The sequence below is a fragment of the Mycolicibacillus trivialis genome (assembly GCF_002102395.1).
GTDB lineage: Bacteria > Actinomycetota > Actinomycetes > Mycobacteriales > Mycobacteriaceae > Mycobacterium > Mycobacterium triviale.
Window position 1 is genome coordinate 1 of record NZ_LQPZ01000017.1, and the last position, 57,093, is coordinate 57,093.

Here is a 57,093-nt window from a genome sequence, read left to right on the forward strand (position 1 = left end):
GGGGGAGGCAGGTCGGCCGGGGGCGGCGGGACGTCCTCGTTGACCGGCGGCAGGTCGGCCGGCGGGGCTTCCTTCGGGGCGCTCATGGTGCGCTCGGTCGGCCCGGACAGCCCGGTGCCGCAGACCGGCCAGGCGCCGCGGCCCTGGCTGGCCAGGACCCGCTCGGCGACCACGATCTGGGCTTCCTTGCTGGCCTGGTGCGCGGACTGGGCGAACTCATCCCCACCGTGCGAGCTCCAGGTGCTCGGTGCGAACTGCAGCCCGCCCTGGTAGCCGTTGCCGGTGTTGATGCCCCAGTTGCCGCCGGACTCGCAGCTGGCGACCCGGTCCCATTCGCTGTCGGTCGCGGCGGCCGCGTGACCGGCGAGGGCGAAGCCGCCACCACCGAGTACGGCGCCGGTGACGGCGATCTTGGCGACGCTGTAGTTCGATTGGCTGGGTTTACGGTGCCGACCAGTCATAGAACCGCGGTATTCCTCTCGTGTGGACGCCTGCGAAGTCAGCTGTCGGGTTCGGGCTGGAGAGGCTGCCCGGCCGTCACCCCCGAAGGGAAAACGGCTTCACCCCAAGGAGTCGTCGTCGACTCCGGGTCCGGGTGGACCGGTGGGTCCCCCGCCTCCATCCGCGGTGTTGCTCGAGGTTCCCGCGCAGCCGGATGGAGCTAGGCGCTACCGGCGGGAACGATGCGCCGACCGGAACGATTCGGCGCACCGGGAGAGACGGTAGCGGGTCCGCGTCGCCTCGTCACCCCTATCGGCGTGGCGTGTTTTTCGGGTCTGCGACGCGGAAACGCCCTGGAAACGAGGTGTTTGCGCAGGTCAAACCCGTCGGTATCAATTTGTGTCCGCGCTGTTACCTGTTCGTTATGTGATGGAAATCACGCGGACGGTGGCGTGGCGGGTGGTGCGCCGGCCCACTCAGCCGCCCGCGAACGGTGGTAGCACGTCGACGACCGTGCCCGGGCGCAGCCGTTCCCCGGTGTCGCGCACCGCCACCCCGTCATACAGATAGGAGCAGCGCGCCAGCACCCGCGCCAGCTCGGCGCTGCGGTCGCTCAACGTGTCCACCAGCTGGGCCACCGTGGCGTCGGGGGAGACGGTCAGCTGCTCGCTGTCGGTGGCCGCCGCAGCCCGGGCGGCCGCGAAGTACCGCACCGTCACCGGCATCGGTTCACCCATCGATCCACCTCATGAGTGTCAGCCGCCGATCGCGCTCATCGGCCGGTTCGGCTGGATGAAGTTCGGGTCGTTGATGCCGTGGCCGGCCGGCTTCCGCCACATCGCCGCCCGCCAGGCCGCCTCGATCGCATCGTCGTCGGCGCCGGCGCGCAGCAGGCTGCGCAGGTCGCTCTCCTCCCGGGCGAACAGGCAGCTGCGGATCTGCCCGTCGGGGGTGAGCCGGGTCCGGTCGCACGCGCCGCAGAACGGGTGCGACACCGACGCGATCAGCCCGACCAGGCCGGTCTCCCCGCTGGCCTCGTCGGTGACCCGCCACAGCTCGGCCGGCGCCGAACCGCGCGGCGCGGCGTCCGGCTCGATGCTGAACTCCTCGCGCAGGGCGCCCAGCACCTCGTCGGCGGTCAGGATGGCGCTGCGGGTCCAGCGGTGCCCGGCGTCCAGCGGCATCTGCTCGATCATCCGCAGCTGCAACTCGTTGCCCAGGCAGTAGCGCACCAACTCCACCGCGTCCTGCAACCCGGTCTTGGGGTCGAGCACGGCGTTGACCTTCACCGGTTCCAGCCGGGCCTCCTTGGCCGCCGCCAGCCCGGCCAGGACGTCGTCGAGGCGGTCGCGGCGGGTGATCGAGGCGAAGTGCTTGCGGTCCACGCTGTCCAGCGAGACGTTGATCCGGTCCAGCCCCGCGGCCTTCAGCGTGTGGGCGCGCTCGGCCAAGCCGACCGCGTTGGTGGTCATGGCGATCTCCGGGCGGGGCTTGAGCGCGGCCGTCGCGGTGATGACCTCTTCGAGGTGACGGGCCACCAGCGGCTCGCCGCCGGTGAACCGGACGTTGGTGATCCCCAGCCGGGTCACGCCGATCCGGATCAGCCGGATGGTCTCCTCGGGCTGCAACAACTGTTTGGCCGGCAGCCACGGAACGCCTTCGGCGGGCATGCAGTAGGTACACCGCAGATTGCACCGGTCAGTCAGCGACACCCGCAGGTCGGTCGCGATGCGGCCGTAGGTGTCGATCAGCGGCCCGGAGGCCGGTGGCGCCGCGGGCGGGCGGTCGATTCGGCGCGGCACCGTCGGCACGCCGAGTGAACTCGTCAAAGTCATGCCTGCACCCTTTCGGGAATGGGGTCAGGGACGGGGTAACACCAGCTTACCGACGAATACCGGGATGCCTTTCGGCGCGGCGCCCGAGTAACATTGAGAACCATCGCGCCCCGCAGCGGCGGGGCGTTCGTCATGTCGCCCGTTCGAGTGACCCGTCAGACAAGCAGGTGAGTTCAGTGCCGACCGGCAAAGTGAAGTGGTACGACCCTGAAAAGGGATTCGGCTTCCTGTCGCAGGAGGACGGCGAGGACGTCTACGTGCGCGCCTCGGCACTTCCGGACGGTGTGGAAACGCTCAAGACCGGCCAGCGCGTCGAGTTCGGGATGGCCGCCGGCCGTCGCGGGCCGCAGGCGCTGAGTCTGACCCTGCTCGAGCCGCCGCCGAGCGTGTCCCGGCCGCGTCGCGAGGCGCCGCCCAGCCACAAGCACAGCCCCGATGAACTGCACGGGATGGTCGAGGACATGATCACCCTGCTCGAGGGCGCGGTACAACCCGAATTGCGCAAGGGCCGTTACCCCGACCGCAAGACCGCGCGCCGGGTCTCGGAGGTCGTCAAAGCGGTCGCGCGCGAACTCGACGCCTGACACGACGCCGGTTTGCCCGACCGGCCCATCGGGAACCCCCACCTCAACCGCATTCTGCGAGGAGGTGCCTGATGGCTGAGCACGTGAAGGTCACCGAGGAGGAGGCGCGCGAGGTCGCCGAAGAGTCCCGGGAAAGCGGTTGGGACAAACCGTCTTTCGCCAAAGAACTCTTCCTCGGCCGGTTCCCGCTCGACCTCATCCATCCGTTCCCCCGCCCGGGAGCCGAGGAGGAGGCTCGCATCGAGGAGTTCCTGGGCCGGCTGCGGTCCTTCCTCGAGACCTGCGACGGCAGCGTCATCGAACGCGACGCCCGCATCCCCGACGAGTACGTGACCGGACTGGCCGAACTGGGCTGCTTCGGGCTGAAGATCCCCGAAGACTACGGCGGCCTTGGCCTTTCGCAGGTCGCCTACAACCGGGCGCTGATGCTCGTCAGCGGTGTCCACCCCAGCCTCGGCGCGCTGCTCAGCGCCCACCAGTCGATCGGCGTGCCCGAACCGCTCAAACTCGCCGGCACCGAGGAGCAGAAGAAACGGTTCCTGCCGCGTTGCGCGGCGGGCGCGATCACGGCGTTCCTGCTCACCGAACCCGACGTCGGCTCCGACCCGGCGCGGCTGGCCTCCACCGCCACGCCCGTCGACGGCGGCTATGAACTCGACGGCGTCAAACTGTGGACCACCAACGGTGTCATCGCCGATCTGCTGGTGGTGATGGCTCGCGTCCCCAAGGACGACGGGCGCCGCGGCGGCATCAGCGCCTTTGTGGTGGAAGCCGATTCGCCGGGCATCACCGTCGAGCGGCGCAACGAGTTCATGGGTCTGCGCGGCATCGAGAACGGCGTCACCCGGCTGCACCGGGTGCGGGTGCCCGCGGAGAACCTCGTCGGCAAGGAGGGCGACGGCCTGAAGATCGCGCTCACCACCCTCAACGCCGGCCGGCTGGCGATCCCGGCGATGGCCGCGGGCGCGGCGAAGTGGTCGCTGAAGATCGCCCGCGAATGGTCGGCCGAACGGGTGCAGTGGGGCCGGCCGGTCGGCGAGCACGGCGCCGTCGCCACCAAGATCGGTTTCATCGCCGCCACCTGCTACGCGCTGGACTCGGTGCTGGAGTTGTCCGCGCAGATGGCCGACGAGGGCCGCAACGACATCCGCATCGAGGCGGCGCTGGCCAAACTGTGGAGCAGCGAGATGGCCTGCGTCATCGCCGACGACCTGCTGCAGATCCGCGGCGGGCGCGGCTACGAGACCGCGGCGTCGCTGGCCGCCCGCGGCGAGCGGGCCGTCCCGGTCGAACAGCAGGTCCGCGACCTGCGCATCAACCGCATCTTCGAAGGCTCCAGCGAGATCATGCGGCTGCTGATCGCGCGGGAGGCCGTCGACACCCACCTGCAGGCCGCAGGCGACCTGGCCGACCCCAAGGCCGGGCTGCGCGACAAGGCCGTCGCCGCCGCCGGGGCCAGCCGGTTCTACGCGAAATGGTTCCCGCAGCTGCTCGTCGGAACCGGGCATGCGCCGCTGGCCTACCGTGAGTTCGGCGCGCTGGCACCCCATCTGCGGTTCGTGGAGCGCGCCTCGCGCAAACTGGCCCGCAACACCTTCTACGGCATGGCCCGCTGGCAGGCCGCGATGGAACAGAAGCAGGGCTTCTTGGGTCGGGTGGTCGACATCGGCGCGGAACTGTTCGCGATGTCGGCCAGCTGCGTGCGTGCGCACGCCCAGCTGCAGGCCGGTGCCCCCGACGCCGCCGCGGCCGAGCAGCTGGCGGCCGCCTTCTGCGAGCAGGCGGCGCTGCGCGTCGACGCGCTCTTCGACAAGCTGTGGACCAACACCGACCGCACCGACGATCGGCTCTCCCGTGACGTGATGGCCGGGCGCTACACCTGGCTGGAAGCCGGCATCCTCGACCCGAGCGAGGGCACCGGCCCGTGGATCGCGCACTGGGAGCCCGGCGAATCAAGCGAAGAGAACCTGCTGCGCCACATCGGCACCGACAAACGGGTGGCAAGCTGACTTCATGGGCAGCTACGTCGTGTCCGGGGACTTCACCCGTGACACCAACTACATCGCCACCCGCATCACCGCCGACGGCCGCGACGGCTACCCGGTGGAGGCCGGGCGCTACCGCCTCGTCGTCGCCCGGGCGTGCCCGTGGGCCAACCGCACCATCATCGTGCGGCGGCTGCTGGGCCTGGAGGACGCGATCTCGATCGGGTTCTGCGGCCCCACCCACGACGAGCGCAGCTGGACCTTCGATCTCGACCCCGGCGGGGTGGACCCGGTGTTGAAGATCCCGCGGCTCCAGGACGCCTACCTCAAACGTTTCCCCGACTACGACAAGGGCATCACCGTGCCCGCGATCGTCGACGTGTCGAGCGGCGAGGTCGTCACCAACGACTACCCGCAGATCACCCTGGACTTCTCCACCGAGTGGACGGCCTTCCACCGCGACGGCGCCCCCGACCTGTACCCGGAACCGCTGCGCGCCGAGATCGACGAGGTCGCCCGCCGCGTCTACACCGAGGTCAACAACGGGGTGTACCGCTGCGGGTTCGCCGGCACCCAGGACGCCTACAACGGCGCCTACGACCGGCTGTTCACCACCCTGGACTGGCTCAGCGAGCGCCTCGCCGGGCAGCGCTATCTGGTCGGGGACACCATCACTGAGGCCGACGTGCGACTGTTCACCACGCTGGCCCGCTTCGACCCCGTCTACCACGGGCACTTCAAATGCAATCGGCAGAAGCTCGCCGAGATGCCGGTGCTGTGGGCGTACGCGCGTGACCTGTTCCAGACCCCAGGGTTCGGCGACACCATCGACTTCGTCCAGATCAAGCAGCACTACTACATCGTGCACGCCGATCTGAACCCCACTCGGATCGTGCCGCGCGGCCCTGACCTGGCGAATTGGCTCAGCCCGCACGGTCGCGAGGAGCTCGGCGGGCGCCCGTTCGGCGACGGCACCCCGCCGGGGCCGACCCGTCGCGGTGAAGAGGTGCCCGCCGGCCACAGCGCGCACCCCGCCCGCGAGTGAAGCTGTAGGGCGAGATCCGACGCGTTTTTCCGCCCTACAACTTCACTCGATCGCCGTAGAGCTTCACTCGGCGGTAGAGGCAGGCGATGACGGTGCAGTAGGGGCAGCGGGGACGTACGCCGTGGCAGCAGCGTCGTCCGCACCGGACCAGTCCGCCCACTCCTGCCAGACCGTGGCCACCGACCACTCCGCATGCGGGGCGCGGCCCAGTTCGCCGTCGGGGAAGGCCACCATCGTCATCAACTGCACGGCGATCCCGGTCAGCCGGCCGCGGTGCGCGTCGACGGTCGGGATCGTCACCGCGAGGCGGGTGTCCGGACGGAACACCGTGCTGATCTCGCCGGCCTCGTAGACCTGCAGCAGCCGCCACGGCGCGCGCCCGATCGCCGCGGGCACCCCCAGCTGCACCGGGTTGCGACCGCTCACCGGCAGTTCGGCCATCTCCTGCGGCTCTTCGCAGTCGGTCAGGTCCAGCACGTCGCAGTACCAGTACGGGCCCACCCGGGCCGACTCGCCGTGGGAGTACACGCTGATCTGCGGCAGCTGGCCGTCCGGTTCGCGCACCAGCCACCACGCACCGACGCCGGCAGCCGCCGACGCCACCACCGTCAGCACCGCCACCACCACGGCCGTCGTACGCGTCATCGGCGGATCACCGCCGTGGCGTCGTCCATGCCACCCTCCTGTTCGACCCGCACCGGCCGGTTGCCCCCGAAGCCCGGGATCAGCGAGTCCCCGTTGAAGCTCACCACTGTTTGCGCCAACCCGACGATCAGCAGGGCGGCGATCACCGTGAACCCGGCCCACAACTCGGTGTAGACCAACACCCCGACCGCGCCGCCGAGCACCCACGACAGCTGCAACGAGGACTCCGAGCGCCCGAACGCCGACGCCCGCGACTCCTCGGGCAGGTCATCCTGCATCGCCGCGTCGAGGGCCGCCTTGGCGATCGCGCTGGAACCGGCGGTCACCAGCGCCGCCAGCACCACCATCATCAGGGTGCCGGCCACTGCGGCGGCGATCGCGGCGCCGGTCACCGCCATCGCCGAGCGCACCACCAGCACCGACGGGCGTCCCAGTTTCAGCCGCGCGCTGGCGAAGTTGCCGGCGAAGTTGCCCAGCGCGGCGGCCGCACCGACCAGCCCCAGCATGGTCAGCTGCTCCCAGCCGTCGGCGTCATGGGACTTCACCACGAACGCCGGGTAGAGGAACATGAACCCGACCATCACCTTGATCGTGCAGTTGCCCCACAGCGACGTCATGATGTTGCGGCCCAGCGGGCGGGTCAGCGCGCCGCCGGCCTGGCGGGCGTGATCGCGCCATCCCCTACGCAGTGGGCCGTCGTCGTGGTAGCTCAACGTGGTCGGCACCTCGCCGGTGGTGACCTCCACCCAGCGCGGGATCTGCATGGACAGGATCGCGCCGGCCAGCGCCACCACGACCACCACGAACAGCGCCCCGGGCAACTGGAACAGGTGGATCGACAGGTACTCGAAACCGGCGGCGATGCCGCCGCCGGCCAAGGTGCCGCCGATCAGCCCGAACGTCGTCAGCCGGGAGTTGACCCGGACCAGATCGATGCCCGGCGGCATCACCCGCGGGGTCACCGCGCTGCGCAGCACCGAGAACGATTTGGACAGCACCATCATCGCCAGCGCGCACGGGTACAGCACCCAGGACGGATAGCTGCCGGTCTCGCCGTCGTAGTTCATGATCAGCACCGTCACCAACGCGATGCGCAGCGCGAACGACATCGCCAACGCCACCCGGCGGCCGTGCTGCAACCGGTCGAGCGCGGGCCCGATCAGCGGCGCGACCACCGCGAACGGCGCGATCGTGATCAGCAGGTACAGCGCGACCCGGCCCTTGGACTCCCCGGTGGCCGCCGCGAAGAACAGCGTGTTGGCCAACGCCACCGCCATCGCCGCGTCGACGGCGAAGTTCGCCATCACCGGCCAGGTCAGCGCGGTGAGCCCGGATTTGTCGGCGCCGTCGGCGGTGGCGGCGCGCTGGACCAGGTCATACATCCGCGAGCCCATCTCGCGGCTGCGCTGGGCGGCCGAACGGGCGGCGCCGGGGCGCTCGCCGTTGTCGGCGGGGGCGACGGGCGGTTCGTCGTGCAGCGGAGGCAGGTAGCGGTTGCCGCTGTGCGGGCCGTGCGCGCGCGGCGCGGTGGGGTAGTTGGCCATCCCGGGGTGTTCGCGGGCGGGGCCGGTGCGCCCGCGCGGACCCGGTGCGGCCGGGCCCCGCAGCGGGTGATGGCGCCTGCGATCCGACATGGGCTCAATTGTTCCTCATGGCGACCGTGGTCCGGCGCAGCCGATCGGTGTGGCTGGTCGGTGGCGGGTACGGCAGTATGTGGGGCGATGGACGTCAACACCGGAACCCCCACGCCGCCCGCTGAGCCGGACACGGTCGACGCGGCGGTGTCGGCCATGCTCACCGCCGCCGAGGAGGTGGCGCGCGCCGCGATCGCCGAGCACAGCGGCGCCGACGCCGTGGGCGACTACCTCGGGGTCAGCATCGAGGACCAGGCCGCGGCGACCCACCGTTTCCTGGCGCAGCTACCCGGCTACCAGGGCTGGCAGTGGGCGGTCGTGGTGGCCGCACACCCGGGTGCTGAGCGGGTGACGGTCAGCGAGGTGGTGCTGGTTCCCGGGCCGACTGCGCTGCTGGCGCCGGAGTGGGTGCCGTGGGAGCAGCGGGTGCGTCCGGGCGACCTGGGTCCCGGCGACCTGCTGGCCACCCCCGACGACGACCCGCGACTGGTGCCCGGCTACACAACCAGCGGCGACGCCGCGGTCGACGACGTCGCCGCCGAGATCGGGCTGGGCCGCAAGCGGGTGCTCAGCCAGTGGGGTCGGGCCAAGGCCGCGCAGCGGTGGCACGACGGGTCGCACGGCCCGGCGGCGGCGATGGCCCGCTCGACCAAGCGGGTCTGCCGCACCTGCGGGTTCTACCTGCCGCTGGCCGGCTCGCTGGGCGTGATGTTCGGGGTCTGCGCCAACGAGATGTCCGCCGACGGGCATGTGGTGGACCGTGAGTACGGCTGCGGCGCGCACTCCGACACCCCGATGCCTGCCGGTAGCGGCTCGCCGCTGTACGAGCCCTACGACGACGGGGTGCTCGAGGTGCAGGATGCCGCGCCGGCGGAGGACGGCGAGCAGGGCGCTACTGCGGAGAGCGAGCAGGCTGTGGGCGCCGAAGCCGCGGCGCCAACCGGTGACGAGGTAGAAGCGCCGGAGGCCGCTGCGGGCGAGGCTGAAGCCGTCACCGACGCTGTCGCTGGGGAGGCAACTGCAGGGGACGCGGCCGCTGAGGAAGCAGTCGCTGGGGAAGCAATTGCTGAGGAGGCGGTCGCGGAAGAAGCAGCCGCTGACCCTCAAGCCGTCGGCGCCGCAGCCGCTGACTCCGAAGCCCCAGGCCCCGAGGCCGCTACTCCGGAGGCAGCCGCCGAAGAGCCCACCGGCGACGAGCCCACCCCGAACTGAACCCGTTCGACGGCCCCGCCGACATCGAGTGAAGCCTGAGGTAGCTCTGGAGCGCGTTTTTCCGCCCTACAGCTTCACTCGATCGCCGTAGAGCTTCACTCGGGGGTCGGAGGGGGTCGTACAAGATCGAGGGGGTCGAGGGAGCCGAGGGGCGCGCCCCCGAGCGCTCAGCTCTCCGCGGCGGCCTTGATCTTGGCCAGCGAGGCGTTCATCCCGTCGAGCAGTTCCTGCTCGAAAGCTTCGGCGCCGCCCATCATCTTCACGGTCATCTCCGACACCGGCTTCACACCGTTCTCGGCGTGCCGGCTCTCGATCACCCGGGTGCCCTGGGCGGTCTCCTCCAGCTGGTAGCTCCACACGGTGCCGTTGGTATTCACCTTGAACGCCAGCTTCTTCTCCGGGATCACCTCGGTGATGGTGCTGGTGGTCGGCCAGAACGCGAAGCCACGCCGGTTCAGGTTGACCGTCTTGGTGCCCGGCTGCAGCGGGCCGCGCAGCCACATCTTGCGGGTCTGCGGGCTCCATTGCGGCATCTTGTCCAGGTCGGAGATCAGCGCCCACACCTTCGAAACCGGGGCGTTGATGTCGATCTGGGTCTGCAGTAGTGGGGCAGCCATGTTTCTCCTTGAATCGGTTGTCGGTTTCTCAGCGGTCCAGTCCCTGCTGGGCACCCCGGGCCCCGCGGCGCGCCGCACGGCGCTGCCACAGGAAGATGCCGGTACCCAACAGTCCCACGCCCAACCCCGCGATCGTCACCGGCCGCCAGGACTCCAGCGCCGGCACCGCGAACGCCGCGATCGCGGCGATCAGCCAGGCCAGCGCACCGGCGGCGATCACCGGTGTCGGCTCGGTCAGCGACGCCGGCAGTGGCGGCGGCTCGACGGTGGTGGGCATCGCCGTTCAACATAGCCGAGTCCACCCGGCCCGGCGGCGGGCAAGTAGTCTTCCCGCCGTGCGCGAGCAGGTCGAGGTCATCGATATCGCCGACCCCGCCGACCCGCGCCTGGACGACTTCCGCGACCTCAACAGCATCGACCGGCGCCCCGACCTGCCGTCGGGCAAAGGGTTGGTGATCGCCGAGGGGGTGCTGGTGGTGCAGCGGATGCTGGCCTCCCGGTTCCGCCCGCTGGCCCTGCTGGGCACCGACCGTCGCCTCACCGAACTGCGCGCCGACCTGGCCGGCACCCCGGCGCCCTACTACCGAGCCACGGCGGAGGTGATGGCCGAGGTGATCGGCTTCCACCTCAACCGCGGCGTCCTGGCCGCCGCCCGCCGGGTGGAACTGCCGACGGTCACCGACCTGGTCGACGGCGCCCGCACCGTCGCGGTGCTCGAAGGGGTCAATGACCACGAGAACCTCGGCTCGATCTTCCGCAACGGCGCGGGACTGGCCGTCGACGCCGTGGTCTTCGGCGCCGGCTGCGCCGACCCGCTCTACCGCCGCGCGGTCCGAGTCTCGATGGGCCACGCGCTGCTGGTGCCCTACGCCAAGGCCACCGCCTGGCCGGCCGAGCTCGACGCGCTGCGCGAGAGCGGCTTCACCCTGGTGGCCCTGACCCCCGACGCCGGCGCCCGGCCGCTGGCCGAGGCGATGACGGCCGTGGCCGACCGGCCGGTGGCGCTGCTGGTCGGCGCCGAGGGGCCCGGGCTCACCCAGACCGCACTGCGCCGCGCGGACCTGCGGGTCCGCATCCCGATGTCACGCGGCACCGACTCGCTCAACGTCGCCACCGCCGCCGCGCTCGCCTTCTACGAGCGGGCCCGCTGCGCCGGGACCCTTGGTTAGGCTCGCGCCGTGACCGACGACGCCACCCCGTGGGGCACCGGGCTGACGGTGGCCGGATTCGTGGCCGCGGTGACCGCGGCGACGATCATGGTGCTCAGCATCGGGCTGACCCGGTTTCAGCCGCTGGCCGCCGCCGGGCTGAACCTGGTCGCCGTCGGTGGGCTGGCCCCGACGTTCTGGGGATGGCGGCGGGTGCCGGTGCTGCGCTGGTTCCTGCTGGGCGGGGCCTGCGGCGTCGCGGTGGCCTGGATCGCTCTGCTCGTGCTGCTGGTGCTTTAGCGCTGCCCGCTGGAGCGCACCCCGAGCAGCACGTCCTCCCAGGCCGGCACCTGCGGCTTGCGGCGCCGACTGCGTGGGGCGGCCTCGGCCGGTTCCTCGGGCTCGGTCGGCTCGGTCGGCTCGGTCGGCTCGGTCGCGTCGACCGGGGGAGTGGCCGGCGGTGCGGCGGGCTGGTCGAAGTCGAGCTGGGCGACCGGGGCCACCGAACGCAGCGGCCGCTCGAAGGTCGGGTCCACCAGGGCGGTGGCGGCGTCGTCGACGGCGGTCACCGTGCCGCCGTGCGCGCCGGGGGTGAACCGGAAGTGCGCCACGTTGTCGGTGCGGCCCGCCTTCCACGCCAACCGCACCGTCCAGCGACCGTCCTCGTTGCGCCAGGCGTCCCAGTCGACGTCCTCGGCGTCCAGGCCGCGCGCGAACAGCGCGCCGGTGACGGTCTCCAGCAGGGTCAGCACCGAGGGGCCGTCGGCCAGCATCGGGTGCGCGGCGGTGGCCAGCTCGGCGGCCCGGGACCGCTCGAGCAGCACCGGGTGGGCGAAGCGCTCGATACGCGCGATGTCGGCGCCGGTCACCGCTGCGACCTGCTCGACCGACGCCCCGGCGCGGATACGGGACTGGATCTCCTTGGGGCGCAGCCGGTTGTGGTTGACCTCGATGTCGATCTCGGTCTGGCCGGCCTGGGCGCTGTCACCGCGGACCGCGGCGCGCAGCCGGTCGTCGATGCGCAGGGTGAACTTGTCGGAGGAGTCGGCGGATTCGCAGACGATGCGTTTTCCGTCGGCGTCGAGTCCAACGACCTTGAGTTCGCGCATCACATCTCCTCGCGAGGTTGCTGGCTAGACCGCGCCGGGCCCCGTACCCGCACTGTAGTGCAGGAACCGGCCGTTATCGGACTGACACGCGGGACCGGACCGGCTACAGTCGCTCGACCACCCAGTCGACGCACTCGGTCAGCGCGCTGACGTCCTCGGGGTCCACCGCGGGGAACATCGCGACCCGCAACTGGTTGCGGCCGAGTTTGCGGTACGGCTCGGTGTCGACGATGCCGTTGGCGCGCAACACTTTGGCCACCGCCGCGGCGTCGACCTCCTCGGCGAAATCGACGGTGCCCACCACCGCCGAGCGCAGCGCCGGGTCGGTGACGAACGGGGTGGTGTAGGACCGGCTCTCCGCCCAGGAGTACAGCCGCTGCGACGAGTCGGCGGTGCGGCCCACCGCCCAGTCCAGCCCGCCGTTGCCCAACAGCCAGTCGAGCTGCTCGGCCAGCAACACCAGGGTGGCGATAGCCGGGGTGTTGTAGGTCTGGTTCTTCAGGCTGTTCTCCACCGCTATCGGCAGCGACAGGAAGTCGGGCACCCAGCGGCCGGAGGCGGCGATCTCCTCGACCCGCTGCAGCGCCGCCGGGCTCAACAGCGCCAGCCACAGACCGCCGTCACCGGCGAAGTTCTTCTGCGGCGCGAAGTAGTAGGCGTCGGCCTCGGCCACGTCGACCGGCAGCCCGCCGGCGCCGGAGGTGGCGTCGATGGCGATCAGCTTCCCCTCCGAGCCCGCCGGCCGGCGCACCGGCACCGCGACGCCGGTGGAGGTCTCGTTATGCGCCCAGGCGATGAGGTCCACCGACGGGTCGGACTGCGGCTCCGGCGCGCTGCCCGGGTCCGCGGAGACGACGACCGGGTCGCCGACGAACGGGTTCTTCTTCACCGCAGAGGCGAACTTGGCGCTGAACTCGCCGTAGGTCAGGTGCAGGGAGCGATCGGACACCAAGCCGAAGGCGGCGGCGTCCCAGAACGCGGTGGTGCCGCCGTTGCCCAGGATCACCTCGTAGCCGTCGGGCAGGGAGAAGAACTCCCGCAGGCCCTCGCGCACCCGGCCGACCAGGTTTTTGACCGGCGCCTGCCGGTGCGAGGTGCCGAACAGTCCGGCGGCGCTGCCCGAGACCGCCTGCAGCTGTTCGGGGCGCACCTTCGACGGGCCGGACCCGAAGCGTCCGTCGCGGGGCTTGATCGAGTCGGGGATCGTCAGCTGCTCGGCCATGACCGCCAGCGTAATCAGCGACGTGCGACCACCACCAACCGTGCCGACTTCGCGTGTGAACCACATCACATCGACGCAGGTAAGATAGTTGTATCGCAGTGCTGCCGACCCCTGGTAGTAAGGCGATACCTGCGGTACCGTGTAGACGCAACAGGAACGAATGTAAACCTCAGGGGAGGTCGCCGGACATGGCCCAGAAGCTCGCTCGGACCAAGATGGTGCGTCGGTGGCGTCGCAACATGGAAGTGCAGGACGACACCGAGTACGTGGCCAAGCTGATGACGCTGTCGGAAGGCTCGGTGCGGCGCAACTTCAACCCCTACATCGACATCGAGTGGGATGCGCCGGAGTTCAAGGTCACCGAGAACGACCCGCGCTGGGTGCTGCCCGCCACCGACCCACTCGGCCGGCACCCCTGGTACCAGTCCCAGTCGCTGGAGCGGCAGATCGAGATCGGGATGTGGCGCCAGGCCAACGTCGCCAAGGTCGGCCTGCACTTCGAGCTGATCTTGATCCGCGGCCTGATGGAGTACGCGTTCTGGGTGCCCAACGGCTCACCGGAGTACCGCTACTGTCTGCACGAAGGCATCGAAGAGGGCTACCACACCCTGATGTTCCAGGAGATGGTCAACCACATCGGCGCCGACGTCCCGGGCATGCCGCGGCTGCTCAAATGGATCCAGCCGGTCATCCCGCTGGTCGCCGGGCCGGCACCGATCCCGTTCTGGTTCGGCATCCTCGCCGGTGAGGAGCCCATCGACCACACCCAGAAGGCGATCCTGCGCGAGGGCAAGACCCTGCACCCGATCATGGAGCGGGTGATGGCCATCCACGTAGCCGAGGAAGCCCGCCACATCTCGTTCGCCCACGAATACCTGGCCAAGCGGGTGCCGCACCTGTCCCGGTGGAAGCGATTCTGGCTGTCGCTGTACGTGCCGATGACGATGCGGATCCTGTGCTCGGCGATCATCGTCCCGCCGCGGGCGTTCTGGAAGGAATTCGACATCCCGCGCTCGGTGCGCAAGGAGATCTTCTTCGGCGCCCCCGAGTCGCGGCAGATGCTGCGTGACATGTTCGGCGACGTGCGGATGCTCTGCCACGACACCGGGCTGATGAACCCGCTGGCCAAGCTGATGTGGCGGATCTGCAAGATCAACGGCAAGCCGTCGCGGTTCCGCGCCGAACCGCAGCGCGCCCACCTGGCGCCGGCCGCCTGACCGGGTCGCCGCTTCATGCCGCACGTCATCGGACAGTCGTGCTGTAACGACTCGTCCTGCGTCTTCGCCTGTCCGGTCAACTGCATCCACCCGTCGCCGGACGAACCGGAGTTCGCCACGACCGAGATGCTCTACATCGACCCCGAAGCGTGTGTCGACTGCGGGGCCTGCGTGCGCGCCTGCCCGGTCGACGCGATCGCCCCGGACAGTCAGCTGACCGAGGACCAGTTGCCGTTCATCGCGATCAACGCGTCGTTCTACCCGGAGCGCCCACCCGGCACGAAGGTGCCGCCGACCAGCAAACTGGCGCCGATCCTGCCCGCCCCGGAGCTGCGACGGGGCCCGCTGAGCGTGGCGATCGTCGGCTCGGGCCCAGCGGCGATGTACGCCGCCGACGAGTTGCTCACCCAGCCGCGGGTGCGGGTGAGCATGTTCGAGAAACTGCCCACCCCCTACGGGTTGGTGCGCGCCGGGGTCGCTCCGGACCATCAGAGCACCAAGCGGGTGACCAAGCTGTTCGACCAGATCTGCGACCGCGACGGCTTCTCCTGCTACCTCAACGTCGAGGTCGGTAAGCACATCGGGCACCACGAACTGCTGGCCCACCACCACGCCGTCATCTACGCGGTGGGCGCGCCCACCGACCGCCGCCTCGACATCGAGGGGATGGACCTGCCGGGCACCGGCACCGCCACCGAACTGGTGGCCTGGATCAACGGCCACCCCGACTTCACCGACCTCCCAGTGGATTTGAGCCACGAGCGGGTTGTCATCGTCGGCAACGGCAACGTCGCGCTGGACGTGGCGCGGGTGCTGGCCGCCGACCCGGAGAAGCTGGCCCGCACCGACATCTCCGACCACGCGTTGGCCACGCTGCGCACCTCGGGCGTGCGCGAGATCGTCATCGCCGCGCGTCGCGGACCGGCCCAGTCGGCGTTCACCCTGCCGGAGCTGATCGGGCTGACCGCCGCCGCCGATGTGGTGCTCGACGCCGAGGACCACGAACTGGTCCGCCGCGACCTGGCCGAGGTCACCGACCGGCTCATCCGCAACAAACTGGAGATCCTGGCCAACCTGCCCGACGCCGCCGACGTGCCGCTGGGCTCCACCGCGCGGCCCCGGATCCGGTTCGTCTACCAGCGCACCCCGCTCCGGGTCTCAGGCGAGGAGCGCGCCACCGGCATCGAGTTCACCGTCACCGGCACCGAGCAGACCGTCGACTACGACGCGGGGCTGATCCTGACCTCGATCGGCTACCGCGGCTTACCGATCCGCGACCTGCCGTTCGACGAGGCGAGCGCGACCGTGCCCAACGAGGGCGGCCGGGTGCTGCACGCGGTCACCGGGGCGCGCATCCCCGGCGCCTACGTCGCCGGCTGGATCAAGCGCGGACCCACCGGGTTCATCGGCACCAACAAGTCCTGCTCCATGCAGACCGTCCAGCAGTTGGTCGACGACTTCAACGCCGAGCTGTTGCCCGACCCGGTCGGCAAGCAGGCCGCGCTGGACCGGCTGCTGAAGATCCGCCAGCCCGACCTCATCGACGTCGCCGGCTGGCAGGCCATCGACGCCGAAGAGATCGCCCGCGGGAAGGCCGAGGACCGGCCCCGGCACAAGTTCACCTCGATCGAGCAGATGGTCACCGTCGCGGCAGCAGCGCCGAAACCGACACTGCGCGAACGCATCAGCGCCAAGTTCCACGAACTGGTGTAGCCGCCTCAGCGGTGCGCGATGCGGTCCCAGCCGGGGACCGAGTCCGGGCTGCGCGGCGCCGGCCCGACGTACACCGCCGACGGCCGCACCAGCTTGCCCAGCTTCTTCTGCTCCAGGATGTGCGCACACCAGCCGGCGGTGCGCCCGCAGGTGAACATCGCCGGCATCGTGCTGGCGGGCACCTCGGCGAAGTCGAGGATCACCGCCGCCCAGAACTCGACGTTGGTCTCGATGGGCCGGTCGGGGCGACGCTCCCGCAGTTCGGCCAGCGCGGCCTCCTCCAGCGCGGAGGCCACCTCGAAGCGCGGGGCGCCCAGCCGAGCGGCGGTGGCCCGCAGCACCCGCGCCCGCGGGTCCTCGGCGCGGTAGACCCGGTGCCCGAAACCCATCAGCTTCTCGCCGCGGTCCAGGATCGCGCGGACCAGCCCGCGCGGGTCGCCGCTGCGCTCGACCTCCTCGATCATCGGCAGCACCCGCGCCGGGGCGCCGCCGTGCAACGGCCCGCTCATCGCGCCGACCGCACCGGAGAGGGCGGCGGCCACGTCGGCGCCGGTGGAGGCGATCACCCGGGCGGTGAACGTCGAGGCGTTCATCCCGTGCTCGGCGGCCGACACCCAATAGGCGTCGATGGCCTCCACGTGCCGCGGGTCCGGCTCACCCTTCCAGCGGGTCATGAACCGCGACGTGATGGTGGGGCATTCGTCGATGATCCGCTGCGGCACCGGCGGGCGGTGGATGCCGCGCGCGGACTGCGCCACATACGACAGCGCCATCACCGAGGCGCGGGCCAGCTGGTCGCGGGCGGTCGCGTCGTCGATATCCAGCAGCGGCGCATATCCCCAGATCGGGGCCAGCATCGCCAGGCCGGCCTGCACGTCGACGCGCACGTCGCCGCTGTGGATCGGCAGCGGGAAGGACTCGGCCGGGGGCAGCCCGGACCCGAATTCGCCGTCGGCCAGCAACGCCCACACGTCGCCGAACGTGACGCCGCGGCCCACCAGGTCCTCCAGGTCGACACCGCGGTAGCGCAGGGCGCCGCCGTCCTTGTCGGGCTCGGCGATTTCGGTGGTGAAGGCGACCACGCCATCGAGGCCGGCGACGAAGTTCTCCGGAACCACAGTCATGGGCTGATTGTCTCATCACGACCCACCCGAGCGGTTACCGACCGGTAGCGGCGGTAGCGTTGCCTCATGACGGGCCCCGACGACGAGCGGCTGGCGGTGATGCGGACAACCGACGAGAAGGACGGCAGCGACGACCTGGACGTCGACTGGCTCGCCGACGGCTGGCCGGCGCTGCTGCGACGCTGGATCGGCGACGCCGAGCGCGCCGGACTGGCCGAACCGAACGCGATGGTGCTGGCCACCGTGGCGGCCGGCCGGCCGGTGAGCCGCTCGGTGCTGTGCCGCGGCATCGCCGAAGCCGGGCTGACCTTCTTCACCAACTACGACTCGGCCAAGGGCGAGCAGCTGGCCGCCACCCCGTACGCCTCGGCCACCTTCCCCTGGTACCGGCTGGGCCGGCAGGTCCATGTGCGCGGCGCGGTGCGCCGCGCCGACCGGGCCGCCAGCGAGCAGTACTGGGCCAACCGGCCGCGCGGCTCGCAGCTGGGGGCGTGGGCGTCGGCGCAGTCGCAGCCGATCGCCTCCCGTGCGGCGCTGCTGCAGCGCCTCGACGAGGTCACCGTACGGTTCGCCGGCCAGGAGGTTCCGCTGCCGCCGAACTGGGGCGGCTACCTGATCGCCGCCGAGGAGGTCGAGTTCTGGCAGGGCCGGGAGGACCGGGTGCACAACCGCATCCGGGTGGCCGGCGGCCGCATCGAGCGCCTCCAGCCGTGAGCCGGTGAGGCTGTTCGCCGACACCACCCCGCTGCGCAGCGCCGACTTCCGCCGGCTGTGGGTGGCCGGAATCCCCACCGTCATCGGCGCCAACCTGACGATCTTCGCCGTCCCGGTGCAGATCTACGCGCTGACCGGAAGCTCGGCCTATGTGGGGCTGGCCGGGGTGTTCGCCCTGGTGCCGCTGATCGTGTTCGGGTTGCTCGGCGGCGCCTGGGCCGACGCGATGGACCGGCGGGTGCTGCTGATCGCGGCGTCCTGCGGGCTGGCGGTGGCCTCCGCGCTGCTGTGGGCGCAGGCCGCGTTGGCGCTCAACGACGTCTGGGTGGTGCTGTGCCTGCTGGCGGTGCAGCAGGCCTGCTACGCGGTGAACGCCCCCACCCGCTCGGCGGCGATCCCGCGGATGGTCGGCGAGGACCAGCTGCCCGCCGCCAACGCGCTGAACATGACCGTCACCCAGTTCGGCGCGATCGTCGGCCCGCTGCTGGCCGGAGTGTTGCTGAACTGGGTGGACCTGTCGACGCTGTACCTGATCGACACCGCGGCCTGCCTGATCCCGATCTGGGCGACCGTGCGGCTGGCACCGATGCCGCCCACCGCACCGGCCGAGGGGGCTGCCGCCCGCTGGGGCCATCTGGCCGTGCTCGACGGCTTCCGCTACCTGGCCGGCAACACCGTGGTGCTGATGTCGTTCGTGGTGGACCTGATCGCGATGATCCTGGGCATGCCGCGCGCGCTGTTTCCGCAGATCGCCTACGAGAGTTTCGGCGGCCCGATCGACGGCGGCACGACGCTGGCGCTGCTGGCCGCGGCGATGTCGATCGGCGCGGTCGCCGGCGGCACGTTCTCCGGCTGGCTGCCGCGCATCGACCGGCAGGGCCTGGCCGTCGTCGTGGCGATCGTGGTGTGGGGAGCCGCGATGGCCGGATTCGGCCTGGTGATCGCCGCCGCGCCGGGCCGGGCCGGGCCGCTGCTGTGGGCGGCGGTCGGGTTCCTGGCCCTCGGCGGCGCGGCCGACATGGTCTCGGCGGCGTTCCGCTCGACGATCCTGCAGCAGGCCGCCTCCGACGAGCTGCGCGGCCGGCTGCAAGGGGTGTTCATCGTCGTGGTCGCCGGCGGGCCCCGACTGGCCGACGCGGTGCACGGGGTGGCCGCGGCCTCCGTGGGCACGGCGGTGGCCGCCGGCGGGGGTGGCGTCCTGGTGGTCGTGGGGGTTATCGTCGCGGCGGTCGTGGCGCCGGCGTTCCTGCGCTACCGGGTCGGCGGGTGATCGCCGAGACCGGTGGACCCGGCGCGGCGCGGCAGCAGCAAAGCGACTACCGTTCGGGTGGGTAGTTCTCGATCTCCAGTGTGTGAAGAAGGGGTTCTTGTGGCCGCAACCGACGACACCGCCACGCTCCGGTACCCGGGCGGCGAACTCGACCTCGACGTCGTGAAGGCCTCCGAGGGCTCCGATGCGATCGCCCTCGGATCGTTGCTGGCCAAGACCGGCTACACCACCTTCGACCACGGGTTCGTCAACACCGCCTCCACCAAGAGCGCCATCACCTACATCGACGGCGAGGCCGGCATCCTGCGCTACCGCGGCTACCCGATCGAGGTCCTGGCGGAGAAGTCCACCTTCATCGAGGTCAGCTACCTGCTGATCTACGGCGAACTGCCCACCAAGGACGAGCTGGCCGCCTTCACCCACAAGATCCAGCGGCACACCCTGCTGCACGAGGACCTCAAGCGGTTCTTCGACGGCTTCCCGCGCGAGGCGCACCCGATGCCGGTGCTGTCCAGCGCGGTCAACGCCCTGAGCGCCTACTACCCGGACTCACTGGACCCCACCGACACCGCCCAGGTGGAGCTGTCCACCATCCGGCTGCTGGCCAAGCTGCCCACCATCGCCGCCTACGCCTACAAGAAGTCCGAAGGCCAGCCGTTCCTGTACCCGGAGAACTCGCTGACCCTGGTGGAGAACTTCCTGCGGATGACCTTCGGCCTGCCGGTGGAGGACTACCACCCGGACCCGGAGATCGTCCGCGCCCTGGACATGCTGTTCATCCTGCACGCCGACCACGAGCAGAACTGCTCCACCTCGACGGTGCGGCTGGTCGGCTCGTCGCAGGCCAACCTGTTCACCTCGATCTCCGGCGGCATCAACGCGCTGTGGGGCCCGCTGCACGGCGGCGCCAACCAGTCGGTGCTGGAGATGCTCGAGGGCATCCGCCAGCAGGGCGGCGACGTCAAGGAATTCGTCCGCAAGGTCAAGAACCGCGAGGACGGCGTGAAGCTGATGGGCTTCGGCCACCGGGTGTACAAGAACTACGACCCGCGGGCGCGCATCGTCAAGGAGCAGGCCGACAAGATCCTCGGCAAGCTCGGCGGCGACGACGACCTGCTGGCCATCGGCAAGGCGCTCGAAGAGGTGGCGCTGACCGACGACTACTTCATCGAACGCAAGCTCTACCCCAACGTGGACTTCTACACCGGGGTGATCTACCGCGCCATGGGCTTCCCGACCCGGATGTTCACCGTGCTGTTCGCGTTGGGCCGGCTGCCCGGCTGGATCGCGCACTGGCGGGAGATGCACAACGAGGGCGACTCCAAGATCGGCCGGCCGCGCCAGGTGTACACCGGCTACACCGAACGCGACTACGTCACCATCGACGCCCGCTAACGTAACGGCGATGAGCGCACAGTCAGGCAAGCCCGAGATCGAGTTCCCCGACGGCCCGGCACCCGCCGAGTTGGTCATCACCGACCTGGTGGTCGGCGACGGCTCCGAGGCGCGGCCCGGCGGCACCGTCGAGGTGCACTACGTCGGCGTCGAATACGACACCGGTGAGGAGTTCGACAGCTCCTGGAACCGCGGGGAGACCATCGAATTTCCGCTCAACGGCCTCATCCAGGGCTGGCAGGACGGCATCCCGGGGATGAAGGTCGGTGGGCGCCGTCAACTGGTGATCCCGCCGGAGCAGGCCTACGGACCGGCCGGTGCCGGGCACCGGCTGTCCGGCAAGACCCTGATCTTCGTCATCGATCTGGTCGGCGCGCGCTAACGCACACCTCAGCTCGGCGGCGGCAGCCGCAGCCGCAGCCGCACCCCGCCCAGCGGGCTGTTCTCCAACGCCGCGGAGCCGCCGTGCAATTCGGCCTGCTGCGCCACCAGCGCCAGCCCCAGGCCGGACCCGGAGCGCGAGGCCGACGAACCGCGGGAGAACCGCTCGAAGACCATCTGCCGCTCGGCTTCGGGCACCCCGCTGCCGTCGTCGTCGACGGTGATCTGAACCCCGTCGCGCGAACTGGTCGCCGCCAGCAGAACCCGCTGCGCGCCACCGTGTTTGACGGCGTTGGCGATGGCGTTGTCCACCGCGAGCCGCAACCCGGCGGGCAGCCCGATGATGATGCAGGTCGGCGACGGCTCCAGGGTCACCTCCAGCCCCGGGTAGACCCGCATCGCGTCGTGGGCGGCCCGGTCGAGCAACTCGGTGATGTCCACCGGGACGTGGTCGTCGGCGGTGGACAACTCGCCCTGGGCGAGCCGCTCCAGCGCGGTCAGCGTCGCCTCGATGCGGGACTGGGTGCGGATGACGTCGCCGAGCACCTCGGCGCGCTGCTCACCGGGCAACTCCAGGGTGGCCAGCACCTCCAGGTTGGTGCGCATCGCGGTCAACGGGGTGCGCAGCTCGTGGGAGGAGACCGCCGCGAAGTCCCGGGCGCTGGCCAGCGCCTCCTTGGTGCGGTCCTGCTCCGTCCAGATCCGGCCCAGCATGCCCTTGACCGCCTCGGCGATCTCCACCGCCTCGGTGGCACCGCGCACCTCCACCACCGGCTGCGCGTCGCCGGCGTCGATGAGCCGGGTCTGCTCGGCCAACCGCCGCAGCGGGCGCACCGCGAAGGTGGCCAGCACCCAGCCCAGCACGGTGGCCGCACCGATCGCGAACGCGCAGATCATGATCACCCGCCGATGCAGGTTCGCGGTGTCGGCGATGGTGGCGTCATAGGTGGCGCCGACCGCGATCGTCATCGGCTCCGGCGCGGGCACGTCGACGGTGCGCACCCGGTAGCGCACCCCGTCGACCACCGTGTCGGCGTAGCCGATCGGCAGCGCCGGCAGCTGCACCTCCGACCGGGAGGCCACCTGGTCGCCGCGGCGTACGGTGATGACGACGTCCTGGTCCTTGGGGGAGGACGGGATCCGGTCCAGGCCGCGCGGCAGGAACGGGATCGCGAAACCCGCCGCCTCATCGAGGCGCCGGTCCAGCCGCTCCTTGCGGTCGTTGGTGATCCCGACCCACACGATGGTCCCGACGATCAACACCACGATCGCCGCGCCCAACGCGGTCGCGAACGCCACCCGGGTCCGCAGCGACGGCGTGCGGGCGAACACCCGCGACAGCAGGCGGGGCGTTCGCGTCGCGGCCATGGTCACTGCATGCGCAGCACGAACCCCACACCCCGCACGGTGTGCAGCAGCCGCGGTGCGCCCCCGGCCTCGAGTTTGCGGCGCAGGTACCCGATGAAGACGTCGACGACGTTGGTGTCGGCGGCGAAGTCGTAGCCCCACACCAGCTCCAGCAGCTGGGCTCGCGACAACACCGCGGTCTTGTGCTCGGCCAGCACCGCCAGCAGGTCGAACTCGCGTTTGGTCAGATCCACGTCCACCCCGTTGACCCGGGCGCGGCGGCCCGGGATGTCGACCTCCAGCGGGCCGACGGTGATGGTCTCCGACGACGAACTGGCCGCCGAGCCGCGCCGGCGCAGCAGCGCCCGCACCCGCGCCACCAGTTCCTTGAGCTCGAACGGCTTGACCAGGTAGTCGTCGGCGCCGGCTTCCAGCCCGGCGATCCGGTCGTCGACCGAACTGCGCGCCGAGAGCACGCAGACCGGCACGTCGTTGTCCATCGCCCGCAGCGCGGTGACCACGCTGACCCCGTCGAGCACCGGCATGTTGATGTCGAGCACGATCGCGTCCGGGCGGGTCTCGGTGGCACTGCGCAGCGCCTCGGCCCCGTCCTTGGCCGTCGACACCTCGAACTGGAACAACCGCAGCCCCCGCTCCAGCGAGGCCAGCACGTCATCGTCGTCGTCGACAACCAGCACCCTCGGGGTGTTCCCGCCTGCATCCATGCCGCCCATCTTGCCTGATTGCGCCGCGTTCTCGCGGACGGCGGGCCGACGGGTGGCAGGATCGGAACCTTGGAAACCGCTGCGAGCACCGAACGCCCCGACGGGGTCGGGTCGACACCGCCGGCCGTCGCCCCGGCGCCCGCGCGTTCCCGGCCGATCACCGACCTGCTGCGGCTGCTGCCCTACCTGCTGCCGTACCGGGCGCGCTGGCTGACGATGGTCGGCGTCGCCATCGTCAGCCTGGGCGCCACCGTGGCGATCCCGCTGATGACCAAGGCCGTCATCGACGGCCCGATCCGCCACCTCGACCAGCGCGGACTGTGGATCCTGGGCGCCGCGGCCACCGCCGTCGGCATCACCGAGGCGGTGCTGTGGTTCGTGCGGCGCTGGCTGGTCGCCCGCGCCACCATGGGCGTGGAGGCCGACATCCGCAAAGACCTCTACGCCCAGCTGCAACGGCTGCCGATGTCCTTCCACGGGCGCTGGCAGTCCGGGCAGCTGCTGTCGCGGATCATGAACGACCTGGGCACCATCCGCCGGTTCATGTCCTTCGGCATGGTGTTCCTGTTGCTCAACTCGCTGCAGATCGTCGTGGTGACCACGATCCTGCTGGTGCTGTACTGGCCGCTGGGCGTGGTGGTCGCCCTGTCGGTGGCGCCGGTCGCGGCCACCGTGCGCCACTTCCAGAAGATCTACACCCGGCTGTCGCGGGCCGCCCAGGACCAGGCCGGCCAGGTCGCCACCCACGTCGAGGAGTCCGCGCTCGGGGTGCGGGTGGTGCGCTCCTTCGGCCGGGAGTCCTACGTCTACGACCGGTTCGACGCCCAGGCCGTCGACCTCTACGACATGGAGTTGCGCAAGGTCGCCGCCAAGGCCAGGTTCTGGACCCTGCTGGAGGTCATCCCCAACCTCACCCTGATCGTGGTGCTCGGGCTCGGCGCCTACGCCGCGGGCCGCGACCTGGTCACCCTCGGCACCCTGGTCGCGTTCATCACCCTGATGCTGTCGCTGGTGTGGCCGATCGCGTCGCTGGGCTTCCTGCTGTCGATGACCCAGGAGTCGATGACCGCCGCCAACCGGGTCACCGAGATCTTCGACGCGCCCGTCGAGATCACCGACGGTCCGCGGCGCGACGTCCGGCCCGGCGGGCGGCTGGAGCTCGTCGACGTCGGCTTCCGGTTCCCCGACAGCAACCAGTGGGTGCTGCGCCACGTCACCCTCACCGTGGAAGCCGGGCAAACCCTCGCCCTCGTCGGCGCCACCGGCTCGGGCAAGACCGTGCTGGTCGGGCTGCTGTCGCGGCTTTACGACGTGACCGAGGGCCCCATCCGCATCGACGGCGTCGACATCCGCGACCTGCCGGTGACGGCGCTGCGGAAACTGGTGGCCACCGCGTTCGAGGACCCCACCCTGTTCTCCATGTCGGTGGCCGAGAACCTGCGGTTGGGCCGGCCCGCCGACGACCCGGCCACCGACGCGGAGGTGGCGACCGCGGTCGAGGTGGCCGCCGCCGGGTTCGTCTACGACCTCCCGTTCGGGCTGAACACCCGCATCGGCGAGCAGGGCGTCAGCCTCTCCGGCGGGCAGCGCCAGCGGCTGGCGATGGCCCGCGCCCTGCTGGCCCGCCCGCGCATCCTGGTGCTCGACGACACCCTCTCCGCCCTGGACGTGCACACCGAGGCCCGGGTCAGCGCCGCACTGCGCGACGTGCTCGGCGACCTGACCGGGGTGGTGGTGGCCCGCCGCGCCTCCACCGTGCTGCTCGCCGACCGGGTGGCGCTGCTGCAAAGCGTCGGCGACGACCCGGCCACCGTCACCCACGTCGGCAGCCACGCCGACCTGCTGGCGAGCGTGCCCGCCTACCGCTACCTGCTGGCCGCCGACGACGAACTCGACGACGGCGCCGAACGCGACCCGGACTGGTGCGCCGCGGAGAAACGCGACCGCCTCGACCGGGCCCAGCGGGAACGCGACGCCACCGACGCCGCGTGCGCCGAGGACGACCTGAGCGTCGCGGAGCGGCGATGAGCGACACCTGGCGGGGCCGGATCGCCGACACCGAGGACCTGCCCATCGACGAGAGCCTGCCGCGCCGGCGGGAGGCCCGCCGGCTGCTGGGCGCGCTGCTGCGCCCGCACCGCTGGCTGGTGGCGGCGCTGGCGGTGGTGGTCGTGGTGGAGAACGCCGCCCGGCTGTCGGTCCCGATGCTGGTCCAGCGCGGCATCGACAAGGGCATCCCACCGATCGTCGACGGCGGTCCGGCGACCACGCTGCTGGTCATCGTCGCGGCGGTCGGCGCCGCGGTGCTGGTCCAGGCCGCCAGCCGGATGCTGTTCCTCAACGGGGCCGGCCGGGTCGGCCAGCGGGTGCTGCTGGAGTTGCGCCGCCGCGGCTTCGCCCACTTCCAGCGCCTCGACGTGCCGTTCCATGACCGCTACACCTCCGGGCGGGTGGTCAGCCGGCTGACCAACGACGTCGACGCCATCCAGGACCTGCTCGAGACCGGTTTCGACAGCCTGGTCTCGGCGGTGCTCACGCTGGCCGGTACCGCGGTGCTGCTGGTGGTGCTGGACTGGCGGCTCGGCCTGATGTGCCTGGCGGTGTTCCCGGTGCTGGTGGCGCTCATCGCCTGGTTCCGGTCGGAGTCCGCCCGCACCTACCGGGCGGTGCGCGAGGCCGCCGCCCTGGTGATCGTGCAGTTCGTCGAAACGATGACCGGCATCAAGGCCGTCCAGGCCTACCGCCGCGAACCCCGTAACCAGCAGATCTTCGACGACATCGCCGACCGCTACCGCGCGGTCAACGAACGCACCTTCCAGCTGCTGGCGATCTTCATGCCCGGGGTCAAACTGCTCGGCAACCTCACCACCGGGGTGGTGCTGCTCTACGGCGGCTGGCGGGTCCTCGAGGGGCAGATGACCATCGGCACGCTGACCGCGTTCCTGCTCTACCTGCGGATGTTCTTCGAACCGATGCAGGAGATCAGCCAGTTCTTCAACACCTTCCAGTCCGCGGCCTCCGCACTGGAGAAGCTGGCCGGGGTGCTCGCCCAGCGCCCGCAGGTCACCGATCCGCGCGACCCGGTGCCGCTGGATCGGGCCACCGGCGCGGTGCACTTCGAGCGGGTGCGGTTCGGCTATCTGCCCGACCGCCCGGTGCTGCCCGAGCTGAACCTGCACGTGCCCGCCGGGCAGACCGTCGCGCTGGTGGGCGCCACCGGCGCGGGCAAGACCACCGTCGCCAAGCTGATCGCCCGGTTCTACGACCCCACCGCCGGCGTGGTGCGCCTCGACGGCATCGACCTGACCCGGCTGGCCCAGGCCGACCTGCGCCGCAACGTGGTGATGGTCACCCAGGAGAACTTCATGTTCACCGGCACCGTCGCCGACAACATCCGCTTCGGCCGGCCCGACGCCACCGACGCGGACATCCGCCGTGCCGCCGAGGAGGTGGGCGCAGCAGCGTTCATCGCCGAACTGCCCGACGGCTACGCCACCGACGTGGCCACCCGCGGCGGGCGGCTCTCCGCCGGCCAGCGTCAACTCATCGCGTTCGCCCGGGCGTTCCTGGCCGACCCGGCGGTGCTCATCCTCGACGAGGCCACCTCGGCGTTGGACATCCCCAGCGAGCGGCTGGTGCAGCGGGCGCTGCGCACCGTGCTGGCCGAACGCACCGCGCTGGTGATCGCCCACCGGCTGTCCACCGTCGAGATCGCCGACCGGGTGCTGGTGCTCGATGACGGGCGCATCGTCGAGGACGGCGCCCCGGCCGACCTGATCGCGCGCGGCGAGTCCCGCTACGCCGCGCTGCACCGGGTGTGGAGCGAATCGCTGCAGTAGGCGGCGGTGGCGTTCCGGCCGGCGTCAGCGAAGCCCGATGCGCCGGTAGCGCCGCAGCCGGGAAGCCATCCGCTCCTGCTCCGGCCGGACGCGCACCGCGGCGAGTTCGGCGGCGACGGCCCGGGAGAGCCGCTTGACGAAATCGATCGGCTCGTCGGCGGCGTCGGGCCGCTCCGGCACGATCGCATCGACGATCCCGGCGGCCAGCAGGTCCGTCGCGCGGACCCCCTGCTGCTGCGCCAGTTCCGGTGCGTGCTCGGTGTCGCGGTAGACGATCGCGCTGGCCCCCTCCGGCGGCAGCGGCGCCAGCCAGCCGTGCTGGGCGGCGAGCACCCGGTCGGCGGGCACCATCGCCAGGGCCGGGCCGCCGCTGCCCTGCCCGAGCAGCACCGACACCGTCGGCACCGGCAGCAGCACCAGGTCGGCGAGGCAGAACGCGATCTCTCCGGCCAGCCCGTCCTGCTCGGCATCCACCGACAGGGTCGGGCCGGGCGTGTCGATCACCAGCACCAGCGGCAGTCGCAGCCCGGCGGCCAGCGCCATGCCGCGGCGGGCCTCCCGCAGCGCGGCCGGGCCGGTCAACCCACGCACCCGGCGCTGCCCCAGCAGCACCGCCGGCTGCCCGGAGAACCGGGCCAGCGCCAGCAGCGTGGTGGCCGCCTCGGTGTCCCCGGTCGCCGACAGCAGCACCCGCTCGGTGGCGCCGTGCCGCAGCAGCATCCCCGCGCCCGGGCGCTCCGGGCGGCGGGTCGCCAACACCGAATCCCACGCCGGGACGTCGTCGAGTTCGGCGGCCACCGGGGAGGCCGGCGCGGGTAGCGGCGCGTCCACGATCACCTTCAGCGCCCGCTCCAGGGTGCGGCGCAGCCAGCGCAGCGGCACCACCCCGTCGATCACGCCGTGGGCCTGCAGGTTCTCCGCGACCTGCACCCCGGACGGGAACTTCTCCCCGTAGAGGTGCTCGTAGACCCGCGGCCCGAGGAAGCCGACGAGCGCGCCGGGCTGGGCGATGGTGACATGCCCCAGCGACCCCCAGGAGGCGAACACCCCGCCGGTGGTCGGGTGACGCAGATAGACCAGGTAGGGCAGGTGGGCGCGCTTGTGCGCCTCGACCGCGGCGGTGATCTTGACCATCTGCAGGAACGCCACCGTGCCCTCCTGCATCCGGGTGCCGCCCGAGCACGGCGACGCCAGCAGCGGCAGCCGCCTGCGGGTGGCGTGTTCGACGGCGGCGGTGATCCGCTCGGCGGCGGCCACCCCGATCGAACCGGCCAGGAACCCGAACTCGCAGGCGATCACCGCGACCGGCCGGCCGTGGACCGTGCCCTCGCCGGTCACCACCGCCTCATCCAGGCCGGTTTTCGCCCGGGCCTCGGCCAGTTCAGCGCGGTAGTCCAGGTCATCGGGCTCCGCCGGCGGCGGGGTGTCCCAGCCGGCGAAGGAACCCGCGTCCAGCACCGCGTCGATCAACTGCAGGGCACCGATTCGTTCCACACCCCGACCCTAATAAGCTGGCACGATGAACGGCGGCGACGCGAAGCGACGAGGAGGGCGGTGCTGAATGATCGGTGTGACCCGCGACGGCGATGTCACCATCCTGGAAATGCAGCGCCCGGAGCGGCGTAACGCGCTGAACTCCGAACTGGTCGGCGGGCTGCGCGAAGCGGTGGAGACCGCGGCCGCCGAGGACGTGCGGGCCATCGTGCTCACCGGCGCGGGCACCGTGTTCTGCGCCGGGGCGGACCTGTCCGGCGACGCCTTCGCCGCCGACTACCCCGACAAGCTCATCGCGCTGCACAAGTCCATCGACGCCTTCCCGATGCCGGTCATCGCCGCCATCAACGGCCCCGCCATCGGCGCCGGGCTGCAACTGGCGATGATCTGCGACCTGCGGGTGGTCGCACCGGACGCGTTCTTCCAGTTCCCGGTCGCCAAATACGGTTTGGCCCTGGACAACTGGAGTATCCGTCGGTTGACCTCACTGGTCGGGCACGGGCGGGCGCGGGCGATGATGCTTACCGCAGAGCGGCTGCCCGCCGACGTCGCCCTACAGACCGGGATGGCCAATCGGCTGGGTGATCTGGCCGACGCCACCGCCTGGGCGCACGAGATCGCCGGGCTGGCCCCGCTGGCGCTCAAGCACGCCAAACGGGTGCTCAACGACGATGGTGCCTTCGAGGACCAGTGGCCGGTGCACAAGGAATTGTTCGACAAGGCGTGGGGCAGCCAGGACGTCATCGAGGCCCAGGTGGCGCGGGTGGAGAAGCGCCCGCCGCGGTTCCAGGGCGCGTAGCGACCGTGTTGCGAGCAGCACTGCGGCTGACCGCGGGAACCGCCACGCTGGCGGCCGGCGGGTGGCTGATGCGGGCGCTGCACGGTGCCCCGGAGGCGCTCGGCGCCGGGCCGGGCGCGATCCGGCAGGTCGCGCAGGCCTCGCCGAACTACGTCGACGGGGCATTCGTCAACGTCGATCCGGCGTCGATCTTCGAGGCCAACCTCGAACAGCAGTGGCTGGTGCTCCGTGACCTGCTCGGCAGCCGGTCGGCCAGCCGGCCCGCCGGGGAGATCCCGCTCGCGGTCCCGGCCACCGAGGGCACCGCGGCACTGGCCGTCAGCTGGCTGGGCCACGCCACCGCGCTGGTGGAGATCGACGGCTACCGGGTGCTCACCGACCCGGTGTGGAGCGACCGCTGCTCACCGTCGGACGTGATCGGCCCGGAGCGGCTGCACCCGCCGCCTGCGGCGCTGGACACGCTGGCCGCCCTCGACGCGATCGTCATCAGCCACGACCACTACGACCACCTCGACATCGACGCGGTGATCGCGCTGGCCCGCACCCAGCGGGCCCCGTTCATCGTGCCGCTCGGCGTCGGCGCGCACCTGCGCCGCTGGGGCATCCCCGAACCGCGCATCGTGGAACTGGACTGGGGACAGAGCCACCGCCTCGACGAGCTCACCCTGGTCTGCACACCGGCCCGGCACTTCTCCGGCCGGTTCCTGAGCCGCAACACCACCCTGTGGGCGTCGTGGGTGCTGCGCGGGCCGCGGCACCGGGTCTTCTTCGGCGGCGACAGCGGCTACACCCGCAGCTTCGCCGAGATCGGTTCGCAGCACGGCCCGTTCGACCTGACCCTGCTGCCGATCGGGGCGTACCACCGGGCCTGGGCGGACATCCATATGAACCCCGAGGACGCGGTGCGCGCGCATCGCGACCTCACCGACGCCGGGGTGCTGCTGCCGATCCACTGGGCCACCTTCCGGCTTGCGCCGCATCCCTGGGCCGAACCGATCGAGCGGTTGCTCGACGCGGCCGGCGACATCCCGGTGGCGGTGCCCCGTCCGGGCGGGCGCGTCGAACCGGAGGCGGGCGTGCGAGCCGAGCCGTGGTGGCGGTTGTAACCCGATGTCGATCCGCGCGGCGCTGGCCGCACTCACGGTGTTGCTGGTCGTGTCCGGCTGCTCCTCGTCGCCGCCCGCGCTGACCGACACCCCGCCGGACCGCTATGTCGGCGCCGGGATCCCGGGCGGGAGCATCGACGACGCGGTCGGCGAACTCGACGACCTCGCCGGTGACCTGATGGCCGACTCCGGGATCCCGGGCATGGCGGTCGCGGTGGTCCACGGCGGGAAGACCGTCTACGCCAAGGGGTTCGGTGTCCGCAACGCCCGGTTCCCGGACGACTCCGGCAACCGGGTGAACGCCGACACGGTCTTTCAGGTGGCCGGACTGTCCTCGGCACTCGCCGCGACAGTGGTGGCCCATGAGGTGACCGAGGACGTCGTGGACTGGGACACTCCGGCCGGGGTGTACCTGCCGTGGTTCGGTCTCTCCGAGCCCTACGTCAACGACCACGTCAGCATCGGCGACCTGTTCGCCGGGCGCTCCGGGCTGCCCGCGGGCGCGGGCGATCAGCTCCAAGCCCTCGGATACGATCGCAGGCAGGTGCTGTCCCGGCTGAGCCAACTGCCGCTGTCGGCGTTCCGGGACAGCTACGCCGAGACCGACTTCGGCGTCACCGCTGCCGCCGAAGCGGTGGCCGCGGCAGCCGGCACGCCGTGGGAGGAACTGTCCGCCAGCGTGCTCTACCGGCCGCTGGGCATGGACGACACCAGCTCGCGCTACGCCGACTACACGCGCCGGCCCGACCGGGCGATCGGCCACGTCAACGACGGTGAGGGCTACCGGCCGCGCTACCGCGGCGACCACGACCCGCAGTCGGCGGCCGCCGGGGTCAGCTCGTCGGTCAACGACCTGGCTCGCTGGCTGGCGATGGTGCTCGCCGACGGCCGTTACGGCGGCGGTGCGATCGCTTCCTCCGACGCCCTGCTGCCCGCGGTCACCGCTCAGAGCGTCGCGGTCCCGGCGCCGAGCCCGGATGCGCGGACGGCGTTCCACGGCTACGGATTCGACGTGTCGGTCACTTCATCGGGACGCACCCGATACGGCCGGTCCGGCGGATTCGCCGTCGGCTCCTCGGCCGCGTTCGCGGCGCTGCCCGCCGCCGACGTGGGCATCGTGGTGCTCACCAACGCCGCACCGGCAGGCGTCCCGGAGACCCTGGTGGGGCAGTTCCTGGACCTGGTGCAGTACGGCGAACTCCGCGAGGACTGGGCCGGTCACTACCGCGCCGCCCGCACCGAGGACGACCACCCGCCCGGGACGCTGTCGGACACCAAGCCGCCGCACAACCCGGCCACCGCCGACCCGCTCGGCCGCTACACCGGGGTGTACTCCAACGACTACTGGGGGCCGGCCACGGTGACCGAACGGAAGGGCACGTTGCTGCTGTCGCTCGGCCCGAACCGCCGCACCGTGCCGCTGACCCATTGGGGCGGCGACGACTTCACCTTCCCGGTCGACGACGGCATCGTCGCGCCCGGAACGCTGTCGATGGCGACGTTCACACCGGACACGCTGCGGCTGGAGTACTACGACCAGAACCGGCTGGGGATGTTCCTGCGATGACGACCACGCTGGAGTCGCACGGGCTCACCGACGACGACGTCGCCCAGCGCGTCGCCGCCGGGCAGACCAACGACATCCCGACCCGAGCCGCCCGCTCGGTCGGAGAGATCGTCCGCGCCAACGTCTTCACCCGCATCAACGCGATCCTCGGTGTGCTGTTCCTCATCGTGCTGACCACCGGGTCGCTGATCAACGGCATGTTCGGGCTGCTGATCATCGCCAACAGCGTGATCGGCATGGTCCAGGAGATCCGCGCCAAGCAGACCCTGGACAACCTCGCGATCGTCGGGCAGGCCAAACCGACCGTGCGCCGCCGGTCGGGCACCACCGAACTGGCGCCCAGCGAGGTGGTGCTCGACGACATCATCGAACTCGGACCCGGCGACCAGATCGTCGTCGACGGACAGGTCATCGAGCACGCCAACCTCGAAGTCGACGAATCGCTGCTGACCGGTGAGGCCGACCCGATCGCGAAATCCGATGGGGATGAGGTGATGTCGGGCAGCTTCGTGGTCGCCGGAACCGGCGCCTACCGAGCCACCCGGGTCGGCCGGGAGGCTTATGCGGCGAAACTCGCCGAAGAGGCCAGCAAGTTCACCCTGGTCAAATCCGAACTGCGCAGCGGCATCAACACGATCCTGCGGTTCGTCACCTACCTGCTGGTGCCCGCCGGACTGCTCATCATCTACAGCCAACTGTTCGTCAACAACCCCACCTTCGGCGCCACACTCGCTGAAACACTGCGCGATCTGATCACCCTGCAACCCGGGTGGGGCGATTCGGCCCGGCAGTTACGAGACCTACTGGTCAGCACCGAATTCCGGGAGTCGGTGCTGCGGATGGTCGGCGCGCTGGTCCCGATGGTGCCCGAGGGCCTGGTGCTGCTGACCTCGATCGCATTCGCGGTCGGGGTGATCCGGTTGGGGCGGCGGCAATGCCTGGTGCAGGAGCTGCCCGCGATCGAGGGGCTGGCCCGCGTCGACGTCGTCTGCGCGGACAAGACCGGGACGCTGACCGAGAACGGCATGCGGCTGTCGGAGACCGTCGGGGTGGACGAGGGCCGCCGTGAGGTGGACGCGGTGCTGGCCGCGCTGGCCGGCGCCGACCCGCGGCCCAACGCGAGCATGGCCGCCATCGCCGAAGCGCACGGGGCACCGCCAAACTGGGAGGTCAGCGCGGTCGCGCCGTTCAAGTCGGCCACCAAGTGGAGTGGTGCCTCCTTCGCCGGGCACGGGCACTGGGTGATCGGCGCCCCGGATGTGTTGCTGGACTCGGAGTCGCCGGTGGTGGCGCAGGCCGAGCAGATCGGCGCCCAGGGCCTGCGGGTGCTGCTGCTGGGGGCCACCGATCGTGCGGTGGACGCCGCCGACGCGCCCGGCGTGGTGACCCCGGCCGCGCTGGTGGTGCTCGAACAGCGGGTGCGCCCCGACGCCCGCGAGACCCTGGACTACTTCGCCGCCCAAGACGTGACGGTGAAGGTGATCTCCGGGGACAACGCGGTGTCGGTGGGTGCGGTCGCCGAGACCCTCGGGTTGAGCGGGTCGACCCGCGACGCGCGCCGGTTGCCCGACGACCCGGCCGAACTGGCCGGTGTCCTCGAGGAGGCCACCACGTTCGGGCGGGTGCGTCCGGACCAGAAGCGGGCGATGGTGCACGCCCTGCAGTCGCGCGGCCACACCGTGGCGATGACCGGCGACGGGGTCAACGACGTGCTGGCGCTCAAAGACGCCGACATCGGGGTGGCGATGGGAGCCGGTAGTTCCGCCGCGCGTGCGGTGGCGCAGATCGTGTTGCTGGACAACAAGTTCGCGACGCTGCCGTACGTGGTCGGTGAGGGCCGCCGGGTGATCGGCAACATCGAACGGGTCGCCAACCTGTTCTTGACCAAGACGGTGTATTCGGTGCTGCTGGCGCTGCTGGTGGGTTTCGCCGGGCTGGGAGCGAAGCTGTTCGGCGGCCACCCGCTGCTCTACCCGTTCCAGCCGATCCACGTGACCATCGCGGCCTGGTTCACCATCGGGATCCCGTCGTTCATCCTGTCGCTGGCCCCCAACAACGAGCGCGCCCGACCGCACTTCGTGCGGCGGGTGATGACCGCGGCGCTGCCCTCCGGGCTGGCGGTGGGTGCGGCCACCTTCGCCTCCTACTTGGTGGCCTACCGCGGCCCGGGGGCCAGCGCCGAAGAGCAGATGCAGGCCTCGACGACGGCGTTCATCACGCTGTTGGTCGCCGGGGTGTGGGTGCTGGCGGTGGTGGCCCGGCCCTACCAGTGGTGGCGGGTGCTGCTGGTGGTGGTTTCCGGCGCCGCCTACGTGGTGATCCTCTCCGTCCCGCTGGCGCGCACCGTGTTCATGCTCGACCCCTCCAACGTGGCGCTGACCGCCGCCGGCCTGGTCATCGGGCTGGCCGGGGCCGCGGCGGTCGAGGCGTCCTGGTGGATCCAGGGCGCAGTTCTCGGTGAACGGCGCCGGATCTGGCGCAGGTAGGATCTGGCAGCGCAGACCGATGATGTTCGTGACGGAAGGACGACACGATGGGTTTTCTGGACAAGGCGAAGGACATGCTGTCGAAGAACGCCGACAAGGTTGACCAGGCGATCGACAAGGCCGGTGACTTCGTCGACGAGAAGACCGACGGCAAGTACCGCGACACCGTGGACAAGGTGCAGGACGCGGCGAAAAACGCCGTCAACAAGACCGACCCGGAGAACTAACCGATGGCCAAGCTCTCCGGAGCGATCGATGTCCCGCTGCCTCCGGAGGAGGCCTGGGCGCACGCCTCGGATCTGAGCCGGTACCGGGAATGGCTGACCATTCACCGGCTGTGGCGCAGCCCGATTCCGGACACGTTGGAAAAGGGCACCGTCATCGACTCGATCGTCGAGGTCAAGGGCATGCCCAACCGGATCCGGTGGACGATCGTGCACTTCAAGGCGCCGCAGGCGATGACCCTCAACGGTGACGGCAAGGGCGGCGTGAAGATCAAGCTGATGGCCAAGGTCAAACCGAAGGACGACGGCTCGGTGGTCAGCTTCGACGTGCACCTGGGCGGCCCGGCGCTGTTCGGCCCGATCGGCATGATCGTCGCCGGCGCACTGCGCGGCGACATCCGTGACTCGCTGAACCAGTTCGTGACCGTCTTCGCCCCGAGCTGAGCCACCACCCGTCCGGGCGGGTCCGACGCACCCGTTAGTGTCGAGCCATGCTGCGCCCCCAGCCCGGTTGGTCGGTCGCGTTCTGCGCGCTGATCGTTTCGGGCAGCACCTGGCTGCCGTGGGCCACGTCGGCGACCGGCCGGGCCAACGCGGTCGGCGGGGTGGTCGGCGATATGGCCCGCCCGGACGGCTTCGGCAGCGGCCAGGCGGTACTGCTGCTCGCGGCGCTGCTGCTGGTCACCGGCGCCATGATCGGCCGTGACCTCTCACCGAAGGTGGCCGCGGGTGCGGCCCTGGGGATCTCGGTGTTGATCGTTGCTGCCGCGGTGCTCTTCCACCGCCACCACGTCGATGCGTCGGCCGGCTACGGGCTGTTCGTCGGGGTCGGCGCCGCGCTGGCCGCAGTCGGCTGCGCGGCCTGGGCGCTGGTCGCGCAACTGCGAGCGGAGCGGGCGCGCCCTCAGCCGTTGCTCTGACCGGTGGTGATGCGGTCGGTGTCGGCGGTCGCGGCGGGCCGGACCTGCCGCGGCGGGCGCGACCGCACGTTCATCGGCCACCAGAACCAGCGGCCCATGATCGCCGCGATCGACGGCGTCATGAACGAGCGCACGATCAGCGTGTCGAACAGCAGACCCAGCCCGATCGTCGAGCCCACCTGGCCGATCACCCGCAGGTCGCTGACCACCATCGACATCATGGTGAACGCGAACACCAGACCGGCGGCGGTCACCACCTTTCCGGTGCCGCCCATCGCCCGGATGATGCCGGTTTTCAGACCGGCATGGATCTCCTCCTTGAACCGGGACACCAGCAGCAGGTTGTAGTCCGAGCCGACGGCCAGCAGGATGATCACCGACATGGCCAGCACCATCCAGTGCAACTCCATGCCGATGATGTACTGCCAGATCAACACCGAAAGCCCGAACGACGCGCCCAGCGACAGCGCCACCGTGCCCACGATCACCAGTGCGGCGATCAGGGCACGGGTGATGATCAGCATGATGATGAAGATCAGGCACAGCGCGGCGATGCCGGCGATGATCAGGTCGTATTTGGAGCCGTCGCGCATGTCCTTGAAGACCGCCGCGGTACCGCCCAGGGAGATCTTGGCGTCCTCGAGCGGGGTGCCCTTGACCGCCTCGATCGCCGCGTCGCGGATCGGCTCGATGTGGGAGATGCCCTCCTCGGAGGCGGGATCGCCGCGGTGGGCGATGATCATCCGCACCGCCTTGCCGTCGGGGGACAGGAACATCTTCAGGCCGCGCTGGAAGTCGGGGTTGTCGAAGATCTCCGGCGGCAGATAGAAGGAGTCGTCGTTCTTGGCGGCGTCGAAGGCCTTGCCCATCTCGGTGGAGCCCTCGCCGAGTTCCTCCATTTGCTTGTACATGCCCGACATGGTGCTGTGCATCGTGTACATCATCGCCTGCATGGTCGACATGGTGTCGATCATCGGACCGAACTGCGCGACCATCTGCGGCATCAGCAGGTCCATGTTGTGCATGTTGCCGATCATCGAGTCCATCGTCTCGGTCATCACGTCGATGCCGTCGATGGTGTCGAAGATCGACCGCAGCGACCAGCACACCGGGATGTCGAAACAGTGTGGCTCCCAGTAGAAGTAGTTGCGGATCGGCCGGAAGAAGTCGTCGAAGTTCGCGATGTTGTCGCGCATCTCGTGGATGGTGCCCTGCAGGTCGTCCATGTCGGTGACCATGTCGTGGGTGATGCCGCTGAGCTCGGTCATCATGGCGTGCATGCGCCGCATGGTCGCCACGGTCTTGCCCATTTCGTTGGCCTGCGTGAGCATGTCGTCCATCCGGTCCTTGAGGAACTTCATGTTCTGCATCTGACCGGCGCCCTGCATGCTGATCATGAACGGGATGGAGGTGTGCTCGATCGGGGTGCCCTGCGGTCGGGTGATGGCCTGCACCCGAGCCACGCCGGGCACTCGGAAGACGGCCTTGGCGATCTTGTCCAGCACCAGGAAGTCCGCCGAGTTGCGCATGTCGTGATCGGCTTCGAGCAGCAGCATCTCCGGGTTCAGCCGGGACTGGGAGAAGTGCCGGTCGGCGGCGGCGAACCCGGCGTTGGCCGGGATGTCCTGCGGGATGTACTGGCGGTCGTCGTAGTTGGTGCGGTAGCCGGGCAGCGCGGCGAGGCCGACGATGGCGACCGCGATCGACGCGGCGAGCACCGGGCCGGGCCAGCGCACGATGACGGTGCCCACCCGGCGCCAGCCGTGCACCTCGAGTTTGCGTTTGGGATCGAACAGGCCCCAGCGGGCGCCGACGGTCATCACCGCGGGCCCGAGCGTGAGGGCCACCGCGACGCCCACCATGATGCCGACCGCGCAGGGCACCCCGAGGGTTTGGAAATACGGCATGCGGGTGAAGCTCAGACAGAACACCGCACCGGCGATGGTGGAGCCGGAGCCGAGGATCACGTGAGCGGTGCCGTTGAAACTGATGTAGTAGGAGTCCTCCCGGCTGTAGCCGGCCTGACGGGCCTCCTGATAGCGGCCGATGAGAAAGATGCCGTAGTCGGTTCCGGCGGCGATCGTCAACGACACCAACAGGTTCACCGCGAACGTCGACAACCCGATGATCTCGTAGTGGCCGAGTGCGGCGACGATGCCGCGTGCCGCGCTCAACTGCAGCCCGACCATGATCAGCAGCATGATCACCGTCGTGATCGAGCGGTAGACCAGCATCAGCATCGTGATGATGACCACGAAGGTCACCAGGGTGATCTTGAGCATGGTCCGGTCGCCGGCGTGGTTCATGTCGGCTTGCAGCGCACCGGGTCCGGTGACGTAGACGGTGATCCCGTCCGGCGGCGGGTAGTCGTCGACGACCCCGCGGACCGACTCCACCGACTCGTTGGCCAGGGTCTCGCCCATGTTGCCGGCGAGGTTGATCTGGACGTAGGTGGCCTTGCCGTCGGTGCTCTGCGCGCCGGCCTCGGTGAGCGGGTCACCCCAGAAGTCCTGGACGTTCTGCACGTGCGGGTCGGCGCGGAGCCGCTTGACCAGTTCGTCGTAGTAGTCGTGGGCGTCCCGGTCGAGGGGCTCCTTGCCCTCCAGGACGATCATCGCGACGTTGTCGGTGTCGGATTCGCCGAAGAGTTCGCCCATCTCGGTCATCGCCTTCATCGAAGGCGCTTCCTTGGGGCTCATCGATACGGTGCGGGCCTTGCCGACGTCCTCCAGCGAGGGGATGGCGGTGTTCAGCACGAACACCAGCAACAGCCAGAGCAGGATGATGGGGATCGACAGCCGCCGGATCCACCGCGCGAAGAACGTGCGGTCGGTGTTGCCCCGGGAGTGGCTCATGCCGACTTCGAGAAGCAGTAGATGTAGGCGCTCACCTCGTGGGCCGTCCTTTCGTCCTTGACCTCGCCGTTCGCGGTGATGCGGCAGCCGATGAAGTCGCTGGTGCCCTGGGCGACGATGTTGCCCACCATCGCCGGCGCGTTGGTGACGAGCGTGACCGACCAGGGCAGGGGCGCGTCGTTGACCTGGTTGGTCTGGCCCTCGTCATCGAAGTAGTTGATGTCGGCGACCGCGCCGGGCGGACCGAAGATCTCGTAGGTGACGCGTTTGGGGTTGGAGTTGTTGCTGTCGTCGGTCATGCTGCCGGCGTAGGTCTCCGGGACATGGGAGCCGAAGACGCCGCGTACCTTGGCCACGGCGTAACCCCCGACGACCAGGACCGCGACGATCACCAGTGGGATCCAGATTTTGGACACCGCGGCGAACAGGGGAAACTGTCTCATTTCAGATCACCGTCACACGGTTCGGTTGGGGCAGGCCGGTTTTGAGCTGCGCGTAGGCGGTACGGATGGCGTCGACGAGCGCCTGGCGTGAGGATGCGGTGTCGGCGCCGGCATTGAGGTGCTGCTCGATGACGGCCAGCGCGATCGCGCTGGTGGTGTGGAACACCAGCCGCGGGTACAGGTCGGTGTTCGGGTCGGTGCCGGAGCGGCGGCCGATCTCGGCCAGCATCGCCTGGGAGGTCGAATCGTTGGCCGCGACGTGCTGGGCGATCAGCGCCGGGTGGGCGGCCATCAGCCGGGTCACCGCGATCATGCGCTCCAGTCCGGCGGCGGACTCGACGAACTCGACCTGGACGACCTCCAGTGAGTCCAGCACGGGCTCGTCGACGCTGCGGCCGCGGAACGTCTCGACCAACTGCTGAGCGGACTTCTCCAACTCGAACAGCACCGCGTCTTCCTTGCAGGAGAAATAGTTGTGAAAGGTGCGGGTGGAGACGTCGGCGACCTCCGCGATCGCCTCCGCGGTGACCGCGTCGAGCCCGCGCTCGACCGCGAGGTCGAGTGCCGCGCGCCCGAGGGCCTCTTTGGTGGCGAACTTCTTGCGTTCGCGCAGCCCGCTCTCCGACATTGAGGGGAGCCTGCCCTATGTTGCACAACTATGCAAGTTTGCTTGACAGTGCAAAGTCTGTGATACGGGTCACGCTGGCCGGACGCTCAGGTCACCGGCGGGACCGGGCAGTGCAACACCGCGCAGACGGTGCGCAGCAACTCGGATTCGGCAACCGTGACGACGCCGTCGGCGGTCACGGTGGTCACCGCGGCGTTGACCACCCTGGCCTTGTCGGCGCCGACCAGCCCGTCGATGACCGGCCAGACCTGTTCGAGGCCACGCACCCCGTCGGTGGGCAGCAGCGGGATGGCCTCACCGGGGTAGGCAACCGCGATGCCGGCCCGGAAGGCCGCGGCGGCTGCGGCCGGATCGGTGTTGCCGGTCTGCGCCAGCACGGCCAGCAGGTGACAGACCGCGGTGCGCGCCGAGGCGAGGCTCTGCCGCCTGCTCCGCCAGGGTGACGTCGACCCCGTCGATTCGCTGAGCCCGACGAAGATCAGCGTGCCCAAACAGTATTCGAAGACATCCAGCCGGCCGTCGGCGTTGATCAGCTCACCGACGACGGCCATCAGCCGCTGCTGCTCGGGTTGGGGATGGGCGCGCAGCGCCGGGAACGCGATCGAGGCGAGCGGAAGGCGCAGCCGGGGGTCCAGCGACGCGAGTTCGGCGCCGCAGGACCAGGCCTGGTCGGCGAGTTGCCTGCCGTGGGCGCGGGCCACGATCTGGTGCTGGGTGCGCCGGATGTTCTCGTTGCGGTCGAAGATCAGCGCGTAGATCAACGGCACCGCGGTGACCCGGTCGTGGGCCCACTGGGCGAGTTTCGGCGGAATGGCGTCGCGCAGTTGCGCCCCGGCCTGATAGGACGCGGCGGTGGGGTTGCCGACCGTGGCGGCGTAGTCGGGCCGGCCCGACGGCTGGGTCGGGGGAGGCCACGGTGCCCGGGCGCGCGCCGCGGCCGGTGCGGCGGCCAGGCCCATCGATCGGGCATCCTCGGCCATGCCGTCGGCGGGTTGGACCTGCCAGTGTCGTCTGAGCTGCTCGAGTTCGGCGGGGTTGAAGCCGGGCTCGAGGACCTGGATGCGTTCCAGCAGCGGCGGGTGGGTGGCGAACAGCGACGAGATCCGCAACCCGGGGCCGAACAGCATGTGGCTGACATCCTCGGTGCGTGGGGAGTTGAGCTGCGATCCGGCAGGCAGGCCGCCGATCTTCTTCAGGGCTCCGGTCAATCCGGCGGTCTGCCGGGTGAATTGGACGGCGGAGGCGTCGGCGAGGTATTCGCGCTGCCGGGAGACGGCCGCCTTGATCAGCCGTCCGAAGAAGACGCCGATCCAGCCGACCAGGTACAGCACCACGCCGAGCATCAACAGCGGAGCTCCGCCCCGGTCGCGACTGGAGCCGCCGCGGGTCCCGGCCAGAACCCGTCCGACGACGGCCAGCGCGATGATCCCGGATACCACGCCGATCAGCTTGAGGCTCAGCCGCATATCGCCGTTGACGATGTGGCTGAACTCGTGGGCGATCACGCCCTGCAATTCGTCGCGGTTGAGCCGGTCCAGTGAGCCCTGGGTGACGCAGATCGCCGCGTCCGCCGGGGTGTAGCCGGCGGCGAAGGCGTTGATCGCCTGCTCCTGCGGCAGGTAGTAGAGCACCGGCACCGGTGTGCTGGAGGCGATCGCGACCTCTTCGACGATATTGCGGTAGCGCTGCAGCTTGGGGTCGGCGGGCATGTCCGGAACCCGTACCCCGCCGAGACTTTCGGCCACCTTGGTGCCGCCGCCTTGGCGCAGCGTCAGCGTCTTGACCACCGATACGCCGGAGATCAGCGTCAGAACACCGATGCTGACCAGGATCGCCGTGCCCACCCGCTGCTCGGGGAGGACGAACGGCATGACCGCGAGGTTGGCGACCGCGGTGATCGTCAGCACCGCCAGGACGAACAGCAGCACCATCCGGTTGGACGCCGCGCGGACCTGCCGCTGGCGTTCGAAGAAGTCCATCGGCCGATCAGAACTGGATGCGAGGAACCTCGCGCACTTCCGGGCCGGTGATCTCCAGCTGTGCCGCGGGGGTGAAGCCGAACGCACCGGCGAACAGCACCGACGGGAACACCTCGCGCTTGTTGTTGTAGTTCATCACCGCGTCGTTGTAGGCCTGCCGGGCGAAGGCGATGCGGTTCTCGGTGGAGGTCAGTTCCTCGGAGAGCTGCATCATGTTCTGGCTGGCCTTGAGGTCCGGGTAGGCCTCGCGCAGTGCGAACAGCCGGCCGAGCGCGCCGGTCAGCGCGCCTTCGCTGGCCGACAGCTGGCCCATCGCCGCGGGGTCTCCGGGGTTGGCCGATGCGGTCGCCTTCGCCGAGACCGCGGCGTTGCGGGCCTGCACGACGGCTTCCAGCGTCTGGCGCTCGTGGGCCAGGTAGGCCTTGGCGGTCTCGACGAGGTTGGGGATCAAGTCGTGGCGGCGGGTCAGTTGCACGTCGATCTGGGCGAACGCGTTCTTGAAGGCGTTGCGCAGCCGGACCAGTCCGTTGTAGATGCCCAGCAGCATCAATCCGAACAGCACCACGAGGGCGATGATGACGATCAAGGCGATGACCATGCGTAATACCTTTGCTGTTCCGGGTCGGGGCCTGACCATTCTCGCACAGCGGGCGAGGCCCGCCCGCGGCAATTTTCGTGCCGCCACCTCCGTGAGCTGACCGTCGTGGGGGTGTCGAGCATCAACCGAAGTTACGGTCAACCCTCAGCCGAAGCACTGTCAGCCGGCACCCGAAGACCAAACGTCAAGAATCAACCGACGTAATACAAAACGCTCAGTGCCCCCGACAGGATTCGAACCTGTGACACCGGCTTTAGGAGAGCCGTGCTCTATCCCCTGAGCTACGGGGGCCGGGGACGTGGCGAAATAGTTGGTGAAAACTCTAGTGGGTGGGCGGCGGGTGGCGTTGCGCGGTGGGCTTGCTTCATGACCTGGTCGATGTGGGTGGCGCAGAAGGCGCCGTGCTAGCAGCTGCCATCGATGCACGGGTTAAGGCAAATGATGAGGAGGTCGACGATTTTCAGGGTGGTGCCGTGGACTCTGGGTCGCGGGTGGTGGTCGCGAAGTTTTCCGGCGAGTTAACCGCCCCGGCGGCGTCCGGAGACTGCCGATCTTGGGAGGACTCAGGATATGGGACGTGCGAGCCGGTACCCGATGAGTTGTGGGAGCGGGCGGTGCGGATGGTCGCAGAGGTGCGGCCCGAGTACCCCCTCGGAGTGGGCGGCGATTACGGCGCTGGCGGTGATCGGGACTGCGGAGACGCTGCGCAGCTGGATCCGCAGTTCAGAGGTCGATTCGGGCGTGCGGCCCTGCGTAACGTCGCAGATGGCGGAGGAGAACAAGTGCTGCGTAAGCAGGTCGCCGAGTTGCGTCGGGCCAATAAGATCTTGAAAGCAGCGGCAATTTTCTTCGGGGCTTAGCTCGGCCGCCCCGGGAGACGGTGATCGAATCACCCATTTAAGTCGGCGATCTTGAAGACCAGGCGGTGGTTACATGTGTATCTCGTTGGGTGGGCTAGGCAGGCGTGTTACACAACGAGTCACTCGCAATTAAATAGCCTGCTAGGATTTTATCCACCCACTTGGCTGGGATGGAGTCTCGAATGGCGGAGGACTTTCGTGGTCTACTTCGTCCAAGAGCAGTTCTTTCGCTGTCATGTATAGCCGGTGTTGATCATGACACAACACAGATCGTTGAAACGGTGGCATGGCGTCTGCCCCGACGCGGCCAGCTAAATGACCGCCCCCGCAAATGTCTACAACGCTGCATCGACGGCACTCCGAGGGGAGAAATTGGCCAAGGTGCAGTAGATAGTTGACCATCGGGTCGGCCATGAACTCGTCAAAATTATGGTCTATTATGTTGAATTTACTCCTCGTTCCTCCATTTTTGTAAGAGCGCAGGTAGTCATGGTACTCCAAGCCGCCATCTGTATTGATAACCAGTATCGGGATTGTTTGATTAACAAGTGAATAGCTATGATAGTTCGAGCCCAGGATAACCGAGATGATCTCGTAAAATGAACGAATCATAATTTTCGGGTCGTCTTGCTTCAGCCATTCCTTGAATAGGCGCGCCATCCAAGTTCCGTAACGCGGCGACCGTGCGTAATGCGTTTCGTCTCCCCCATGCCACGGTCGCGAGTCATAATTGTATTCAAGGGGCCACAGAACGTCGATCCGGGGGACAGGTAAGGAGGAAATCCAATTTAGGAATATCTTTGGTGACAGATCAGGCTGTGCAACGCACAAGAACCCCGCAAGCGCGTCCTCATGTCCCCGGTCAATAAGTCGTTGTACGGTCGCCATGATTTGATCGTGTGAACCTCGCCCACTGTGCGTTACCCTTGCCTTATCGTTAACGTCGCGTGGACCGTCGATACTCACCCCGAGGGAAACCTGATGGCCCGCGAGCAAGTCTGCGAGCTTATCCGAGATACGTAAGCCGTTTGTTTGGAGACCGACTGAAAGTCTCAGTCCTGTTCGCCGGACGGCCTCGACTCGGTCTAATAGCTCTACAAATGAGCTGTATGGCCACAGTGTTGGTTCACCGCCGTGTAGCGATAGCGTGAATTGATCTATTCCCGTTTTGTTGCAATGCTCGACAATTCGATCGACTACGCGTCCGGCGATAGCGGGAGGCATATTTCTCGGGACAACTTCGAATGTGCGGTCGTGCTGGTTGAACATGTAGCAGTATGTGCAATTTAGATTACAGACGGCGGTCAGCTTTACTATTGCAAGACTGAACATTTAGCGCACCTGTCGAAAGCGTCAACGGTGGACCTATCCGGAGCTGGCCGGATCGAGTTCTGATTCGCGAGATGGGGAAATTAGGTGCCGGGACCGCCGGGAGTCGCCGGTAGCACCACACTGCTTCGGAAATCTTCTGGCTCCCAAGACAGATCGAATTTCAGCCCCCACGCGGCATCGGCGGTTGCGCCTCCGGCGCCCTGGGCGGCTATGTGGTTCAGCGCAGCGTTGATGATCGCAGATTTTGCCGCTTCGGCGCGCAGGGTACTTAACCCTGTGCCCTTCGCAATATCCAACTTCGCGTGGATCGGATCAGGCATTTCGGTCTCATTTCTACGTGGCTAGGGAATCTGTCGGCCTAGCCGGACTGCGCTACGTTATGTCGATGACCGGCCAGGGCGATAGGGTGGCCGATTACCCTACTTTCAGCCGTTTGCGGCTTCCGATCAGTACCAGCGGCTGGTTGAAGTCCAACTGATGGCAACACGCCAGCGCCGTGCGATCGGGTCCCGTTCATCAGAGAGTGGCGCCTCTCTGTGTCAAGTCGTGGTGTCGGCGTTGTTTAGCAATTGTCGGTGTTCGGTAGCCGTCTCGGCTGACCGGCGCGGCGCCCTCCTGAGCCGCAGTCCGGGCCCCAGGGCTGAGTCGGAAACCGCTGCCGGCCATTGACTCTGCGTAGAGTACGCAAAAGTGCGGGTAGGGCGCGTGGTCAGCGCAGAGTCAACACGAAGATGACCACCGTCGCCTCAGGCGGTGGAGGCCGGGCGCTCCTGGGACAGTGAGACGTCGGCCTCGGTGGCCTTCTGCAGCAGAACACCGTCGGCGACCTCGTCGAAGGCCCTGGCGAAGACCCGACCGATCAGTGCCACGGCGATGCTCTTCGCCTTCGTCGCGGTGTCGGCCAGCTTCGCCCAGTCCGCGTCGGCGAAGCCGGCGTCGGCCGCCGGTTGCCACACGTCGTCGACGTAGCGGTTGATGAGCCGCTTGGCGATGTCGCGCTGCTGCACCGACACGTCGGCGATGGTGTCGGCGAGCCGCGGCAGCGATATGCCGGCCTCCACGAGTTGCTCGATCGCGATGAGGATGCCGGCGTCGGGTGCGGAGACGGTGTCGGCGTCGACCGCGTGGACCAAGCCGGCGTCGATGAGGATGTGATCGGCGTCGTCGCCGAGCCGGTGCTGCACCTCGGCGCGGGGGAGGACCACGGGTTCGACGGCCGCCAGCGGGCTCAGCGCTTCGGCGGCCAGCCGGCGCACGGCGTCCTCGGAATCGGCACCGGCTTCGGTGAACCGGCGGATGAGGTCCAGCGGCAAACCTTGGCCGCGCAGGTGTTTGACCCGCTCGATGATCGCGACGTGCTCGCGGGAGTAGATCCCGACCCGACCGCGCCTCACCGGCGGCGGCACCAGGCCCAAGGTCTGCCACTCGCGGATGTTGCGCGCGGTCATCGCTACCCGTTGGGCCAGCTCATCGATCGTGAACTCCATCGCGGCCAAGCCTAGCACTGCGGCGTTGACCGTTACGGAAAATACCGTTACGGTCGATAATGAGATTATTGCCGAACCGAGGAGTCTGATCATGGTGGCGACGGCCGGGGAGACCGCACCGCTTGCGGTGCGGAGGATGAAGTTCGGGTTCGACGACGACGCACCGGCGACCAAGTACTACGCCAACGGCAGCATCGTGTTCAGTCACCTGGTTGCGGTGCTGTCGGCGATCTTCCCGCCCGGCGAGGACATCTTCGTCCGCTCGGTGCGCCGTTACCGCGACCAGATCACCGACCCCGACCTCAGCCAGCGGGTCTCGGCGTTCATCGGGCAGGAGAAGGTGCACGGCCTGCAACACAGGGAACTCAACGAGCAGCTGCTGTCGATGGGCTATCCCACCCCGTGGTTCGAGTTCCTGCTGGAGAGCACCGAGCACCTGGAGAAATTCCTCGACAAGCGCTATCCGAGCCCGGACCGGTTCGTGAAACTACGCCGCTTCTTCCTCGGGTTCACCGTCGCCGCCGAGCATTTCACCGCCACCTGGGCGGAGAACATCCTCAAAAGCCCGGAGGTGCAGGCGATGATGTACGACCCGGAGATCCGAAACCTGTTGAACTGGCACGCCTTGGAGGAGCTGGAGCACAAGGACGTCGCCTTCGACGTCTACCGGGCCGTCGGCGTGCCGGAGTCCACCCGGATCCGCTGGATGCGGTTCGCGCAGAACTTCGGTATCCCGATCCTGCTGCTGTTCACACTGGCCTCGATCGTGCTCAACGACCGCGAAGGGCGCCGCCAGCCGGTGCGGCTGCTCATCGAGACCGGCCAGATGCTGCGCAGTCCGATGTTCAAGGGCTTCCACAAGGCGATGAAACCGTTCAAGCGCCGCGACTTCCACCCCAACCAGATCGACACCACCGAGCTGATGACGACCTGGCAGCGCGAACTCTTCGGCGAGGACGGCGAACTGGTCGGCCACCTCAAATAGTCGGCGACCACCCGCGCAGGAAATCCAGCCACCCGGTCGGCAGTCCCTGGCGCTGCGCCCCGTCGATCACCCGCTCCAGATAGCCGTCGCGGGCCGGGCCCGGGTGCACCCGGTAGTCGATGTAGACCCAGACCAGCACCGACCCGGCCGCGGTGCGCACCGGGAGCCGGAAGCGCCGGTAGTGGGCGGGCACGCTCTCGGCGATGTCGAGGGCGGCCAGGTCGTCGTCGCTGACCTGCCACACCACCCCGTGCACCCGGTCGCCGGGTGCCGCGCGCACGGTGGCCACGCCGCGCTCGTTGATCAGCCAGGCGTGCCCGTCGAGCACCGCGGTGCGCGGGTCGGCCGCGTCCGGGCAGCGGCGCGCCATCTGCTCGGCGCACAGGTTCGAGCCGTAGGCGAAGTAGGCGGGCATCAGCCCCGCACGGTCAGGTAGATCAACACCACGTTGAGCAGGGTAACCACGGCGGTGATCGCCCAGCCCAGCAGCGAGGTCAGCCGGTGATTGGCATCGGCGCCCATCAGCGCCCGATCGGCGGTCAATCGGATCACCGGCACCAGCGCGAACGGGATCCCGAACGACAGCACCACCTGGGAGAGCACCAGTGCCCTGGTCGGGTCCACGCCGATCGCCAGCACCACCAGCGCCGGGATCAGCGTGATCAGCCGCCGCCACAGCAGCGGCACCGAGATGCGCAGCAGCCCCTGCATGACCATCGCGCCGGCGTAGGCGCCCACCGACGTCGACGCCAGCCCGGAGGCCAGCAGCCCGATCGCGAAGAACAACGCGATGGTGGGTCCGAGCGCATCGCGCACCGCGGCATGGGCCCCCTCGATCGAATCGCCGTCCACCAGCCCCTGCAGGTTGGTCGCGGCCACCACCAGCATCGCGGCGTTGACGGTCCCGGCCACCACCATCGCCAGGCCCACGTCCCAGCGGGTGATCCGTAGCAGCCGACGGCGTTGCGGGCCCGCCGGGGGCCGGCCGTGGCGGTCACGGCTCAGCCCGGAGTGCAGGTAGACAGCGTGCGGCATGATCGTGGCGCCGAGGATCGCGGTGGCCAGCAGCACGCTTTCGGCGCCCTGGAACCGGGGCACCAGACCGTCGGCCAACTCGGCTGCCGGCGGTGGAGCGACGAACAGGCTGGCCAGAAAACCGATTGCGATGATCAACAGCAGCCCGCTGATCACCAGCTCGAACCGGCGCTGGCCGCGCCGGTCCTGCACCGCCAGCAACAGCATGGACACCGCGCCGGTGATCACCCCGCCGAGCAGCAGCGGCAGCTCGAACAGCAGATGCAGCGCGATCGCCCCGCCGACCACCTCGGCCAGGTCGGTGGCCATCGCCACCAGCTCGGCCTGCAGCCAGTAGGCGATGCGGGTGGGACGACGGCTGTGATCACCGACCACCTCCGGCAGCGAGCGGCCGGTGACCAGGCCGAGCTTCGCCGACAGGTACTGCACCAGCCCGGCCATGACGTTGGCGACGACGATGACCCACAGCAGCAGGAACCCGAACTGTGCCCCGGCGCTGACGTTGGCGGCGACGTTGCCCGGATCGACGTAGGCGATCGCCGCGACGAAGGCCGGGCCGAGCAGATACCAGCCCGGCCGCGTCGACACCTCGCTGCGCAACGCCACCCGATCCCCTCACTCACCGTAGGCGAACAAAAATGTGAGGGTAGCCGAAACTTCGGGTGGCGCCGCGGCGGACCCCTCACAGGTCGGGGATCGGCAACTCCATGTTGGGGGCGATGAGTCCGCCGTCGACCTCGAGCACCTTGCCGGTCAGGTAGCCGCCCGCCGGGGAGGCCAGATAGACCGCCGCGGCGGCAACGTCTTCGGGCTCACCCAGCCGGCGCAGCGGGGTGGCCTGCTCCATCGGGGCGCGCAGTTCGTCGTTGGCCGCCACCATTTCCAGCGCGGACGTCAGGATCGCGCCGGGGGCGATCGCGTTGACCCGGACCCGCGGCGCCAGGTCCGCCGCGGCCAGTCGGGTGTAGTGCGCCAGCGCCGCCTTGGCGGTGCCGTAGGCGGCGAACCCGCGCCCGGCCAGCCGGCCGACCGCCGAGGTGATGTTGATGACCGACCCGCCGCCAGTGTGCTCGAGCATCAGCGGCACCGCCGCGGTGGTCAATGCGTGCGCGGTGAGCACGTTGAAAACCAGCGCGGCCTTGAGATCGTCGGTCGAGGTGGTCAGCAGCGGCGCGGGCATGGCCCCGCCGACGTTGTTGACCACCACGTCGAGTCGGCCGAACGCGTCGACGGCCGCACCGGCCAGCTTTTCGGTCTGCTCCGGGCGGGACAGATCGGCGACGACGACCTCGGCGCGCCGACCCGCCTCCCGCACCCGCGCGGCGACCCCGTCCAGGTCGGCGGGGGTGCGCGCCGACACGACGACATCGGCGCCCGCCTCGGCGAACGCCACCGCGATCGCGGCGCCGAGCCCGCGCCCGGCGCCGGTGACGACCGCGACGCTGCCGTCCAAGCGAAACCTGTCGAGAATCACGCCGTCACGCTAACAAGGCGGCTCAGGACTTGACGCGCGCTTTGCGGCCACCGGATTTCTTCGGCCGCGACTTGACGCTGGCCTCCAGCTTGGCGAGCAGATCCGAGACGTCCTCGGTCTCGTCGAGTTCGGTGGGCTTCTCCTCGGCGGTGAAGGCCTCCCCGCCGGCCAGTTTGGCCTCGATGAGCTCGACGAGTTGCTCCTGGTACTCGTCGCGGTACTGCTCGGGGTGGAAGTCCTCGGCCATGGACTCCACCACCTGGCCCGCCATCTTCAACTCGGCCGGCTTGATCTCGACCTTCTTGTCGAGCACCGGGAAATCCGGGTCGCGGATCTCGTCGGGCCAGCGCAGGGTGTGCACCACCATGACCTGACGTTTGCCGAAGTCGTTGACCCGCAACGCGGCCAGTCGCGTCTTGTTGCGCAATGCGAAATGGACGATCGCCACCCGATCGGTCTGGGCGAGCGTCTTGGCCAGCAGCACATAGGATTTGGTGGAACTTCCGTCAGGCTGAAGGAAGTAGCTGCGGTCATACAGCAGCGGGTCAAGCTGGTCGGCGGGGACGAACTCGGCCACTGAGATCTCCCGGCTGCGCTCCTCGGGAAGATTGGCCAGGTCGTCATCGGTGATGATCACCGCCTGGCCGTCCTCGGACTCATACGCACGGGCGATGTCGCGGTACTCGACCACCTCGCCGCAGACCTCGCAGACCCGCTTGTAGCGGATCCGGCCGTTGTCCTTGGCGTGCACCTGGTGGAACTTGACGTCGTGGTCCTCGGTGGCGGCATAGAGCTTGACCGGCACGTTCACCAGCCCGAAGGCGATCGATCCTTTCCAGATGGCCCGCATGACAGTCAGTATGCCCGCAGCGGACGCGGTCTACCCGTTCTTCGCCGGCCCGAATCGGCGCACCCGGTAGCCGTCGAGGGCGGCCCGGTCGGGCAGATCGGCGCCCCGGCGCGCCACCGTCAGCGCCGCACAGTCGGTCGCCGATCGCAACGCGGCACCCAGTGTCGTCACGTCGATCGCCTGCAGGCCGGCGCGGCGCCGCGCGCCCAGCAGCCCGGCCGCCGACAGCGCGTCGAGCAGTCCGACGGTGAAAGCGTCACCGGCGCCGATGGTGTCGGCCACTGCGACGGCCTCGGCGTCGACGCGGGCGATCCCGGCGGCGCACAGTGCGAAGGCGCCCCGGTCGCCGAGGGTCACCGCCACCACCGCAGGCCCGGCCGCCAGCCAGTTGCGGGCCACCTGTTCGACGGGGCGGTCCGGCTCGATCCAGTTCAGGTCCGCCGCGCTGACCTTGACGATGTCGCTGCCCTCGACCAGCCGTTGGATGCGTTCGCGTGCCAGTCCGCGGTCGGCGAGCAGCGCCGGGCGGATGTTCGGATCGAAGCTGACCGTCGCCGCCGGCCGGTAGGTGTCCAGCAGGGCGGCGACCGCCAGGCAGCCCGGCTCGACCACCGCGGCCAGCGAGCCGGTGTGCACCACCGCCGGCGGTGGGGTCGCCGGGTTGCCGGAGAGCCGCCAGTCCAACTCCAGGTGGTAGTCGGCCGCCTTGTCGTCATCGAGGATCGCGCGGGCGGTGGCGGTCGGCCCGGCGACGACGCTGCCCGCCGCCGGGCGCACCCCCGCCGAACGCAGGTACGCCAGGATGCGGGCACCGTAGGCGTCGTCGCCGATCCGGGTCACGAAGTCCACCCGGTGCCCCAGCCGGCCCAGGCCGACCGCGACGTTGAGCGGGCTGCCGCCGACGTGCTCGCCGAGCACCCGCCCATCCTGTTCGACGATGTCGATGAGTGATTCACCGATCACCAGCGCCCCCAGCATGGCTTCGACAGTACCGACGGAACCCCTGCCGACGACGTACGTTGGCACCATGGCAACGTCGCGGGTCCGGCTGACCAACGCCGAGAAGGTGTTGTACCCGCCGACCGGCCGGACCGCAGCGGTGACCAAAGCCGATGTCTTCGACTACTACACCCGGATCGCCGAGGTCATGCTGCCGCACGTCGCCGGCCGCCCGGCCACCCGCAAACGCTGGCCCGACGGGGTGGCCGCCGACTCGTTCTTCGAGAAACAACTCGCCGCGTCCGCGCCGGACTGGCTGACCCGCGGCGCGGTCACCCACCGGTCCGGCACCACCACCTACCCGATCCTCGACCGCGCCGAGTCGATCGCGTGGATCGCCCAGCAGGCAGCCTTGGAAGTCCATGTGCCGCAATGGCGTTTCGTCGACGGTGAGCCGGGCCCGGCGACCCGGCTGGTCTTCGACCTCGACCCCGGCGAGGGGGTCGGCCTGGTCGAGCTGGCCGCGGTCGCGCGGGCGATCCGCGACCTGCTGGCCGCACTCGACCTGACCGCGTTCCCGGTCACCAGCGGCAGCAAGGGCCTGCACCTCTACAGCCCGCTGGACCGGCCGGTGAGCTCACGCGGCGCCGCCACCCTGGCCCAGCGCATCGCCCGGCAACTCGAGCGCGACATGCCCGACCGGGTCACCGCGACGATGGCGCGCAGCGCCCGGGCGGGCAAGGTGTTCGTCGACTGGAGCCAGAACAACGCCGCCAAGACCACGATCGCGCCCTACTCGCTGCGCGGCCGGCCCGAGCCGACGGTGGCCGCGCCACGCAGCTGGGACGAGCTCGACGACCCCGGGCTGGCCCAGCTGCGCTACGACGAGGTCCTCGACCGGGTCGCTCGCGACGGCGACCTGCTCGCCGGCCTCGACCCGGCCGGACCGGACCGCCTGCAGCGTTATCGCAGCAAACGCGACGCCGCCAAGACCCCCGAACCGGTCCCGGCCGCCTCCCCGGTCACCGGCCACGACGACACCTTCGTGATCCAGGAACACCACGCCCGCCGGCTGCACTACGACTTCCGGCTGGAGCGCGACGGGGTGCTGATCAGCTGGGCCGTCCCGAAGAACCTGCCGGAAAGCCCCGCGACCAACCACCTCGCGGTGCGCACCGAGGACCACCCGCTGGAGTACGCGGGTTTCGAAGGCCGCATCCCGGCCGGCGAATACGGCGCGGGCACCGTCACGATCTGGGACTCCGGGCGCTACGACACCGAGAAGTTCCGTGACGACGAGGTGATCGTGGTCCTGCACGGGGCCAGGGTGTCGGGCCGCTACGCGCTGATCCGCACCGACGGCGACCAGTGGCTGGCCCACCGGATGAAAGACCAGAACATCGTCGACTTCGACACCCTGGACCCGATGCTGGCCACCGCGGGCCCGGTCGGTGCGCTGCCCGCCGCGCAGTGGGCCTTCGAAGGCAAATGGGACGGCTACCGGATGCTGGTCGACGCCGACCACGGCAGGGTGCGGCTGCGCTCGCGCAACGGACGCGACGTCACCGGTGAGTTCCCCGGGCTGGCGGGCCTGGCCGACCAGCTCGACCAGCACCGGGCGGTGCTCGACGGGGAGGTAGTCGCCCTCGACGCAGGCGGCACACCGAGTTTCAGCCGGCTGCAGCGTCGGGCCGGCGGCGCCGACCTTGCGTACTGGGCCTTCGACCTGCTGTACCTCGATGGGCGCGCACTGCTGCGGGCGAGCTACCGCGACCGTCGCGCACTGCTGGAGACCCTCACCGCCGGAACCGATCTGGTCGTGCCCGAACTGCTCCCCGGCGACGGAGCCGAGGCGCTCGAAGAAGCGCGAGGCCGGGGCTGGGAAGGCGTGGTCGCCAAGAAGTGGGACGCCGGATACCGGCCCGGGCACCGCTCCACGGCCTGGATCAAGGACAAGATCTGGACCACCCAGGAGGTGGTGATCGGCGGCTGGCGGCACGGCGAGCGCGGCAGCGGGATCGGCTCGCTGCTCATGGGCATCCCCGGCGCCGGCGGACGGGACGCCGCCGGTCTGGAATACGTCGGCCGAGTGGGCACCGGCTTCACCGAGAAGGAACTCGCCGCGCTGCGCGCCCGGCTCGAGCCGCTGCGTACCCCCGACTCCCCGTTCGCCACGCCACTTACCACCGAGGAGACCCGTGACGTGACCTATGTGCGGCCGGAACTGGTCGGCGAGGTGCGCTACCAGGACCGGACCGCCGGCGGCCGGCTGCGTCACACCAGCTGGCGCGGGCTGCGCCACGACAAGACCGCCGACGAGGTGGTTCCGGAGTGAAGAGGAGGACGGCATGCGGTGGGTGACCTTCCGGGACGGCGCCGAGGAACGCACCGGCGTCCTCGACGGCGACATCGTCCACGCGACACCGCGCGGCACGACGCTGCTGGAGTTGGTGCGCCGCGGCGCCGACGGGCTGCGCGAGGCGGGCGAGCGGGCGCTGGCCGCCTCGGACCAGACGGTGCCGCTGTCCGCCGTGACGCTGTTGGCGCCGATCCCGCGGCCACCGTCGATCCGCGACACGCTGTGCTTCCTCGAGCACATGCGCAACTGTCAGGCTGCGCTCGGCCGTGGCCGGGTGTTGCACGACACCTGGTACCGGATCCCGGCGTTCTACTTCGCCTGCCCGACCACCGTGCTCGGCCCCTACCAGGACGCCCCGATGGCGCCGGGAAGTGTCTGGCAGGACTTCGAATTGGAGATCGCCGCAGTGATCGGCACCACCGGCGCCGATCTGACCGTGGCGCAGGCCGAGGCCGCGATCATCGGCTACACCATCTACAACGACTGGTCCGCCCGCGACCTGCAGCAGTTGGAGGGCCAGCTGGGGATCGGGCAGGCCAAGGGCAAAGACGGCGGGGTCACGCTGGGCCCGTACCTGGTGACCGCCGACGAGCTCGAGCCCTACCGATGCGGCGACCGCCTCGACCTCTCGGTGACCGCACTGGTCAACGACACCGTGATCGGCTCGGGTTCGACCGCCCAGATGGACTGGAGCTTCGGTGAAGTCATCTCCTACATCTCCCGTGGCGTCACCCTGGTCCCCGGCGACGTGATCGGCTCGGGCACCGTTCCCACCTGCACCCTGCTGGAGCACCTGGATCCCGCGGCGCCGCAGAACTTCCCGGGCTGGCTGCGCGACGGCGACACCGTCACGCTGCGCGTCGACGGACTCGGCGAGACCCGGCAGCGGGTACGGGCCACCGCCCGGCCCCATCCGCTGCCCGCGCGGACCAACCCGGACGTGAAACCCGAACCGCGGCCGGCGAACCCGGCGCGCTCGCCGGTGCCTTACACCCGCGGACTGCACCAGGTGGCCACCGACGCGTGGGCCTGGACGCTGCCCGACGGCGGGTACGGCTGGAGCAACGCCGGATTGGTCGCCGGTGACGGCGCGTCACTGCTGGTCGACACCCTGTTCGACCTGGACTTGACCGCGGAGATGCTCGCCGCGATGCGCGAGGTCACCGACGGCGCCCCGATCACCGATGTGCTGATCACCCACTCCAACGGCGACCACATGCACGGCAACCAGTTGCTGCCGTCCGACGCCCGTATCCATGCGGCCCGGGTCACCGCCGAGGAGATCGCTCACGGGCGGCCGCCTGCGATGCTGGTGGCCACCCAGATCGGCGACCTCGGCGTGGTAGGGACGCGCTATGCGCGGGAACGGTTCGGCGCCTTCGACTTCGGTGGCATCACCGTGCGCAACGCGGACATCGTCTTCGATGATGAACTGACCATCGAGGTGGGCGGCCGCACCGTCGTCCTGCGTAACCTCGGGCCGGCGCACACCGGCGCCGACTCGGTAGCGCACGTCCCCGACGCCGGGGTGCTGTTCGCCGGCGACCTGCTGTTCGTCGGGTGCACTCCGATCGTGTGGGCCGGGCCGATCCGCAACTGGATCGACGCCTGCGACACGATGATCGCGCTGGACGCGCCGACGGTGGTTCCCGGCAACGGCCCGGTCACCGACCCCGACGGTATCGCCGCGGTGCGGGACTATCTGTCCTACATCGTCGACGCCGCCGACGACGCCTACCGGCGCGGACTGGAGTTCACCGCCGCCGCCGACGCGATCGACTTGGGCGAGTACGCCGATTGGCTGGACGCCGAACGGGTGGTGACCAACGTCTATCGCCGGTACCGGGAACTCGACGCCGACACCCCGGTGCTGCAGCCGGCGGAACTGCTGACGCGGCAAGCCGAATGGCTCGCGAAGCGGTCCGGCTAGCCGCTGGCCTCAGCAGCGGGTGGCGGCGCGGATCCGGCGCCGGTGCTCTTCGCTGGTGTGGCGTCCGGCGGTCGCGGGACGCAGGTGGTGGACGGCGTGCTGGTGACCGCAGGGACCGCTGACCACATCCGGTCGCAGTCGATCTTTGGCGTCCATCAACATCAACACCCCCCTCATTCTGTTGACTCGAGATCTGCACGACACACCTCCGGCACGGACCGGTATCGGCGCAGAACTCCTTCCATTCAACGGCACCCGCGCGCGGCGCTATCCCCGCGACACGGTGAGGTTCGGCACAGCGTGCGGGCGGCGCGGAGCCGGTCACCGCAACGGGGCACCGACGATGTGATGCGGCACGATGCCGACCCGGATGGTGACGCTCGCCACTGCTCAGGGTCGCGGCGGCAAGGCCAATTCGACGGTCTCCAGCGGGAACGGCGGGAACCCGGCCGCCCCACGCACCGACAACGTCCCCCACGGGGTCCGGTCGGAGATCGTGGCGTCGGCGTTGTGCTCGCCGATGCGGAGGCTGACCCGCGACCCGGTCACCCGCTCACCGGGGAGGTCGGCGTAGAGCATGCCCTGCCAGTGGTACCGGCCGTCGATCGGGTCGAAATGGCCGGTGAGCCGGACCCGGACGGGGTACTCCTCGCCGGCGTGGGTCAGCGTCGCCGGGCCGTCGTAGCTGTCCTCGTCGACCCCGACCGACCCGGCCAGGTAGAACCGGGACAGCCCGCGGGTGGGCAGCACCGGGTGCACCCGCAGCCGGGAGCGCGCCTCGATGCGGGTGGCGCCGCCGCGCAGCGCCCCCGCCACCACGGCGCCGACGTAGCGGGCCTGTCGCGCGGTGTGCGGACCGGGGATCCGGAAACGGTTGGGCACCCCGTGCGCGGCGACGATCCGGTCCTCGCGCGCGGTGGTGTCCACAACGATCCGCGCCGAGTGGATCTGCCCGTCGGCGCCGGTCACCGTCCAGGTGTCGGTCGCCGAGTCGAAGCGGGTCCGCGCCGGGGCGGCGACGACCGCGCCGTAGGCCAACCGGCCGTGGGTTCGGGCCGGATCGCCGATCACCAGCACGTCGACGGGATCGGTACCGGGTGTCGCGGTCACAGGAACCCGGCCCGCCGCCACATCCGCCTGCCCAGCCGACCCATCAGGCCGACCTCCTCGAAGAAGGCCGCCAGCGGCGCGTACGCCGAGCGGCAGGCCGCCAGGAAATGCGGGTTGCGCCGGGCCACGCGGCGGGCGGCGCGCCCGTCGAGCCCGACCCGCCGGTACACCGCCGGCATGGTGAACAGGTAGCGGTAGAACGGCCCGCCCACGCCCTGCAGGTTGGCCAGATACATCCGGCGGTACCAGCTCATCGCCGGCACCTCCTTGCGCAGCCCGTCGCGGGCGAACTGGATGTGGCGGGCCTCCTCGGTGACGTGGATGCGCATCAGCCGCTTGACGATCGGCTGTAGATCCGGGTCATCGAGGATCTGCCGCTGCAGCGCGTCGAAGATCTCCTCGCCGACCAGGGCCGCGCCCCACAGCACGCT

Annotated in this window: 49 protein-coding genes, 1 tRNA gene, 5 pseudogenes and 1 riboswitch (1 of these 56 only partly in view); of the genes and pseudogenes, 25 read left to right on the forward strand and 30 right to left on the reverse strand. The window is 69.8% G+C overall.

The annotated features are described in order from the left end of the window. From AWC30_RS07085 to moaA, 3 genes are all read right to left on the reverse strand, one after another. The coding region (locus AWC30_RS07085) for a transglycosylase family protein (protein WP_165756457.1) at positions 1-461 on the reverse strand (461 nt) is incomplete at its 3' end. A 10-nt stretch (positions 462-471) separates the two neighbouring features. Next, positions 472-640, reverse strand: a riboswitch (cyclic di-AMP (ydaO/yuaA leader). 277 nt (positions 641-917) lie between these two features. After that, positions 918-1,178: a MoaD/ThiS family protein gene (locus tag AWC30_RS07090; protein ID WP_109561964.1), complete on the reverse strand. Its 261-nt coding sequence runs from the start codon at positions 1,176-1,178 to the stop codon at positions 918-920. 18 nt (positions 1,179-1,196) lie between these two features. Then, positions 1,197-2,276 carry a GTP 3',8-cyclase MoaA gene (gene moaA / locus AWC30_RS07095; protein ID WP_085109499.1) on the reverse strand — a complete coding sequence of 360 codons (1,080 nt, stop codon included), beginning with the start codon at positions 2,274-2,276 and terminating at the stop codon, positions 1,197-1,199. A gap of 176 nt (positions 2,277-2,452) precedes the next feature. Here moaA and AWC30_RS07100 point away from each other — a divergent pair, with 176 nt between their 5' ends. The 3 genes from AWC30_RS07100 to AWC30_RS07110 all read left to right on the forward strand — a co-directional run bounded on the left by AWC30_RS07100 (position 2,453) and on the right by AWC30_RS07110 (position 5,890). Then, positions 2,453-2,860, forward strand: a complete 408-nt coding sequence (locus AWC30_RS07100; RefSeq protein ID WP_085109500.1) for a cold-shock protein — start codon at positions 2,453-2,455, stop codon at positions 2,858-2,860. Positions 2,861-2,931: 71 nt separating this feature from the next. Continuing rightward, entirely contained in the window at positions 2,932-4,869 is a 1,938-nt protein-coding gene (locus AWC30_RS07105) for an acyl-CoA dehydrogenase family protein (RefSeq protein WP_085109501.1), read from the forward strand. A gap of 4 nt (positions 4,870-4,873) precedes the next feature. Further along, positions 4,874-5,890, forward strand: a complete 1,017-nt coding sequence (locus tag AWC30_RS07110) for a glutathione S-transferase family protein (protein ID WP_085109502.1) — start codon at positions 4,874-4,876, stop codon at positions 5,888-5,890. A 165-nt stretch (positions 5,891-6,055) separates the two neighbouring features. Here AWC30_RS07110 and AWC30_RS07115 read toward each other — a convergent pair. Further along, positions 6,056-6,535, reverse strand: a pseudogene (locus AWC30_RS07115) (DUF2771 domain-containing protein); the annotation flags it as partial. Beyond that, positions 6,532-8,169, reverse strand: a complete 1,638-nt coding sequence (locus tag AWC30_RS07120; protein ID WP_085109504.1) for an MFS transporter — start codon at positions 8,167-8,169, stop codon at positions 6,532-6,534. The pseudogene AWC30_RS07115 and the gene AWC30_RS07120, both read right to left, overlap by 4 nt. Before the next feature lie 156 nt (positions 8,170-8,325). On the opposite strand from AWC30_RS07120, the pseudogene AWC30_RS18295 reads away from it, so the two are divergent. Beyond that, positions 8,326-9,025 (forward strand): annotated as a pseudogene (locus tag AWC30_RS18295) (DUF3027 domain-containing protein); the annotation flags it as partial. A gap of 523 nt (positions 9,026-9,548) precedes the next feature. Here the strand turns inward: AWC30_RS18295 and AWC30_RS07130 are convergent. Beyond that, positions 9,549-9,998, reverse strand: coding sequence for an SRPBCC family protein (locus tag AWC30_RS07130; protein ID WP_085109505.1), 450 nt, complete (start codon positions 9,996-9,998; stop codon positions 9,549-9,551). Between the two features lie 28 nt (positions 9,999-10,026). Next, positions 10,027-10,275, reverse strand: coding sequence for a DUF2530 domain-containing protein (locus tag AWC30_RS07135; RefSeq protein WP_085109506.1), 249 nt, complete (start codon positions 10,273-10,275; stop codon positions 10,027-10,029). A 58-nt stretch (positions 10,276-10,333) separates the two neighbouring features. Here AWC30_RS07135 and AWC30_RS07140 point away from each other — a divergent pair, with 58 nt between their 5' ends. Both AWC30_RS07140 and AWC30_RS07145 read left to right on the forward strand, forming a co-directional pair. After that, positions 10,334-11,167: a TrmH family RNA methyltransferase gene (locus AWC30_RS07140; protein WP_085109507.1), complete on the forward strand. Its 834-nt coding sequence runs from the start codon at positions 10,334-10,336 to the stop codon at positions 11,165-11,167. A 9-nt stretch (positions 11,168-11,176) separates the two neighbouring features. Beyond that, on the forward strand, positions 11,177-11,446 hold the full coding sequence (locus AWC30_RS07145; protein WP_085109508.1) for a DUF2537 domain-containing protein: 270 nt from the start codon (positions 11,177-11,179) through the stop codon (positions 11,444-11,446). Here AWC30_RS07145 and sepH read toward each other — a convergent pair. Beyond that, positions 11,443-12,255 carry a septation protein SepH gene (gene sepH / locus AWC30_RS07150; protein ID WP_085109509.1) on the reverse strand — a complete coding sequence of 271 codons (813 nt, stop codon included), beginning with the start codon at positions 12,253-12,255 and terminating at the stop codon, positions 11,443-11,445. The two genes, AWC30_RS07145 and sepH, sit on opposite strands and share 4 nt — an antisense overlap. A gap of 103 nt (positions 12,256-12,358) precedes the next feature. Beyond that, positions 12,359-13,477, reverse strand: a complete 1,119-nt coding sequence (gene serC / locus AWC30_RS07155) for a phosphoserine transaminase (RefSeq protein WP_085109510.1) — start codon at positions 13,475-13,477, stop codon at positions 12,359-12,361. Between the two features lie 188 nt (positions 13,478-13,665). Here serC and AWC30_RS07160 point away from each other — a divergent pair, with 188 nt between their 5' ends. Further along, complete coding sequence (locus AWC30_RS07160; RefSeq protein WP_085109511.1) at positions 13,666-14,694, forward strand: AurF N-oxygenase family protein; 1,029 nt, start codon at positions 13,666-13,668, stop codon at positions 14,692-14,694. Between the two features lie 15 nt (positions 14,695-14,709). Beyond that, complete coding sequence (locus tag AWC30_RS07165) at positions 14,710-16,407, forward strand: FAD-dependent oxidoreductase (RefSeq protein WP_085109512.1); 1,698 nt, start codon at positions 14,710-14,712, stop codon at positions 16,405-16,407. Positions 16,408-16,412: 5 nt separating this feature from the next. On the opposite strand, the gene AWC30_RS07170 is transcribed toward AWC30_RS07165, so the two are convergent. Next, positions 16,413-17,531 carry a citrate synthase 2 gene (locus AWC30_RS07170; protein ID WP_085109513.1) on the reverse strand — a complete coding sequence of 373 codons (1,119 nt, stop codon included), beginning with the start codon at positions 17,529-17,531 and terminating at the stop codon, positions 16,413-16,415. Positions 17,532-17,597: 66 nt separating this feature from the next. Here AWC30_RS07170 and pdxH point away from each other — a divergent pair, with 66 nt between their 5' ends. From pdxH to AWC30_RS07190, 4 genes are all read left to right on the forward strand, one after another. Continuing rightward, entirely contained in the window at positions 17,598-18,245 is a 648-nt protein-coding gene (pdxH, locus tag AWC30_RS07175) for a pyridoxamine 5'-phosphate oxidase (RefSeq protein ID WP_085109514.1), read from the forward strand. 4 nt (positions 18,246-18,249) lie between these two features. After that, positions 18,250-19,515, forward strand: a complete 1,266-nt coding sequence (locus tag AWC30_RS07180) for an MFS transporter (RefSeq protein ID WP_085109515.1) — start codon at positions 18,250-18,252, stop codon at positions 19,513-19,515. 99 nt (positions 19,516-19,614) lie between these two features. After that, positions 19,615-20,910, forward strand: coding sequence for a citrate synthase (locus tag AWC30_RS07185; RefSeq protein ID WP_085109516.1), 1,296 nt, complete (start codon positions 19,615-19,617; stop codon positions 20,908-20,910). Between the two features lie 10 nt (positions 20,911-20,920). Then, positions 20,921-21,292 carry an FKBP-type peptidyl-prolyl cis-trans isomerase gene (locus AWC30_RS07190; RefSeq protein ID WP_085109517.1) on the forward strand — a complete coding sequence of 124 codons (372 nt, stop codon included), beginning with the start codon at positions 20,921-20,923 and terminating at the stop codon, positions 21,290-21,292. Positions 21,293-21,300: 8 nt separating this feature from the next. On the opposite strand, the gene AWC30_RS07195 is transcribed toward AWC30_RS07190, so the two are convergent. Both AWC30_RS07195 and AWC30_RS07200 read right to left on the reverse strand, forming a co-directional pair. Then, positions 21,301-22,659, reverse strand: a complete 1,359-nt coding sequence (locus AWC30_RS07195; protein WP_085109518.1) for a sensor histidine kinase — start codon at positions 22,657-22,659, stop codon at positions 21,301-21,303. A gap of 2 nt (positions 22,660-22,661) precedes the next feature. Continuing rightward, entirely contained in the window at positions 22,662-23,372 is a 711-nt protein-coding gene (locus AWC30_RS07200; RefSeq protein WP_085109519.1) for a response regulator transcription factor, read from the reverse strand. A 60-nt stretch (positions 23,373-23,432) separates the two neighbouring features. Between AWC30_RS07200 and AWC30_RS07205 the strand changes: the two genes are divergently transcribed. Together AWC30_RS07205 and AWC30_RS07210 are read left to right on the forward strand one after the other, a co-directional pair. Continuing rightward, positions 23,433-25,391 (forward strand): ABC transporter ATP-binding protein, encoded by a 1,959-nt coding sequence (locus AWC30_RS07205; RefSeq protein WP_085109520.1) that lies wholly within the window; start codon positions 23,433-23,435, stop codon positions 25,389-25,391. Then, positions 25,388-27,202 carry an ABC transporter ATP-binding protein gene (locus AWC30_RS07210; protein WP_085109521.1) on the forward strand — a complete coding sequence of 605 codons (1,815 nt, stop codon included), beginning with the start codon at positions 25,388-25,390 and terminating at the stop codon, positions 27,200-27,202. Before AWC30_RS07205 ends, AWC30_RS07210 begins: the two co-directional genes overlap by 4 nt. Before the next feature lie 24 nt (positions 27,203-27,226). Here AWC30_RS07210 and AWC30_RS07215 read toward each other — a convergent pair whose 3' ends face one another. Further along, complete coding sequence (locus AWC30_RS07215; protein ID WP_085109522.1) at positions 27,227-28,696, reverse strand: carboxyl transferase domain-containing protein; 1,470 nt, start codon at positions 28,694-28,696, stop codon at positions 27,227-27,229. 67 nt (positions 28,697-28,763) lie between these two features. Between AWC30_RS07215 and AWC30_RS07220 the strand changes: the two genes are divergently transcribed. The 7 genes from AWC30_RS07220 to AWC30_RS17365 are packed head-to-tail and all read left to right on the forward strand — an operon-like array spanning position 28,764 to position 35,798. Continuing rightward, complete coding sequence (locus AWC30_RS07220) at positions 28,764-29,495, forward strand: enoyl-CoA hydratase (protein ID WP_085109523.1); 732 nt, start codon at positions 28,764-28,766, stop codon at positions 29,493-29,495. Positions 29,496-29,500: 5 nt separating this feature from the next. After that, the gene (locus AWC30_RS07225; protein ID WP_109561966.1) at positions 29,501-30,601 is read left to right on the forward strand and encodes an MBL fold metallo-hydrolase; all 1,101 of its coding nucleotides are present in this window, start codon (positions 29,501-29,503) and stop codon (positions 30,599-30,601) included. 4 nt (positions 30,602-30,605) lie between these two features. Then, a complete protein-coding gene (locus AWC30_RS07230) occupies positions 30,606-32,168 on the forward strand; it encodes a serine hydrolase (protein ID WP_085109524.1) in 1,563 nt (520 codons plus the stop codon). Further along, complete coding sequence (locus AWC30_RS07235; RefSeq protein ID WP_085109525.1) at positions 32,165-34,654, forward strand: HAD-IC family P-type ATPase; 2,490 nt, start codon at positions 32,165-32,167, stop codon at positions 34,652-34,654. Before AWC30_RS07230 ends, AWC30_RS07235 begins: the two co-directional genes overlap by 4 nt. 47 nt (positions 34,655-34,701) lie before the next feature. Continuing rightward, positions 34,702-34,881, forward strand: a complete 180-nt coding sequence (locus AWC30_RS07240) for an antitoxin (RefSeq protein ID WP_085109526.1) — start codon at positions 34,702-34,704, stop codon at positions 34,879-34,881. 3 nt (positions 34,882-34,884) lie between these two features. Continuing rightward, a complete protein-coding gene (locus AWC30_RS07245; protein WP_085109527.1) occupies positions 34,885-35,322 on the forward strand; it encodes a type II toxin-antitoxin system Rv0910 family toxin in 438 nt (145 codons plus the stop codon). 47 nt (positions 35,323-35,369) lie between these two features. Further along, positions 35,370-35,798, forward strand: coding sequence for a hypothetical protein (locus AWC30_RS17365; RefSeq protein WP_109561967.1), 429 nt, complete (start codon positions 35,370-35,372; stop codon positions 35,796-35,798). Here the strand turns inward: AWC30_RS17365 and AWC30_RS07255 are convergent. From AWC30_RS07255 to AWC30_RS07280, 6 genes and pseudogenes are all read right to left on the reverse strand, one after another. Continuing rightward, positions 35,740-38,653: pseudogene (locus tag AWC30_RS07255) on the reverse strand (MMPL/RND family transporter); the annotation flags it as partial. The gene AWC30_RS17365 and the pseudogene AWC30_RS07255 overlap by 59 nt on opposite strands. Then, positions 38,650-39,096, reverse strand: coding sequence for an MmpS family transport accessory protein (locus AWC30_RS07260; protein ID WP_085109529.1), 447 nt, complete (start codon positions 39,094-39,096; stop codon positions 38,650-38,652). The gene AWC30_RS07260 and the pseudogene AWC30_RS07255, both read right to left, overlap by 4 nt. Before the next feature lies 1 nt (position 39,097). Continuing rightward, positions 39,098-39,724, reverse strand: a complete 627-nt coding sequence (locus AWC30_RS07265; RefSeq protein WP_085109530.1) for a TetR/AcrR family transcriptional regulator — start codon at positions 39,722-39,724, stop codon at positions 39,098-39,100. An 86-nt stretch (positions 39,725-39,810) separates the two neighbouring features. Continuing rightward, complete coding sequence (locus AWC30_RS07270; RefSeq protein ID WP_085109531.1) at positions 39,811-41,703, reverse strand: M48 family metallopeptidase; 1,893 nt, start codon at positions 41,701-41,703, stop codon at positions 39,811-39,813. Between the two features lie 7 nt (positions 41,704-41,710). Beyond that, positions 41,711-42,301, reverse strand: a complete 591-nt coding sequence (locus tag AWC30_RS07275; protein WP_207568408.1) for a LemA family protein — start codon at positions 42,299-42,301, stop codon at positions 41,711-41,713. Positions 42,302-42,519: 218 nt separating this feature from the next. After that, positions 42,520-42,592: transfer RNA gene (locus AWC30_RS07280), tRNA-Arg, on the reverse strand. Between the two features lie 279 nt (positions 42,593-42,871). Between AWC30_RS07280 and AWC30_RS18040 the strand changes: the two are divergent. After that, positions 42,872-43,187, forward strand: a pseudogene (locus AWC30_RS18040) (transposase); the annotation flags it as partial. Between the two features lie 115 nt (positions 43,188-43,302). Here the strand turns inward: AWC30_RS18040 and AWC30_RS18300 are convergent. The 3 genes from AWC30_RS18300 to AWC30_RS07290 all read right to left on the reverse strand — a co-directional run bounded on the left by AWC30_RS18300 (position 43,303) and on the right by AWC30_RS07290 (position 45,980). After that, entirely contained in the window at positions 43,303-44,493 is a 1,191-nt protein-coding gene (locus AWC30_RS18300; RefSeq protein WP_085109532.1) for a radical SAM protein, read from the reverse strand. Positions 44,494-44,573: 80 nt separating this feature from the next. Then, entirely contained in the window at positions 44,574-44,813 is a 240-nt protein-coding gene (locus tag AWC30_RS17580) for a hypothetical protein (RefSeq protein WP_133053670.1), read from the reverse strand. 426 nt (positions 44,814-45,239) lie between these two features. Further along, positions 45,240-45,980, reverse strand: coding sequence for a MerR family transcriptional regulator (locus AWC30_RS07290; RefSeq protein WP_085109533.1), 741 nt, complete (start codon positions 45,978-45,980; stop codon positions 45,240-45,242). A gap of 94 nt (positions 45,981-46,074) precedes the next feature. Between AWC30_RS07290 and AWC30_RS07295 the strand changes: the two genes are divergently transcribed. Continuing rightward, the gene (locus AWC30_RS07295; RefSeq protein ID WP_372507150.1) at positions 46,075-46,965 is read left to right on the forward strand and encodes a metal-dependent hydrolase; all 891 of its coding nucleotides are present in this window, start codon (positions 46,075-46,077) and stop codon (positions 46,963-46,965) included. A gap of 1 nt (position 46,966) precedes the next feature. On the opposite strand, the pseudogene AWC30_RS07300 reads toward AWC30_RS07295, so the two are convergent. The 5 genes and pseudogenes from AWC30_RS07300 to AWC30_RS07320 all read right to left on the reverse strand — a co-directional run. Continuing rightward, positions 46,967-47,380: pseudogene (locus AWC30_RS07300) on the reverse strand (gamma-glutamylcyclotransferase family protein); the annotation flags it as partial. After that, positions 47,380-48,606, reverse strand: coding sequence for an Nramp family divalent metal transporter (locus tag AWC30_RS07305; protein ID WP_085109536.1), 1,227 nt, complete (start codon positions 48,604-48,606; stop codon positions 47,380-47,382). The pseudogene AWC30_RS07300 and the gene AWC30_RS07305, both read right to left, overlap by 1 nt. A gap of 76 nt (positions 48,607-48,682) precedes the next feature. After that, positions 48,683-49,474: an SDR family oxidoreductase gene (locus AWC30_RS07310; protein WP_085109537.1), complete on the reverse strand. Its 792-nt coding sequence runs from the start codon at positions 49,472-49,474 to the stop codon at positions 48,683-48,685. Between the two features lie 22 nt (positions 49,475-49,496). Then, the gene (ku, locus tag AWC30_RS07315; RefSeq protein WP_085109538.1) at positions 49,497-50,324 is read right to left on the reverse strand and encodes a non-homologous end joining protein Ku; all 828 of its coding nucleotides are present in this window, start codon (positions 50,322-50,324) and stop codon (positions 49,497-49,499) included. Between the two features lie 30 nt (positions 50,325-50,354). Beyond that, positions 50,355-51,302 carry a carbohydrate kinase family protein gene (locus AWC30_RS07320; RefSeq protein ID WP_085109539.1) on the reverse strand — a complete coding sequence of 316 codons (948 nt, stop codon included), beginning with the start codon at positions 51,300-51,302 and terminating at the stop codon, positions 50,355-50,357. A 49-nt stretch (positions 51,303-51,351) separates the two neighbouring features. Between AWC30_RS07320 and AWC30_RS07325 the strand changes: the two genes are divergently transcribed. Together AWC30_RS07325 and AWC30_RS07330 are read left to right on the forward strand one after the other, a co-directional pair. After that, a complete protein-coding gene (locus AWC30_RS07325; protein WP_085109540.1) occupies positions 51,352-53,598 on the forward strand; it encodes an ATP-dependent DNA ligase in 2,247 nt (748 codons plus the stop codon). A 13-nt stretch (positions 53,599-53,611) separates the two neighbouring features. Beyond that, positions 53,612-55,552, forward strand: a complete 1,941-nt coding sequence (locus tag AWC30_RS07330; RefSeq protein WP_085109541.1) for a fumarylacetoacetate hydrolase family protein — start codon at positions 53,612-53,614, stop codon at positions 55,550-55,552. Between the two features lie 9 nt (positions 55,553-55,561). Here the strand turns inward: AWC30_RS07330 and AWC30_RS17770 are convergent, their stop codons facing one another. The 3 genes from AWC30_RS17770 to AWC30_RS07340 all read right to left on the reverse strand — a co-directional run. Continuing rightward, complete coding sequence (locus AWC30_RS17770) at positions 55,562-55,720, reverse strand: hypothetical protein (protein WP_165756458.1); 159 nt, start codon at positions 55,718-55,720, stop codon at positions 55,562-55,564. A 222-nt stretch (positions 55,721-55,942) separates the two neighbouring features. Beyond that, on the reverse strand, positions 55,943-56,662 hold the full coding sequence (locus tag AWC30_RS07335) for a DUF4873 domain-containing protein (protein WP_085109542.1): 720 nt from the start codon (positions 56,660-56,662) through the stop codon (positions 55,943-55,945). After that, positions 56,659-57,093, reverse strand: the final stretch of a protein-coding gene (locus tag AWC30_RS07340; protein ID WP_085109543.1) for an AurF N-oxygenase family protein. The gene runs 468 nt beyond the window's last position; only the last 435 of its 903 coding nucleotides appear in the window; its start codon lies off the right edge, out of view; it ends in the stop codon at positions 56,659-56,661. The genes AWC30_RS07335 and AWC30_RS07340 overlap by 4 nt, the downstream gene beginning before the upstream one ends.

Coding starts and splice junctions, on each gene's coding strand:
- AWC30_RS07240 (WP_085109526.1), top strand. CDS start 34,702: ATGGGTTTTCTGGACAAGGCGAAGGACATGCTGTCGAAGAACGCCGAC.
- AWC30_RS07165 (WP_085109512.1), top strand. CDS start 14,710: ATGCCGCACGTCATCGGACAGTCGTGCTGTAACGACTCGTCCTGCGTC.
- AWC30_RS07230 (WP_085109524.1), top strand. CDS start 30,606: ATGTCGATCCGCGCGGCGCTGGCCGCACTCACGGTGTTGCTGGTCGTG.
- AWC30_RS07130 (WP_085109505.1), bottom strand. CDS start 9,998: ATGGCTGCCCCACTACTGCAGACCCAGATCGACATCAACGCCCCGGTT.
- AWC30_RS07265 (WP_085109530.1), bottom strand. CDS start 39,724: ATGTCGGAGAGCGGGCTGCGCGAACGCAAGAAGTTCGCCACCAAAGAG.
- AWC30_RS18300 (WP_085109532.1), bottom strand. CDS start 44,493: ATGTTCAGTCTTGCAATAGTAAAGCTGACCGCCGTCTGTAATCTAAAT.
- AWC30_RS07170 (WP_085109513.1), bottom strand. CDS start 17,531: ATGACTGTGGTTCCGGAGAACTTCGTCGCCGGCCTCGATGGCGTGGTC.
- AWC30_RS07160 (WP_085109511.1), top strand. CDS start 13,666: ATGGCCCAGAAGCTCGCTCGGACCAAGATGGTGCGTCGGTGGCGTCGC.
- AWC30_RS07260 (WP_085109529.1), bottom strand. CDS start 39,096: ATGAGACAGTTTCCCCTGTTCGCCGCGGTGTCCAAAATCTGGATCCCA.
- AWC30_RS07120 (WP_085109504.1), bottom strand. CDS start 8,169: ATGTCGGATCGCAGGCGCCATCACCCGCTGCGGGGCCCGGCCGCACCG.
- serC (WP_085109510.1), bottom strand. CDS start 13,477: ATGGCCGAGCAGCTGACGATCCCCGACTCGATCAAGCCCCGCGACGGA.
- AWC30_RS07200 (WP_085109519.1), bottom strand. CDS start 23,372: ATGGGCGGCATGGATGCAGGCGGGAACACCCCGAGGGTGCTGGTTGTC.
- pdxH (WP_085109514.1), top strand. CDS start 17,598: ATGACGGGCCCCGACGACGAGCGGCTGGCGGTGATGCGGACAACCGAC.
- AWC30_RS07330 (WP_085109541.1), top strand. CDS start 53,612: ATGCGGTGGGTGACCTTCCGGGACGGCGCCGAGGAACGCACCGGCGTC.
- AWC30_RS07105 (WP_085109501.1), top strand. CDS start 2,932: ATGGCTGAGCACGTGAAGGTCACCGAGGAGGAGGCGCGCGAGGTCGCC.
- ku (WP_085109538.1), bottom strand. CDS start 50,324: ATGCGGGCCATCTGGAAAGGATCGATCGCCTTCGGGCTGGTGAACGTG.
- AWC30_RS07190 (WP_085109517.1), top strand. CDS start 20,921: ATGAGCGCACAGTCAGGCAAGCCCGAGATCGAGTTCCCCGACGGCCCG.
- AWC30_RS07110 (WP_085109502.1), top strand. CDS start 4,874: ATGGGCAGCTACGTCGTGTCCGGGGACTTCACCCGTGACACCAACTAC.
- AWC30_RS17580 (WP_133053670.1), bottom strand. CDS start 44,813: ATGCCTGATCCGATCCACGCGAAGTTGGATATTGCGAAGGGCACAGGG.
- AWC30_RS07275 (WP_207568408.1), bottom strand. CDS start 42,301: ATGGTCATCGCCTTGATCGTCATCATCGCCCTCGTGGTGCTGTTCGGA.
- AWC30_RS07325 (WP_085109540.1), top strand. CDS start 51,352: ATGGCAACGTCGCGGGTCCGGCTGACCAACGCCGAGAAGGTGTTGTAC.
- AWC30_RS17365 (WP_109561967.1), top strand. CDS start 35,370: ATGCTGCGCCCCCAGCCCGGTTGGTCGGTCGCGTTCTGCGCGCTGATC.
- AWC30_RS07245 (WP_085109527.1), top strand. CDS start 34,885: ATGGCCAAGCTCTCCGGAGCGATCGATGTCCCGCTGCCTCCGGAGGAG.
- AWC30_RS07235 (WP_085109525.1), top strand. CDS start 32,165: ATGACGACCACGCTGGAGTCGCACGGGCTCACCGACGACGACGTCGCC.
- AWC30_RS07210 (WP_085109521.1), top strand. CDS start 25,388: ATGAGCGACACCTGGCGGGGCCGGATCGCCGACACCGAGGACCTGCCC.
- AWC30_RS07290 (WP_085109533.1), bottom strand. CDS start 45,980: ATGGAGTTCACGATCGATGAGCTGGCCCAACGGGTAGCGATGACCGCG.
- AWC30_RS07220 (WP_085109523.1), top strand. CDS start 28,764: ATGATCGGTGTGACCCGCGACGGCGATGTCACCATCCTGGAAATGCAG.
- sepH (WP_085109509.1), bottom strand. CDS start 12,255: ATGCGCGAACTCAAGGTCGTTGGACTCGACGCCGACGGAAAACGCATC.
- moaA (WP_085109499.1), bottom strand. CDS start 2,276: ATGACTTTGACGAGTTCACTCGGCGTGCCGACGGTGCCGCGCCGAATC.
- AWC30_RS07195 (WP_085109518.1), bottom strand. CDS start 22,659: ATGGCCGCGACGCGAACGCCCCGCCTGCTGTCGCGGGTGTTCGCCCGC.
- AWC30_RS07090 (WP_109561964.1), bottom strand. CDS start 1,178: ATGGGTGAACCGATGCCGGTGACGGTGCGGTACTTCGCGGCCGCCCGG.
- AWC30_RS07270 (WP_085109531.1), bottom strand. CDS start 41,703: ATGGACTTCTTCGAACGCCAGCGGCAGGTCCGCGCGGCGTCCAACCGG.
- AWC30_RS07135 (WP_085109506.1), bottom strand. CDS start 10,275: ATGCCCACCACCGTCGAGCCGCCGCCACTGCCGGCGTCGCTGACCGAG.
- AWC30_RS07320 (WP_085109539.1), bottom strand. CDS start 51,302: ATGCTGGGGGCGCTGGTGATCGGTGAATCACTCATCGACATCGTCGAA.